Origin of the sequence: Streptomyces durocortorensis (assembly GCF_031760065.1) — a bacterium.
In the GTDB taxonomy this organism is placed as follows: Bacteria; Actinomycetota; Actinomycetes; order Streptomycetales; family Streptomycetaceae; genus Streptomyces.
Window position 1 is genome coordinate 2,743,599 of sequence record NZ_CP134500.1, and the last position, 54,639, is coordinate 2,798,237.

Annotated in this window: 55 protein-coding genes and 1 pseudogene (1 of these 56 cut by a window edge); 20 read left to right on the forward strand and 36 right to left on the reverse strand. The window is 72.2% G+C overall.

Translation table 11 applies throughout. The features are described from left to right. The first annotated feature begins 367 nt into the window (after positions 1-367). From RI138_RS12010 to RI138_RS12020, 3 genes are all read left to right on the forward strand, one after another. Entirely contained in the window at positions 368-1,351 is a 984-nt protein-coding gene (locus RI138_RS12010) for an acyl-CoA desaturase (RefSeq protein ID WP_311119906.1), read from the forward strand. After that, positions 1,348-2,034 (forward strand): TetR/AcrR family transcriptional regulator, encoded by a 687-nt coding sequence (locus RI138_RS12015; protein ID WP_096630806.1) that lies wholly within the window; start codon positions 1,348-1,350, stop codon positions 2,032-2,034. The genes RI138_RS12010 and RI138_RS12015 overlap by 4 nt, the downstream gene beginning before the upstream one ends. A gap of 123 nt (positions 2,035-2,157) precedes the next feature. Next, positions 2,158-2,763 (forward strand): Uma2 family endonuclease, encoded by a 606-nt coding sequence (locus RI138_RS12020; RefSeq protein WP_311119907.1) that lies wholly within the window; start codon positions 2,158-2,160, stop codon positions 2,761-2,763. 10 nt (positions 2,764-2,773) lie between these two features. Here the strand turns inward: RI138_RS12020 and RI138_RS12025 are convergent, their stop codons facing one another. Together RI138_RS12025 and RI138_RS12030 are read right to left on the reverse strand one after the other, a co-directional pair. Continuing rightward, on the reverse strand, positions 2,774-3,151 hold the full coding sequence (locus RI138_RS12025) for a VOC family protein (protein ID WP_311119908.1): 378 nt from the start codon (positions 3,149-3,151) through the stop codon (positions 2,774-2,776). Continuing rightward, a complete protein-coding gene (locus tag RI138_RS12030) occupies positions 3,151-3,960 on the reverse strand; it encodes a trans-aconitate 2-methyltransferase (protein ID WP_311119909.1) in 810 nt (269 codons plus the stop codon). The genes RI138_RS12025 and RI138_RS12030 overlap by 1 nt, the downstream gene beginning before the upstream one ends. 89 nt (positions 3,961-4,049) lie before the next feature. Here RI138_RS12030 and RI138_RS12035 point away from each other — a divergent pair, with 89 nt between their 5' ends. Then, positions 4,050-4,547, forward strand: a complete 498-nt coding sequence (locus tag RI138_RS12035) for a MarR family winged helix-turn-helix transcriptional regulator (RefSeq protein WP_096630798.1) — start codon at positions 4,050-4,052, stop codon at positions 4,545-4,547. Here the strand turns inward: RI138_RS12035 and RI138_RS12040 are convergent. Next, entirely contained in the window at positions 4,503-5,294 is a 792-nt protein-coding gene (locus tag RI138_RS12040) for a response regulator transcription factor (protein WP_311122864.1), read from the reverse strand. The two genes, RI138_RS12035 and RI138_RS12040, sit on opposite strands and share 45 nt — an antisense overlap. Before the next feature lie 250 nt (positions 5,295-5,544). Between RI138_RS12040 and RI138_RS12045 the strand changes: the two genes are divergently transcribed. Then, positions 5,545-5,985: a GNAT family N-acetyltransferase gene (locus RI138_RS12045; RefSeq protein WP_311119910.1), complete on the forward strand. Its 441-nt coding sequence runs from the start codon at positions 5,545-5,547 to the stop codon at positions 5,983-5,985. An 18-nt stretch (positions 5,986-6,003) separates the two neighbouring features. On the opposite strand, the gene galK is transcribed toward RI138_RS12045, so the two are convergent. The 9 genes from galK to RI138_RS12090 all read right to left on the reverse strand — a co-directional run bounded on the left by galK (position 6,004) and on the right by RI138_RS12090 (position 19,821). After that, a complete protein-coding gene (gene galK, locus RI138_RS12050; RefSeq protein ID WP_311119911.1) occupies positions 6,004-7,185 on the reverse strand; it encodes a galactokinase in 1,182 nt (393 codons plus the stop codon). After that, on the reverse strand, positions 7,182-8,159 hold the full coding sequence (gene galE, locus RI138_RS12055) for a UDP-glucose 4-epimerase GalE (protein WP_398864257.1): 978 nt from the start codon (positions 8,157-8,159) through the stop codon (positions 7,182-7,184). The genes galK and galE overlap by 4 nt, the downstream gene beginning before the upstream one ends. Positions 8,160-8,173: 14 nt before the next feature. Further along, the gene (gene galT, locus RI138_RS12060) at positions 8,174-9,217 is read right to left on the reverse strand and encodes a galactose-1-phosphate uridylyltransferase (RefSeq protein ID WP_311119913.1); all 1,044 of its coding nucleotides are present in this window, start codon (positions 9,215-9,217) and stop codon (positions 8,174-8,176) included. A gap of 142 nt (positions 9,218-9,359) precedes the next feature. Further along, positions 9,360-10,070 (reverse strand): helix-turn-helix transcriptional regulator, encoded by a 711-nt coding sequence (locus RI138_RS12065; RefSeq protein ID WP_311119914.1) that lies wholly within the window; start codon positions 10,068-10,070, stop codon positions 9,360-9,362. Between the two features lie 271 nt (positions 10,071-10,341). After that, a complete protein-coding gene (locus tag RI138_RS12070) occupies positions 10,342-12,309 on the reverse strand; it encodes an outer membrane protein assembly factor BamB family protein (protein ID WP_311119915.1) in 1,968 nt (655 codons plus the stop codon). Between the two features lie 101 nt (positions 12,310-12,410). Beyond that, positions 12,411-14,342: an outer membrane protein assembly factor BamB family protein gene (locus RI138_RS12075; protein WP_311119916.1), complete on the reverse strand. Its 1,932-nt coding sequence runs from the start codon at positions 14,340-14,342 to the stop codon at positions 12,411-12,413. Between the two features lie 234 nt (positions 14,343-14,576). Then, entirely contained in the window at positions 14,577-16,085 is a 1,509-nt protein-coding gene (locus tag RI138_RS12080) for an outer membrane protein assembly factor BamB family protein (RefSeq protein WP_311119917.1), read from the reverse strand. Positions 16,086-16,229: 144 nt separating this feature from the next. Continuing rightward, a complete protein-coding gene (locus RI138_RS12085) occupies positions 16,230-17,873 on the reverse strand; it encodes an outer membrane protein assembly factor BamB family protein (RefSeq protein ID WP_311119918.1) in 1,644 nt (547 codons plus the stop codon). Positions 17,874-18,000: 127 nt separating this feature from the next. Next, positions 18,001-19,821: an ABC-F family ATP-binding cassette domain-containing protein gene (locus RI138_RS12090; RefSeq protein WP_311119919.1), complete on the reverse strand. Its 1,821-nt coding sequence runs from the start codon at positions 19,819-19,821 to the stop codon at positions 18,001-18,003. 149 nt (positions 19,822-19,970) lie between these two features. Between RI138_RS12090 and RI138_RS12095 the strand changes: the two genes are divergently transcribed. The 3 genes from RI138_RS12095 (at position 19,971) to RI138_RS12105 (ending at position 21,826) form a co-directional block, all read left to right on the forward strand. Further along, positions 19,971-20,660, forward strand: coding sequence for a response regulator transcription factor (locus RI138_RS12095; RefSeq protein ID WP_311119920.1), 690 nt, complete (start codon positions 19,971-19,973; stop codon positions 20,658-20,660). Positions 20,661-20,807: 147 nt separating this feature from the next. Continuing rightward, entirely contained in the window at positions 20,808-21,383 is a 576-nt protein-coding gene (locus tag RI138_RS12100) for a hypothetical protein (RefSeq protein WP_311119921.1), read from the forward strand. Between the two features lie 29 nt (positions 21,384-21,412). After that, positions 21,413-21,826 carry a hypothetical protein gene (locus RI138_RS12105; protein ID WP_311119922.1) on the forward strand — a complete coding sequence of 138 codons (414 nt, stop codon included), beginning with the start codon at positions 21,413-21,415 and terminating at the stop codon, positions 21,824-21,826. Positions 21,827-21,915: 89 nt separating this feature from the next. Here RI138_RS12105 and RI138_RS12110 read toward each other — a convergent pair whose 3' ends face one another. The 6 genes from RI138_RS12110 to RI138_RS12135 all read right to left on the reverse strand — a co-directional run bounded on the left by RI138_RS12110 (position 21,916) and on the right by RI138_RS12135 (position 27,995). Then, positions 21,916-23,250, reverse strand: coding sequence for an acyltransferase family protein (locus tag RI138_RS12110; RefSeq protein WP_311119923.1), 1,335 nt, complete (start codon positions 23,248-23,250; stop codon positions 21,916-21,918). 92 nt (positions 23,251-23,342) lie between these two features. Then, complete coding sequence (locus RI138_RS12115) at positions 23,343-24,236, reverse strand: 4-(cytidine 5'-diphospho)-2-C-methyl-D-erythritol kinase (RefSeq protein WP_311119924.1); 894 nt, start codon at positions 24,234-24,236, stop codon at positions 23,343-23,345. Further along, positions 24,233-25,123: a 16S rRNA (adenine(1518)-N(6)/adenine(1519)-N(6))-dimethyltransferase RsmA gene (gene rsmA / locus RI138_RS12120; protein ID WP_096627909.1), complete on the reverse strand. Its 891-nt coding sequence runs from the start codon at positions 25,121-25,123 to the stop codon at positions 24,233-24,235. The genes RI138_RS12115 and rsmA overlap by 4 nt, the downstream gene beginning before the upstream one ends. Then, positions 25,120-26,550, reverse strand: a complete 1,431-nt coding sequence (locus RI138_RS12125) for a ubiquitin-like domain-containing protein (RefSeq protein WP_398862840.1) — start codon at positions 26,548-26,550, stop codon at positions 25,120-25,122. Before RI138_RS12125 ends, rsmA begins: the two co-directional genes overlap by 4 nt. A 155-nt stretch (positions 26,551-26,705) precedes the next feature. Continuing rightward, a complete protein-coding gene (locus tag RI138_RS12130; RefSeq protein ID WP_311119925.1) occupies positions 26,706-27,572 on the reverse strand; it encodes a TatD family hydrolase in 867 nt (288 codons plus the stop codon). Between the two features lie 63 nt (positions 27,573-27,635). After that, on the reverse strand, positions 27,636-27,995 hold the full coding sequence (locus tag RI138_RS12135) for a hypothetical protein (protein ID WP_311119926.1): 360 nt from the start codon (positions 27,993-27,995) through the stop codon (positions 27,636-27,638). Positions 27,996-28,447: 452 nt separating this feature from the next. Here RI138_RS12135 and RI138_RS12140 point away from each other — a divergent pair, with 452 nt between their 5' ends. The 5 genes from RI138_RS12140 to RI138_RS12160 are packed head-to-tail and all read left to right on the forward strand — an operon-like array spanning position 28,448 to position 32,402. After that, on the forward strand, positions 28,448-28,624 hold the full coding sequence (locus tag RI138_RS12140) for a hypothetical protein (protein ID WP_096627915.1): 177 nt from the start codon (positions 28,448-28,450) through the stop codon (positions 28,622-28,624). A gap of 10 nt (positions 28,625-28,634) precedes the next feature. After that, complete coding sequence (locus RI138_RS12145; RefSeq protein ID WP_311119927.1) at positions 28,635-29,336, forward strand: hypothetical protein; 702 nt, start codon at positions 28,635-28,637, stop codon at positions 29,334-29,336. Beyond that, positions 29,333-30,412, forward strand: coding sequence for a DUF6895 family protein (locus RI138_RS12150; protein WP_311119928.1), 1,080 nt, complete (start codon positions 29,333-29,335; stop codon positions 30,410-30,412). The genes RI138_RS12145 and RI138_RS12150 overlap by 4 nt, the downstream gene beginning before the upstream one ends. Further along, on the forward strand, positions 30,409-31,341 hold the full coding sequence (locus RI138_RS12155) for a DUF6895 family protein (RefSeq protein ID WP_311119929.1): 933 nt from the start codon (positions 30,409-30,411) through the stop codon (positions 31,339-31,341). Before RI138_RS12150 ends, RI138_RS12155 begins: the two co-directional genes overlap by 4 nt. Further along, the gene (locus tag RI138_RS12160) at positions 31,338-32,402 is read left to right on the forward strand and encodes a serine hydrolase domain-containing protein (protein ID WP_311119930.1); all 1,065 of its coding nucleotides are present in this window, start codon (positions 31,338-31,340) and stop codon (positions 32,400-32,402) included. The genes RI138_RS12155 and RI138_RS12160 overlap by 4 nt, the downstream gene beginning before the upstream one ends. 16 nt (positions 32,403-32,418) lie before the next feature. On the opposite strand, the gene rsmI is transcribed toward RI138_RS12160, so the two are convergent. Further along, positions 32,419-33,300, reverse strand: a complete 882-nt coding sequence (rsmI, locus tag RI138_RS12165; RefSeq protein ID WP_311119931.1) for a 16S rRNA (cytidine(1402)-2'-O)-methyltransferase — start codon at positions 33,298-33,300, stop codon at positions 32,419-32,421. A gap of 53 nt (positions 33,301-33,353) precedes the next feature. Between rsmI and RI138_RS12170 the strand changes: the two genes are divergently transcribed. Beyond that, positions 33,354-35,120 carry a dolichyl-phosphate-mannose--protein mannosyltransferase gene (locus RI138_RS12170; protein WP_311119932.1) on the forward strand — a complete coding sequence of 589 codons (1,767 nt, stop codon included), beginning with the start codon at positions 33,354-33,356 and terminating at the stop codon, positions 35,118-35,120. An 87-nt stretch (positions 35,121-35,207) separates the two neighbouring features. Here the strand turns inward: RI138_RS12170 and RI138_RS12175 are convergent, their stop codons facing one another. Both RI138_RS12175 and RI138_RS12180 read right to left on the reverse strand, forming a co-directional pair. Further along, complete coding sequence (locus RI138_RS12175; RefSeq protein ID WP_311119933.1) at positions 35,208-35,726, reverse strand: hypothetical protein; 519 nt, start codon at positions 35,724-35,726, stop codon at positions 35,208-35,210. A 150-nt stretch (positions 35,727-35,876) separates the two neighbouring features. After that, complete coding sequence (locus RI138_RS12180) at positions 35,877-37,292, reverse strand: hypothetical protein (protein WP_311119934.1); 1,416 nt, start codon at positions 37,290-37,292, stop codon at positions 35,877-35,879. A gap of 257 nt (positions 37,293-37,549) precedes the next feature. Here RI138_RS12180 and RI138_RS12185 point away from each other — a divergent pair, with 257 nt between their 5' ends. Continuing rightward, positions 37,550-39,187, forward strand: a complete 1,638-nt coding sequence (locus RI138_RS12185; protein ID WP_311119935.1) for a penicillin-binding transpeptidase domain-containing protein — start codon at positions 37,550-37,552, stop codon at positions 39,185-39,187. Positions 39,188-39,301: 114 nt separating this feature from the next. Here the strand turns inward: RI138_RS12185 and RI138_RS12190 are convergent, their stop codons facing one another. Together RI138_RS12190 and RI138_RS12195 are read right to left on the reverse strand one after the other, a co-directional pair. Further along, positions 39,302-39,673, reverse strand: coding sequence for a hypothetical protein (locus RI138_RS12190; protein WP_311119936.1), 372 nt, complete (start codon positions 39,671-39,673; stop codon positions 39,302-39,304). A 136-nt stretch (positions 39,674-39,809) separates the two neighbouring features. Next, positions 39,810-40,850, reverse strand: coding sequence for an ArsR/SmtB family transcription factor (locus RI138_RS12195; RefSeq protein WP_311119937.1), 1,041 nt, complete (start codon positions 40,848-40,850; stop codon positions 39,810-39,812). Positions 40,851-41,062: 212 nt separating this feature from the next. On the opposite strand from RI138_RS12195, the gene RI138_RS12200 reads away from it, so the two are divergent. After that, positions 41,063-41,581 carry a YbaK/EbsC family protein gene (locus tag RI138_RS12200; protein ID WP_311119938.1) on the forward strand — a complete coding sequence of 173 codons (519 nt, stop codon included), beginning with the start codon at positions 41,063-41,065 and terminating at the stop codon, positions 41,579-41,581. Next, entirely contained in the window at positions 41,578-42,429 is an 852-nt protein-coding gene (locus RI138_RS12205) for a DMT family transporter (protein ID WP_311119939.1), read from the forward strand. The genes RI138_RS12200 and RI138_RS12205 overlap by 4 nt, the downstream gene beginning before the upstream one ends. Before the next feature lie 7 nt (positions 42,430-42,436). Here the strand turns inward: RI138_RS12205 and RI138_RS12210 are convergent, their stop codons facing one another. Continuing rightward, positions 42,437-42,649: a DUF397 domain-containing protein gene (locus tag RI138_RS12210; protein WP_311119940.1), complete on the reverse strand. Its 213-nt coding sequence runs from the start codon at positions 42,647-42,649 to the stop codon at positions 42,437-42,439. Further along, positions 42,646-43,524 (reverse strand): helix-turn-helix domain-containing protein, encoded by an 879-nt coding sequence (locus RI138_RS12215; RefSeq protein ID WP_311119941.1) that lies wholly within the window; start codon positions 43,522-43,524, stop codon positions 42,646-42,648. Before RI138_RS12215 ends, RI138_RS12210 begins: the two co-directional genes overlap by 4 nt. Before the next feature lie 164 nt (positions 43,525-43,688). Here RI138_RS12215 and RI138_RS12220 point away from each other — a divergent pair, with 164 nt between their 5' ends. Together RI138_RS12220 and RI138_RS12225 are read left to right on the forward strand one after the other, a co-directional pair. Then, complete coding sequence (locus RI138_RS12220; protein WP_311119942.1) at positions 43,689-44,126, forward strand: ATP-binding protein; 438 nt, start codon at positions 43,689-43,691, stop codon at positions 44,124-44,126. 324 nt (positions 44,127-44,450) lie between these two features. Beyond that, positions 44,451-45,491 carry a hypothetical protein gene (locus RI138_RS12225; RefSeq protein ID WP_311119943.1) on the forward strand — a complete coding sequence of 347 codons (1,041 nt, stop codon included), beginning with the start codon at positions 44,451-44,453 and terminating at the stop codon, positions 45,489-45,491. Between the two features lie 62 nt (positions 45,492-45,553). On the opposite strand, the gene hemC is transcribed toward RI138_RS12225, so the two are convergent. Together hemC and RI138_RS12235 are read right to left on the reverse strand one after the other, a co-directional pair. Further along, positions 45,554-46,486 (reverse strand): hydroxymethylbilane synthase, encoded by a 933-nt coding sequence (gene hemC, locus RI138_RS12230; RefSeq protein ID WP_311119944.1) that lies wholly within the window; start codon positions 46,484-46,486, stop codon positions 45,554-45,556. Between the two features lie 18 nt (positions 46,487-46,504). Then, on the reverse strand, positions 46,505-46,735 hold the full coding sequence (locus RI138_RS12235) for a hypothetical protein (protein ID WP_311119945.1): 231 nt from the start codon (positions 46,733-46,735) through the stop codon (positions 46,505-46,507). A 530-nt stretch (positions 46,736-47,265) separates the two neighbouring features. Here RI138_RS12235 and RI138_RS12240 point away from each other — a divergent pair. After that, entirely contained in the window at positions 47,266-48,711 is a 1,446-nt protein-coding gene (locus RI138_RS12240) for a serine hydrolase domain-containing protein (RefSeq protein WP_311119946.1), read from the forward strand. Positions 48,712-49,004: 293 nt separating this feature from the next. Here RI138_RS12240 and RI138_RS12245 read toward each other — a convergent pair whose 3' ends face one another. The 9 genes and pseudogenes from RI138_RS12245 to cbiQ form a co-directional block, all read right to left on the reverse strand. Further along, positions 49,005-49,394: a hypothetical protein gene (locus RI138_RS12245; RefSeq protein ID WP_311119947.1), complete on the reverse strand. Its 390-nt coding sequence runs from the start codon at positions 49,392-49,394 to the stop codon at positions 49,005-49,007. 181 nt (positions 49,395-49,575) lie between these two features. After that, a complete protein-coding gene (locus tag RI138_RS12250; RefSeq protein WP_096627945.1) occupies positions 49,576-50,097 on the reverse strand; it encodes an AAA family ATPase in 522 nt (173 codons plus the stop codon). Between the two features lie 77 nt (positions 50,098-50,174). Further along, positions 50,175-50,327, reverse strand: a pseudogene (locus RI138_RS12255) (DNA-binding protein); the annotation flags it as partial. Positions 50,328-50,337: 10 nt separating this feature from the next. Further along, entirely contained in the window at positions 50,338-50,589 is a 252-nt protein-coding gene (locus tag RI138_RS12260) for a CopG family transcriptional regulator (RefSeq protein ID WP_311119948.1), read from the reverse strand. Between the two features lies 1 nt (position 50,590). Continuing rightward, positions 50,591-51,091 (reverse strand): GNAT family N-acetyltransferase, encoded by a 501-nt coding sequence (locus RI138_RS12265; RefSeq protein ID WP_311119949.1) that lies wholly within the window; start codon positions 51,089-51,091, stop codon positions 50,591-50,593. A gap of 42 nt (positions 51,092-51,133) precedes the next feature. Further along, complete coding sequence (locus tag RI138_RS12270; protein WP_311119950.1) at positions 51,134-51,940, reverse strand: SDR family NAD(P)-dependent oxidoreductase; 807 nt, start codon at positions 51,938-51,940, stop codon at positions 51,134-51,136. Continuing rightward, a complete protein-coding gene (locus RI138_RS12275; RefSeq protein WP_096628017.1) occupies positions 51,937-53,103 on the reverse strand; it encodes a serine hydrolase domain-containing protein in 1,167 nt (388 codons plus the stop codon). The genes RI138_RS12270 and RI138_RS12275 overlap by 4 nt, the downstream gene beginning before the upstream one ends. A gap of 121 nt (positions 53,104-53,224) precedes the next feature. After that, a complete protein-coding gene (locus tag RI138_RS12280; RefSeq protein WP_096627949.1) occupies positions 53,225-54,013 on the reverse strand; it encodes an energy-coupling factor ABC transporter ATP-binding protein in 789 nt (262 codons plus the stop codon). Continuing rightward, positions 54,001-54,639: the 3' portion of a cobalt ECF transporter T component CbiQ gene (gene cbiQ / locus RI138_RS12285; protein WP_311119951.1), read on the reverse strand. Its footprint extends 123 nt past the window's final position; the window shows 639 of its 762 coding nt (coding positions 124-762); its start codon lies off the right edge, out of view; it ends in the stop codon at positions 54,001-54,003. Before cbiQ ends, RI138_RS12280 begins: the two co-directional genes overlap by 13 nt.

The following is a 54,639-nucleotide window of genomic DNA, read 5'->3' on the forward strand; positions in this document are numbered from 1 at the left end:
GGAGGTGCGTTCGCTTCGCCGTCGCCCACGTGGGTGGTGGTGGGGACGGGTGGGCGGGGTCCGGGGCCCGGCGGCTGGCAGCGGTGCTGTCGCCACGCCCCGACGAGCGGGTGCGGACCGCGCTGTCCGACCCTCCCAGGATAGGTGTCGTCGCAGACGGCGTGTCCGCTGCCCTGGTGGGCGGGGGCGAACGCCGTCGGCAGGGGTGCCCTACCCCGCGGAGGGCCTGGGATACCGCCGGTGACGGGCTGGACCGGGTTCTCGTGTTGTGGGGCCCGTCACTGCCATACTTACCAAGCCGTAGGTTACGGAACCGTAGCCACGGCGGTCCGTGTACTGCTTCCTCACCCTCCGGGGGACCTCCGTTATGCCGAGCACTCCCGATGTGATCGACGAGACCGATCCATCACTTGCCGTTTCCGCCCTTCCGCCCGCCACGCTCGGTGGGGACAGGAAGGGGTCGATCGAGCAGTTCGCGCTGCTGGTGTTCATCGTGGTGCCGTTCCTGGCCCTGGTCGCGGCGGTGCCGATGTCGTGGGGGTGGGGGGTGAGCTGGCTGGACATCGGGCTGATGGTGGCGATGTATTTCATCGGCTGCCATGGCATCACGGTCGGTTTCCACCGGTATTTCACGCATGGTGCGTTCAAGGCGAAGCGGCCGTTGCGGATCGCGCTGGCGGTGGCGGGTTCGCTGGCGGTGGAGGGGCCCTTGGTGCGGTGGGTGGCCGATCACCGCAAGCATCACCGGTTCTCGGACGCGGAGGGCGACCCGCATTCGCCGTGGCGGTTCGGGGAGACCCTGTCGGCTCTGATGAAGGGGCTGTGGTGGGCGCACATCGCCTGGATGTTCGACGAGGAGCAGACTCCGCAGCAGAAGTACGCCCCCGATCTGATCAAGGACCCGGCGATCCGGGCCGTCTCGCGCCACTTCTTGACCTTCACGATCGTCTCGCTGGCGATTCCGCCGCTGGTCGGGGGGCTGGTGACGATGTCGTGGTGGGGTGCGGCGACGGCGTTCTTCTGGGGTTCGCTGGTGCGGGTCGCGCTGCTGCACCACGTGACGTGGTCGATCAACTCGATCTGCCACGCGGTCGGCAAGCGCCCCTTCAAGTCGCGTGACCGGTCGGGGAACGTGTGGTGGCTGGCGGTGCTGTCGTGCGGCGAGTCCTGGCACAACCTGCACCACGCGGACCCGACGAGTGCCCGGCACGGGGTGATGCGGGGGCAGATCGACTCCAGCGCCCGGCTGATCCGCTGGTTCGAGAAGCTGGGCTGGGCGTACGACGTGCGGTGGCCGGACGCCGCACGTATCGACTCCCGGCGCAGGTCCGTTCCGGCCGACGCGGCATGATTGACGACGTGGCGACCGACGGCAGCACGAGCAGCGCGAAGAGCAGGACTTCCTCCACCCGCCGGACCCGCCGGGTCCGGATGACCGGTAAGGAGCGCCGCGAACAGCTGCTGGACATCGGGCGCGCACTCTTCGCCGACAAGGGCTTCGAGGGCACGTCGGTGGAGGAGATCGCGGCGCGCGCCGGGGTGTCCAAGCCGGTGGTGTACGAGCACTTCGGCGGCAAGGAGGGCCTGTACGCCGTGGTGGTCGACCGCGAGATGCGGCAGCTGCTGGACATGGTGACGGGGGCGCTGACGGCGGGGCATCCCCGGGAGCTGCTGGAGCAGGCGGCGTTCGCGTTGCTGGACTACATCGAGTCGTACACGGACGGTTTCCGGATTCTGGTGCGGGATTCGCCGGTGGCGCAGTCGACGGGCACGTTCGCGTCGCTGATCAGTGATATCGCCACGCAGGTGGAGGACATCCTGGGGCTGGAGTTCAAGGCCCGGGGTTTTGATCCGAAGCTGGCCCCGCTGTACGCGCAGGCGCTGGTGGGGATGGTGGCGCTGACGGGCCAGTGGTGGCTGGACGTGCGCAAGCCGAAGAAGGCGGAGGTGGCCGCGCATCTGGTGAACCTGTGCTGGCACGGGCTGGAGAACCTGGAGGCGAAGCCGCGGCTGATAGGGCACCGGAAGAGCTGACCGCGTTCCGGTGAGGGCTGGTCCCGTCGCTGTTTCGCGGCTCGTCACCCGTTGTGATGACGGCTGTGGATCTCCCGCCGTAGTGTGGTCGGCAGGGCAGAGGGTTCGTCCATGGGAGGAACCATGACCGCCGAGCCGACCACCGCGCACAGCTCCCGCTGGCCGGTGCCCCCGCAGGACGGATACACCGTGGACGATCTGTTCACGCTGCCCGGTCTCCCGCCGCACACAGAGCTGATCGACGGGAGCCTGGTTTTCGCGAGTCCGCAGCGCAAGTTCCACAGCATGGTGATCGATCTGCTGGTGGTAGGGCTGCGCAGTACAGCACCGCCGGAGGTGAAGGTCCGCCGCGAGATGACCGTGGTGCTGGACCGGCGCAACGGGCCGGAGCCGGATGTCTCCGTCGTTCGCAGCGAGGCTGACGGAAAGGGGATGGAGCAGACGTCGTACGCCGCCGCCGACGTCCTCCTCGCCGTGGAGGTCGTCTCCCCCGACTCCGAGGCCCGCGACCGCGAGGCCAAGCCGCACAAGTACGCGACCGCCGGCATCCCGCACTTCTGGCTGGTGGAGATGACCGGCACCGACCAGCACCCCGTCGTGCGGGTCTACGAGCTGGACCCGGTGACGAAGGCGTACGCGCTGACCGGCATCCATCATGACCGGCTGAAGACGGGTGTGCCGTTCCCCGTGGACATCGACATCTCAGGGGACGCGCTCAAGGAGCTGTAGGGCCCTTCGGTTACACGTCGGGCTCCAGGAACTCCAGGCGGTTGCCGACCGGGTCCTGGGCGTAGAAGCGGCGGTGGCCGGGGAGGTCGTCGTCCCACGTGACCTCGACGCCGTGGGCCTCCAGGCGGGCCGCGTACTCCGCGATACCCGTCACGCGCAGGCCCGGGTGGGCCTTCTTCGCGGGGTGGAAGTCCTCCTCGACGCCCAGGTGGAGCTGGATGGGGCCGGAGGCGAACCAGCAGCCGCCGCGGGCGGCGAGCACCGGGGGTTTCGGGATCTCGGTCATGCCGAGGGCGTCGGTGTAGAAGGCGCGCAGGGCGTCCTCGGAGCCGGGCGGGGCGGCGAGCTGTACGTGGTCGACGGCGGCGAGGCCGGCGGATACGGGCATCACTTCTCCTTGCGGGCGACGGCGAAGATACGGCGGAACGGGAAGACCGTGCCGTACGGGCCCGGCGGGTACGCCTCGCGGAGCAGGTCGCGGTATTCGGTGACGAACGCGTCGCGGGCCTCGGGGTCGTCGGCCAGGGCGGTGAGGACGGGGCGCAGGGCGGTGCCCTTGACCCAGTCGAGGACCGCGTCGTCGCCGTGGAGGGTCTGGAGGTAGGTGGTCTCCCAGACGTCGGCCGTGCAGCCGAGATCCCGCAGGCGGGTGAGGTAGTCGACGGGCTCCAGGGCGGCGGCGCTGCGGTCGCCGGTGCCGTGGAGGCGGGGGCGCCAGCGGTCGGACTCGCGGAGCTGGGCCAGGAGGGCGTGGCTGGGGGCGGCGAAGTTGCCGGGGAGCTGGAAGGCGAGGGTGCCGCCGGGGGTGAGGGCGTCCAGCCAGCGCGGGAAGAGATCGGCGTGGCCGGGAATCCACTGGAGGGCCGAGGTGGAGACGATCAGGCCGTACGTCTCGGTGGGCGTCCAGGTGGTGGCGTCGGCCTCGGCGAAGTCGAGCAGGGGCGGCCGGGCGTGGGCGGCGGCCTCGGCGAGCATCTGCGGGGAGTTGTCGTAGCCGGTGATGCGGGCGCTCGGCCAGCGGTCCGCGAGGAGCGCGGTGACGTTGCCCGCGCCGCAGCCGAGGTCGGCGATGCGGGGCGCGGGGTGGCCGGGGAGGTCACCGATCCGGGCCAGCAGGTCGTGGAAGGGGCGGGTGCGGTGGTCCGCGTGACGCAGGTACTGCTGCGGATCCCAGGTGGGGCTGTCAGGTGTGGTCATGGGCATCAGGATCAGGCCGACAATCTCTTGATGTCAAGACACTTGAATTCAAGAGACTTCATGTCGACAGACCCTCTACACTGATCGACATGGAGGACGAGGTCGACCGACTGGTCGCTGCATGGCGCCGAGAGCGCCCCGACCTCGACGTGGAACCACTCGAGGTGCTCAGTCGCGTCTCCCGTCTGGCACGCCACCTCGACCGGGCCCGACGCATAGCCTTCGCCGAGCACAATCTGGAGCCGTGGGAGTTCGACGTGCTCACCTCGCTGCGCCGGGCGGGACCCCCATATCAGCTCTCCCCCGGGCAGCTCCTCACCCAGACGCTGGTCACCTCGGGCACGATGACCAACCGGATCGACCGCCTCACCAAGAAGAACCTCGTCGAGCGACTGCCCGACCCGAGCGACCGCCGCGGCGTCCTCGTCCGGCTCACGGCCGAGGGGCGCGACAAGGCCGATCAGTCGCTGGCCGGGCTGCTCGACCAGGAGCGGGCGATCCTCGGTGAGCTCTCCCGCCAGCAGCGGGGCGAACTGGCCGGGCTACTGCGCCAGTTGACCGCCCCGTTCGACAACATCCCCGGCTAGCCGGGGCGTTGCCGGATCGGCGGGGCCGACCCCCGCCCGGCGGGCCAGCGCGACCGCGGCCAGCGTCGAGTGCACCCCGAGCTTGCCCAGCACGTTCTGCATATGGGTGCGGACGGTGTGCGGGGACAGGAACAGCAGCTCGGCGACCGCCTTCCTCCCGAGCCCCGCCACCATGCAGCGCAGCACCTCGCGTTCCCGGGGCGTCAGCGACTCCACCAGCCGTTCGCTCTCGGTGCGGTGCTTACGGGCGGCGGTCAGCTCCCGCAGGACGCCGGTGAGCAGGGCGGGCGGCAGATGCGTCTCGTCGCGCAGCACCCCCCGTATCACCGCGAGCAGCCGTTGCAGCGAGCAGTCCTTGGCCACCCAGCCCGAGGCCCCGGCCTGGAGCGCCCGGGCGGCGCACCGCGGGTCGTCCTTCTCGGCGAGCACCACCGACCGTACGGCGGGGCGCCCCGAACGGACCCCCGCCACCAGCGAGATGCCGTCGACGAGGCCCGGCTCGCCCTGCCGGGGCGCGGGCACGGCGACGGCGGGCGCGCCGTCGGGCGTCAGGGCGCCCAGCTCGGCGTCGACCAGCATCACGTCGTACGCGCGCCCCTCGGCGGCCGCTCGCTCCAGCGCGCGCAGCGCGGCCGGGCCGTTGCCCGCCGCGGACACGTCCACGTCCGGTTCGGCGGCCAGGGCCGCCGCGAGCGACTCGGCGAAGATGCGGTGGTCGTCGACCACCAGAACCCGGATTCGAGCCACAGACACCCCCATCAGCGGGGGCGGACAGCTGCGGGTACGGCGTCCGGAACCTCCGGGCCGGCCCACGCTGCCGACGGCCGCCGCCGTCACACCGCCTGCCTGCCCCGCTCCGGGCGCCGTACCCGACTCTCTCGCCCCCTGATCTCAGCACCGGCCCCCACCGGTGCTGGGATCAGCGTACGGGCGGGGGCCCCAGGGGGAGGGCGATTCGCGGAACTGGCCGTACCCGGTGGGTCTTAGGGTGTGCTGCATGTTCCGTCTTGAGACAGAAGTAGACAAAGAACGTCGCATTCTGCTGAGCGGGCGTCTGCACGAGGACAACGTCGCGGCCTCGGCCGGTCTGCGCGCTCTGCTCAGCACCTCGGTCGAGCACGAAGTACCGCTGGAGGTCTGGGCGTTGGACGAGCACGGGGGTGTCGCGGGCGGGCTGACCGGGCGGACCTGGGCGTACTGGCTCCATGTCGACCTGCTCTGGGTCGACGCCCCGCACCGGGGTTCGGGCCTCGGTGCGCGGCTGCTCGCCGAGGCCGAGCGGACGGCCCGCACCGAGCGCGCCTGCACCCGATCCCGGCTGGAGACCTGGGACTTCCAGGCCCCGGACTTCTACCGGAAGCAGGGGTACGAGGAGATCGGCCGGGTCGAGGACTACCCGCCCGGCGTCACCGAGTTCATGCTCACCAAGCGTCTGTGAGCACGGGAGCACCCCGGCTCATCGCAGGCGGCGCGCGCCCGCCGAGGGGGCGCCGGCGAAGACGCCGGGGGCCGCGTGTCCGGCCGCCGCGAACGCCTTCGTGACGACCTCGGCGACCGCACCGGCCGCCGCGGCCTCCACCAGGACGACCGCCGAGCCGCCGAAACCGCCACCGGTCATCCGCGCCCCGAGCGCCCCGGCCTCGTTCGCCGCCGCGACCACGAGGTCCAACTCCGGGCAGGAGACCCGCAGGTCGTCACGGAGCGAGCGGTGGCCCTCGTTCAGGACCGGGCCCGCGGCGCGGACGTCGCCCGCGTCGAGCAGTGCGATGACCTGCTCGACACGGTGGTTGTCGCCGACGACATGGCGCACGTATCGGATGACGGACTCGTCCGCCCCGGCACCGGCGAGGGTGGTGAGCGCCGCGTCGAGCGATGCGTACGGGAGGTCCCGCAGGGCGGGTATCCCGAGGAGCCGGGCGCCCTCCTCGCAGCCGGCCCGTCGCTCCGCGTACGCCCCGTCACCGAGGGCGTGCTTGACCCGGGTGTCGACGACCAGGAGCGTCAGGCCCTGGGCGGCCGGGTCGAAGGGGACCTGGCGCAGCGAGAGGTCCCGGGTGTCCAGGTGGAGAGCGTGGCCCTCGGTGCAGCAGGCGGACGCCATCTGGTCCATGATCCCGCAGGGCACGCCCACGAAGTCGTTCTCGGCGCGGCGGCCGACGACGGCGAGTTCGGGCCCGCTGAGGCCGAGCTGGAACAGGTCGTTCAGGGCGAACGCGGTGACGGTCTCCAGGGCGGCGGAGGAGGAGAGCCCGGCGCCGGTGGGGACGGTGGAGGTCAGGGCGATGTCCGCACCGGTGACCGGGTGGCCCGCCGCGCGCAGCGCCCAGGCGACGCCGGCGGGGTAGGCGGCCCAGCCGTGGCCGGAGTGCGGGGCCAGCTCCTCGACGCGCAGGGAGACGACGCCGCCGGGCACGTCGCCGGAGTGCAGCCGCAGGACGCCGTCGGTGCGGGCGGAGACGGCGGCGCGGGTGGCGTGCGGGAGGGCGAGCGGCAGGACGAAGCCGTCGTTGAAGTCGGTGTACTCGCCGATGAGGTTCACCCGTCCGGGTGCCGACCAAACGCCGTGGGGTTCATACCCGTACAGCTCGGTGAAGATGGCGGCGGGGTCGGGGCCGGTCTGCTGGACGGTCGCGGTCATGGGGTGGTGGGCTCCTCGCGGCGGGCGAACTCCCAGGCGTCGGCGACGATTCCGGCCAGGTCGGCGCGGGAGGGCTGCCAGCCGAGCCGCTCGACGGCGGTGGCGGCGGAGGCGACGAGGACGGCCGGGTCCCCGCCGCGGCGGGGGGCCGGGGTCTCGGGGATCGGGTGGCCGGTGACCTTGCGGACGGTCTCGATGACCTCGCGGACCGAGAAGCCGTTGCCGTTGCCGAGGTTGCAGATGAGGTGCTCGCCGGGGGCCGCCGCGTCCAGGGCGAGGAGGTGGGCCTCGGCGAGGTCGGCGACGTGGATGTAGTCGCGGACGCAGGTGCCGTCGGGGGTGGGGTAGTCGTCGCCGTAGACGGAGATCGACTCGCGCCGCCCCAGGGCCACTTGGAGGACGAGCGGGATGAGGTGGGTCTCGGGGGCATGGCGTTCGCCGCAACTGCCGTACGCCCCGGCGACGTTGAAGTAGCGCAGGGAGACGGCGGCCAGTCCGTGGGCGGTGGCCTCGCCGCTGATCATGTGGTCGACGGCGAGCTTGGAGGCGCCGTAGGGACTGGTGGGGGCGGTGGGGTCGGTCTCGGTGATGGGGCTGGAGACCGGTTCGCCGTAGGTGGCGGCGGTGGAGGAGAAGACGAGGGTGCGCACGCCGTGTTCGCGCATCGCGGCGAGGAGGGCGGTGGTGCCGCCGACGTTGTTGACCCAGTACTTCTCCGGATCGACGACGGACTCGCCGACCTGGGAGTACGCGGCGAAGTGGAGGACGCCGTCGTAGGAGGGGTCCAGGTGGCGGGCGGCGTCCTGGATGCGGCCCTCGATGAACGCGGCCCCGGCCGGGACGCCCGCGCGGAAGCCGGTGGAGAGGTCGTCCAGGACGGTCACGGTGTGCCCGGCCTCCAACAGGTGCTGGGCGACGACGCTGCCGACGTATCCGGCGCCGCCGGTGACCAGGTACTTCTTCGGGTCGCTCACGGTCTGGGGGTTGCTCACTTGCTCGCTACCTCTCGCAGTCGCTGGGCCGCGGCTTCCGGCGGCACGTCGTTGATGAACACACTCATGCCGGATTCGGAACCCGCGAGGAACTTCAGCTTGCCGGAGGTGCGGCGAATGGTGAAAAGCTCCAGATGCAGGGCGAAGTCCTCCCGTCCGGGGACTCCGAACGGCGCCTGGTGCCAGGCGGAGACGTACGGGGTCGGCGGCTCGCCGGGGCCGAAGATCCGGTCGAAGCGCCTCAACAGTTCCAGATAGACCTGTGGGAACTCTGTCCGCGCCGCCTCGTCGAGTGCGGGCAGGTCGGGGACGCGGCGGCGGGGGTGGAGGTGGACCTCGTAGGGCCAGTGCGCCGCGTACGGGACGTGGGCGATCCAGTGGTCGGTGGCGAGGACGACGCGGCTGCCGTCCTTCTCCTCGCGGGCGACCACGTCGTCGAAGAGGTTGCGGCCGGTCCCCTCGCGGTGGCGGGCGGCCGAGCGGAGCATCAGCTCGGTGCGCGGGGTGACGAAGGGGTAGCCGTAGATCTGGCCGTGCGGGTGGCCGAGGGTGACGCCGATCTCGGCGCCCCGGTTCTCGAAGCAGAAGACCTGGGTGACCTGGTCGAGGGCGCCCAGCTCGGCGGTGCGGTCGGTCCAGGCGGCGAGGACGAGGGCGGCCTGCTCCTCGGTGAGGTCGGCGAAGGACGCGTCGTGGTCGGAGGTGAAGCAGACGACCTCGCAGCGGCCGGAGTCCCCGGCGAGGGAGGGGAAGCGGTTCTCGAAGACGGCCACGTCGTAGTGGCTGTCGGGGATCTCGCTGAGCCGCCCGTCCCGGGTGGGGCAGAGCGGGCAGGCGTCGGCGGGCGGGTGGTAGGTGCGGGCCTGCCGGTGCGAGGCGACGGCGACGGAGTCCCCGAGCAGCGGGTCGCGGCGGATCTCGGACGAGGTCGAGACGGCGTCGAGGGGGCGGCGGTCGACAGCGTCGCGGACGATGCCGTCGGCGGAGTCGTAGTAGATCAGCTCACGGCCGTCGGCGAGCGTCGTAACCGTCTTCTTCACCAGGGTCCTCCACCCACTCCCCCAACCAACATAAGCGCACACAACAAATCACAATCAAACACCACGGTCAATGGTCCGGCACTCCACGGAGGTCGCGCTCCCGCTCGGCGGGGCGCGACGGTCCCGGTCAGGGGTCCCTACGTCACCCGTCCCGCCCTGGGGCGCACGGCCCCTGCGGTGCGTAGCCGTTGCCCGCCGCCCGCTCCAGCAGGCCCGTACGGGCCGCGAGGGCGGCCGCCTCCAGCCGGGAGCCGACCCCCAGCTTCATCAGGACCCGCTGGACATGGGTGCGGGCGGTGCTCGGGGCGATGTCCATCCCGGCCGCGATCAGCCGGGTGTCCTCGCCATCGGCGACCCGGACCAGGACCTCCGCCTCGCGCGGGGTGAGCATCCGCAGCAGCCGCCGCCCCTCGTCGTCGGGCTGCTCCGCGGGGTTGAGCAGCTCGGCGAAGGCACCCCGCAGCAGTTGGGGGGCGATGGCGCTCTCCCCCGCCCGCGCCTTGAGCATGGCGCGCTCCACGCCCTCGATGCGCTCGTCGTGCCGGACGTACCCGGCGGCCCCGGCGGCGAACGCGGCGGCGATGCCGCGCGGGCTGGGCACCGGCCCGAGGACCACCACCGCCACCTGCGGGCGCTCCTGGCCGATCCGCGCGATCGGGTCGAAGACGCCCGGGGCGGCGGGCGTGGCCGTACCGAAGAGGCAGACCTCCGGAGCCCGGCTGACCACCAGCTCCGCCGCCCCGGACGTGGGAGCGGCGGCGGCGATCACCCGGTGCCCGCGCAGTTTCAGCGCCGAGGCGAGTGCCTCGGCGAGCAGTCGGTGATCGTCGACCACCATGAGCCGCACGCCCATCGATCAAGCCCCCAAGTGCCCTTTTACGCCCCGGTCGGCGGCCCCCCGGCCTCCTGACCCGGCAAGCTACACGCTTGTTCGGCGCTGCGCGGCCCTTACCGGGGAGAAGCCCCCCAGAATGCCGAATTCTGCTCTATTCGGGGCCCGTTGACCGAGTTCCGGCGATCACCACGAGGGCGGAAAACGATCGGCCCCGCCGGTCGATGATCGACCGGCGGGGCCCTGATCGGTGCGCCGCGCCCTCAGGAACGGCCGCGGGAGGGACGGGAGATCACTCCGCGCGGAAGGCGAGCACGAGGTAGAGCTTCCGGTCGAGGTCGCTGCCGCTGCGCTCGCTGATGAGCATCCTGGACTTGAAGAGCCGGCCCTGGGAGTAGAGGACCTCGGAGTGGTCGGTGGTGAACCGGCTCTCCGCGGACCGGACCGCCTCGTCGCTCGGGTTCTCCATCAGCAGCGTCTCCTTGAAGGTCTCGCCGTCGATGGAGACGATCTGGCCGCCCTTGTCGTACGGGGGCTCCTTGTACGCGATGATGTTGGTGCCGTCCATCCGGAGCGGGACCAGGGTGTAGCGGTCACCGGCGTCCGCGCGGCCGCCCAGCAGCTTGCCGGTCTTCAGGTCGAAGGCGACGATCTCGTTGGTCTTGCCGTACTCCCCGGTGCCGTCGTGCTCCTCGGTCGGCAGGTAGAGCCTGTTGTTGCCGACGGCCATGTGCTGGCAGCTCTCGACGTCGGTGGCGCCGCAGCGCGCCGCGTACAGGTCCGCGTCGGCGGAGATGCGCACGATCAGCTTGCCGGTCGCCGCGTCGATCGAGAAGAAGTCGGAGATGCTGCTGCCGTCACCGGCGGTGTCGCCGACGTCGGCCGCGACCACCAGCGGCTTGGTGGAGACGATGGACGCGTAGTCGACGCCCTCGGGCATCTGGTACGAGGACAGCGGCGCACCGGTCGTCGGGTTCAGCGCCTGGATGGTGAGCTGCGGGCTGTCGTACGAGCCGCACTTGCGGACCACGGCGAGGGCCTCGCCGCCCGCGTAACCGGTGTCGTAGCAGCCGTCCGCGCCGACCTTCGGCTTCCAGAGCTCGGCGCCGTTGTCCAGCTTGAAGGCCGCGCCGCCCCGGGTGCCGGCCGCGGCGACGGTGGTCCCGCTGATCGTCACCTCCTCGAAGCGGATCTCCTTGTCACCGCCGGTGGCGGCCGTGATGCCCTTGCTCCACAGCAGCTTGCCGGTGTTCAGGTCGATGACACCGACCTGGTTGCAGGAGGGGTACTTGTTCTCCTTGGTGGCTTTGGACTCCTCGAAGACGATGGCCGTCTTGTAGTCCTTGCTCATGTGCCGGGACGCGGCGCAGACCTCGCCCGCCAGCGGCAGGGTCCAGAGCTTGGTCCCCTTGTCCGCGTCGTAGGCCGTGACCTCGCTGACGCCGCTCTTGACGTACGCCTTGTCGGTGAGCCAGGAGCCCTTGACCGAGGTGACCTCGGTGACCTTCGGCTCGGGGACCTGGAAGGCGACCTTGGCCTTGGTGTTGGCGGGCGCCTTCTCGTCACCGCCCGCCAGGCCGCCGCCCTCGCCGCCCTCGCCGCCCTTGCCTTCGCCGCCCTTGCCCTCACTGCCGGACGAGGAGGCCTGGTTGTTGCCGCCGTCCTTGTCGTCGCCGCCGGTGTTGGCGTAGATGAGGCCCGCGCCGATGATCAGCACCACGGCGACGGCCGCGGCGAGGATGATCTGCATCTGGGTGCTGAACTTCTTGCCGCCACCGCCGCTGCCGTCACCCGCGCCGGGCTGCGGGGCGCCGTACATGGGCTGGGTCGGGTAGCCGTAGCCCTGCTGCGGCATCCCGGGATGACCGGGCTGACCAGGATGACCGGGCTGACCGGGCTGGCCTCCAAGGCCCTGCGGGTAGCCGTAGCCGGGCTGCGGGGGCTGGGGCTCCTGCGGGTAGCCGTAGCCGTTGGGCTGCGGTGCGGGCGGGGTGGGGTAGCCGCCCTGCGGAGGCGGCTGCGGGGTGCCGTAGCCCCCGGCGGGCGGGGCCGGCGGGGCGGCCGACGGCTGCTTGGCGTACGGGTCCGCGGGCGGCGGGGCCGGCTCGCCGAACCCTCCGGGCGGCGGGTCCTGCGGCGCACCGAAACCACCGGCGGGCGGACCTGCGGGCGGCGCCGGGGGCGTGTTCGGCTGAGGCGGCTGGTTCGGAGTGTTCGAAGGCTCGTTGGGTGGCTGGGGCGGCTGGGGCGGCTGCGTCATGGCGTGCGTACCTCGGGAGAACAGGAGAAGCGGAAGGCGAGTGGAGTGGGGGGCGTCCGGCCCTGAGGGGGCCGGACGCGTTCAGATGCCGTTGCGGGCCGTCACTTGCTGAACACCAGCAGCGTCGTCTGCTCCAGCTCTTCCTTGTCGTTGCTGGCGCTCACGCGCTCGCTGAAGATGAAGGAGCGGCCGCCCTCGTAGGCGACCTTTGACGAGAAGAAACCGTTCTCGATCCGACCGGTCGACGTGGGGTGCTGAAGCAGCGTCTTGGGCTTGCCGCCGGTCGCCGCGAGCGTCACGACCGCCCCGCTCGCGTCGTACTTCGGCCGCATGTAGAGCACCAGCTCGCCGCCCTCCATGCGGAGCGGCTTCAGGACGCGCCCGGCCGGGGCCGGAGCCTCCCACTTGGGCTTGCCGGTGTTCAGGTCGAAGGCGATGACCTTGTTCGTCCGGGCGGACCCGCTGCCTTCGTCCTTCGTCGCCATGTAGAGGGTGTTGGCGTCGGCGGCGATGCCGCTGCACCCTTCGAGCTTCTTCCCGAAGACCGCGAAGCCGCTCCCGCAGTCGGCGGTGAGGGTGTCGCCCTTGGCGGGCGAGAGCTGGGAGCGGAGCTTGCCGCTGTCGGTGAGCGCGGCGATCGCCCACTGCTTCTTCTTGTCGTGGTCGAGCCTGACGACGAGCGGGTCGACCGAGTAGACCTTGCTGATCTCCCAGCCGCGCGGCGGCTGGTACGTCCACTTGGGCTTGCCGCTGGCCGGGGTCAGTTCCTGGACCTGCTGCTGCGGGTTCTTGACGTCGTCGGTGCGGCAGTTGACCGCGGCGATGAGCTTCGACCCGCCGGCGAACGCGTAGGGCTTGCAGTTGCCTTCGGGGGTGCCGAAGAGCTCCTTGCCGTCGCTGACGCGGTAGGCGTTGGAGTTGCCGGTGCGCCCGACGGCGACGGTGTCCCCGCTGATCGCCAGGCCGATGTCCGAGAGGAAGTCCCAGGTGCCGTTCTTCTTGATCTCCTTCTTCCAGCCGGCCTTGCCGGTGTTGAGGTCGATCATCTGGAGAAGCGAGCAGTTGGCCTTGTCCGTGGTGCCGTCCTTCACCCCGATGACGATCTTGCCGTCGGTGGTGGGCGTGTTCGGCGTGGCGCACACGTCGGCGGGGAGCGGGAGGGTCCACTTCTGCTTGCCGTCGGCGACGGAGTAGGCGGAGACCCCCCGGTACATGGCCTTGACGATCAGGTCGCCGGTGAACCAGGGGCCGTGGACGGAGGAGCCGTTGCGCGGCAGGTCGATGTCGTTCTTCTGGAGCCAGGCGACCTTGGCCTCGCCCGGCTTGCGCCCGGCGTTGAGGTCGTCGTTCGCCTCCCGGCCGTCGCCGCTGCCGTCGCCCTCGTCGACTGTCGGGGACCCGCTGGGGGCCTTGGGGTCGGCGGGCCCGGTGCTCTGGCCCGCGACGGGCTTCTTGTCGTCGTCGCCGCTGCCGCTCACCACGAACCAGACGCCCGCCCCGGCGGCCAGGACCACGGCGAGCGCCGCCGCGACCACGATGCCGGTCTTCCCCTTGAGGAACCCGCCGCCGGAGCCCGGACCGCCGGGAGCGGGGGCGCCGGGGTACTGCTGCTGCGGGTAGCCGTAGCCGGGCTGCGTCGGCTGGCCGTACGGACCGGGGGCCTGCTGGCCGTACGGACCGGGGGCTTCCTGGCCGTACGGACCGGGGGCTTCCTGGCCGTAGGGGCCGGGCTGCTGGCCGTACGGGCCCGGGGCCTGCTGGCCGTACGGTCCGGGCCCCTGGCCGGGCTGCTGCGGGTAGCCGTAACCGGGCTGGCCGCCCGGAGGCGTCTGCGGATAGCCGTACGCCGGGGGTGCGCCAGGGGGCGGGGTCTGCGGCGGCCCGGCCGGGGGCTGCGGGGCTCCGGCCGGAGGCTGCGGCGGCTGGGCGGGCGGCAGGTCCTGGGGCGGTGGCGGCTGAGGAGTCCCCTGCGGCTGCTCCTGCGGAGCCCCGAAGCCTCCCTGCGGCGGTTGCTGGCTGGGCGGCTGGCTCATCAGCGCGTCCCCCTTCGTGCGGTCCGGTGGTCGATTCGGTCTCCCCCGCGATTCCGAGAGGGTCAATTCCCCTCGGAAAGGAGCGAATCGGTCATGGATTCCGCAGTGTTACGACAGTCGAGCGGGGCTTCTTTCTACCACCCGCCCGCCATCGAACACCGGATCGGTCCACCCCCTGTTCCCAAGGGAGAACCGCGTCGTGATGCCCTCGTTACGCCCCGGCCGGGGTGACGGTCAGTCACCGAAGCCGAGCATCACCACCTGCTCCTGTTCCTGCTCGTCGTCGGCCCGGCTGAGGAGTGGCTGGACGAGCACGGCCCGCCCGCCGGAGTAGGCGACCAGCGGCGGGGAGAAGGTGCGCTCGACCGTGGTCGCGGCGACCGGGTGCCGCAGCACCGGTTCCAGGTCCCCGCCGCCCGACGGGAGCGCGAGGATGCCGCCGCCCTTGCCCGTGCCCTCCTCCTTGGCCCGGGCCGGGCTCACGTACATCAGCAGCCTGCCGTCCTCGACCCGCAGGGGCATCAGGATCTGGCGGGCGGGGGCCTCGACCTTCCACTTCTGCTTGCCGGTCTCCAGGGCGAAGGCGGCGACGGCGTTGGAGATGTCGCCGCCGTCCGCGACGGCTTCGGTGGCGATGTAGAACGTGTCGTCATCGGCGGCGACGCCCTGGCAGGCGTCGAGATTCCGACCGCGGTCCGCCTCTTGGAACCCGCAGGTCGGGGCGTAGTTGTCGGCTGCGGGGCCGCTCAGCGCGCTGCGGCGGGTGCCGTCGTCGCCGAGGATCAGGATGCCCCACTTCTCCCTCCCCTGCCGCAGGGAGACCACCGGCGGGTCCACGGAGTAGAACTGGTCGACCTTCCAGCCCTTCTTGACCTTGTACGACCACTGGATGCGGCCGGTGGCCGGGTCGATGCGCCGCACGTGCTGCACGGCGTGGTCGTTGGGCCCCTCCTCCTGGCAGCTGGTGGCGGCGAGCGGCACGGGGCCGCTGGCGAAGCCGAACGGCTGGCAGTTCCCGGGCAGTTCGTCCCACAGGTGCTTGCCGTCGCTGATCCGGAAGGCGTCGGTACGGCCGACGCGCCCGACGGTCAGGACATCGCCGTTGACGGCCATGTTGACCTTCGAGAGTCCGTCCCAGACGCCGATCCGCTGGAACCGGGCGCTCCAGCCCGCCTTGCCCGTCGCCAGGTCGACCATCTGGAGCCTGTCGCAGGTCGCGCCCTCCGAGGTGTCGCTTTGGAGCGCGAGGACGATCTTCCCGTCCGTGGTCGGCAGGGTGGGTGCGGCGCAGACGCTGGTGGCCAGGGGCAGGCTCCACTTCTCCGTCCCGTCCGCCACCGCATGGCCCGCCACCGTGCGGTACGCGGCCTTGGTCACGAGGTCCCCGGCGAACCACGGGCCGTACACCTCGGTCCCCCCGCCGGGCAGGTCCACTTCGTTCTTCTGGACGAAGAGAACCCGGCTGTCGCCCGGCTTGCGCTGCGCGTTGAGGTCGTCCGCTGTGGGGGCCCGGGTCACCGACCGTTCACCCGGGGGGCCCGACTCCCCGGGAGCGGCGGTCTCCTTCGCTGCGGTCTCCTTCGCGACGGGCTTCTTGTCGTCGGTGGGGCCACCGTCGCCCACGGCGAACCAGACACCGGCCCCGACGACCAGCACCCCGGCGAGCACAGCGGCGACGAGCGCGGCGACCCGCCCCCGGGAGCGTCCCCCGGACCCGGACCCGGGCGCCTGGGGCATCGGCATCGTGGGGTCTCCGTAGACCCCCGGCTGCGGCTCATACGGGGCGCCGAACCCGCCTTGCCCTCCAGGGCTGCCCTGCGGCGGCTGCGACATCGAGTGTGGCCCTCTCGTTCTCACGTACGGTCGTTCTGCGGCTTGAGGCGACGATCAGTCGCCGAAGGCGATCATGGTCTTCAGCTCCATCTCCTCCTTGTCGGAGGGCCCGGTGACGTAGCCGTGCATGAGGAGGGAGCGTCCGTCGGCGTAGTGGACCAGGGGGTCGTAGAAGGTGCGCTCGGCCGCCGCGGCGGACGCCGGGTGCCGCAGCACCGGCTGGAGGGGTCCGCCCTGCGGCCCGAGCGCCATGATGCCGCCGCCCGCGCCCTTCACCCCGGCCGCGGGCGGGCTCAGGTACATCAGCACCTTGCCGCCCTCGACGCGCAACGGCAGCAGTGTCTGCCCGGCGGGCGCGTCGACCTTCCACTTCCGCTTGCCGGTGGTCCTGTCGAAGGCGACGACGGCGTTGGTCTTGTCGTCGCTGTCCTCCGGGGCCTTCGTGGCGAGGTAGAACGTGCTCGCGTCGGCCGCCGCCCCGATGCAGTGGTCCAGGTTCCCGCCCTCGTTGCGCAGGTCGTCGGCGCACCGGACGCCGTAGTCCTCGTTGCCCGCCTGGGGCTGGGCGCGGTAGGTGCCGTCGCTGTCGAGCAGGACGACCGCCCACTCCGACTCCGCCCCGGCCTTGCGCACGGAGACGACCGGCGGGTCCACGGAGTAGAACTGGTCGACCTTCCAGCCCTTCTTGACCTTGTACGTCCACACGGTCCGGCCGGTGGCCGGGTCGATGCGCCGTATCTCCTCCTCGGCCGGGTCGATCGGCTCCTTGCGGCAGTCGACGGCGGCGAGCGGGACGGCACCGCTGGTGAGGCCGTACGGCTGGCAGCTGCCGCCGGAGAGCTTGCCCCACAGGTGCTTGCCGTCGCTGATCCGGTAGGCGTCGGTGAGGCTGGTCCGCCCCACGGTCACGACGTCTCCGTTGACGGCCATGACGACGTCGGAGAGCGCGTCCTGGGTTTCCGAGCGGTCGTACGAAGCGGTCCAGCCTGCCTTTCCGGTGGCCAGATCGATCATCTGGAGTCTGTTGCAGAACGCCTCCTCCGTGGTGTCCGACATGAGTCCGATGACGATCTTCCCGTCGGCGGTCGGCCGTGTGGGTGCCGCGCAGACGTCGGAGGGCAGGCGCAGGCTCCACTCCTGCGCGCCGTCGGCCAGTGAATAGGCGGACGCGGTGCGGTACATGGCCTTGGCCACGGTGTCGCCGACGACCCAGGGCCCGAGGGCGGAGTCACCGCCCTCGGGCAGGTCCACGCCGTTCTTCTGGATCCAGCGGACGGGGGCCTCGCCCTCTTTGCGGCCCTTGTTGAGCTCCGCGGCTCCGGGGTCGGGCGTCGCCTTCCGGCTCGGCGGGGTGTCCGACTGCTTCGGGGCGCCGCTCTCCGTGCCCTTGGCAACGGGCTTCCTGTCGTCGGCGTCGTCACCGCCGCCCACGACGAACCAGACACCGGCCCCGACGACCAGCACCCCGGCGAGCACCGCGGCGACGATCCCCGCGGCCCGGCCCCGGGACGGGCGGCCGGGTCCACCGGGTCCGCCGGACGGCAGGGGGGCCGGCTGCGTCGGCGGCTGCGGATAGCCGTACGGGCCGGGAGGCGGCGGCCCGTGCTGCGCCGGGTCTCCGTACACACCCGGCTGTGGTTCGTACGGGGCGCCGAAGCCGCCCTGCTCGCCCGGGCTGCCCTGCGGCGGCTGCGACATCGGTGTGGTCCCCCTCGAACATACGGTCCAGTCTCTGCTGTCCCGTTTCTACCACCCGGCCCACGAGCGCCTGACACCCCACCAGCGCTGCTGGCCCCACCGGCCCCACCGGCCCCAGCAGTGCCGGTCAGGCGTTCTCGGCCAGCTCCAGCCAGCGCATCTCCAGCTCGTCGCGTTCGGTGACGAGTTCGCGCAGTTCGGCGTCGAGCCCCGCGACCTTCTCGAAGTCGGTGGCGTTGTCCGCGATCTGCTTGTGCAGCGCGGTCTCCCGGGTGGAGAGCTTGTCGAGCTGCCGCTCGACCTTCTGCAGCTCCTTCTTCGCGGCCCGGGCCTCCTGCGCGGAGACGGCCGGGGCGGCCGCGGGGGCGGCGGACGTACGGGGGGCGGCAGCTGCGGAGGGGGTGGACTCCTCCTCCATCTTCTGCCTGCGCTCCAGGTACTCGTCGATTCCGCGCGGCAGCATCCGCAGGGCGCGGTCGCCGAGGAGGGCCATGACCCGGTCGGTGGTGCGCTCGATGAAGAACCGGTCGTGGGAGATCACGACCATCGACCCGGGCCAGCCGTCGAGGAGGTCCTCCAGCTGGGTCAGGGTCTCGATGTCGAGGTCGTTGGTGGGCTCGTCGAGGAAGAGGACGTTGGGCTCGTCCATCAGCAGCCGCAGGATCTGGAGGCGGCGGCGCTCACCGCCGGAGAGGTCGCCGACGGGCGTCCACTGCTTCTCCTTGGTGAAGCCGAACTGCTCGCAGAGCTGCCCCGCGGTCATCTCGCGGCCCTTGCCGAGGTCGACCCGGTCGCGCACCTGCTGGACGGCCTCCAGGACGCGGAGGTTCGGGTTCAGCTCGTGGACCTCCTGGGAGAGGTAGGCGAGCCGGACGGTCTTGCCGACGACGATCTTCCCGGCGGCGGGCTGCTCGTCGCCCTGGGTGCGGGCGGCCTCGGCCAGGGCGCGCAGCAGGGAGGTCTTGCCCGCGCCGTTGACGCCGACCAGGCCGACGCGGTCGCCGGGGCCGAGCTGCCAGGTGAGGTGGGTGAGCAGGGTCTTGGGCCCGGCCTGGACGGTCACGTCCTCCAGGTCGAACACGGTCTTGCCGAGGCGGGCGTTGGCGAACTTCATCAGCTCGCTGGTGTCGCGCGGGGGCGGCACGTCGGCGATGAGCTCGTTGGCGGCCTCGATGCGGTAGCGCGGCTTGGAGGTACGGGCGGGGGCGCCGCGGCGCAGCCAGGCCAGCTCCTTGCGCATGAGGTTCTGCCGCTTGGACTCCTCGGTGGCCGCGATGCGTTCGCGCTCGGCGCGGGCGAAGACGTAGTCGCTGTAACCGCCCTCGTACTCGTGGACGGTGCCGCGCTGGACGTCCCACATGCGGGTGCAGACCTGGTCCAGGAACCACCGGTCGTGGGTGACGCAGACGAGGGCCGAGCGGCGGGCGCGCAGATGTCCGGCCAGCCAGGAGATGCCCTCGACGTCGAGGTGGTTGGTGGGCTCGTCGAGGACGATCAGGTCCTGCTCGTCGATGAGGAGCTTGGCCAGGGCGATACGGCGGCGCTCGCCACCGGAGAGCGGGGCGATGACGGTGTCGAGCCCGTGCTCGAAGCCGGGCAGGGCGAGCCCGCCGAAGAGCCCGGTGAGCACGTCGCGGATCTTGGCGCTGCCCGCCCACTCGTGGTCGGCCAGATCGCCGATGACCTCCTGGCGGATGGTCTTCTTCGGGTCCAGGGAGTCGTGCTGGGTGAGGACGCCGAGGCGCAGTCCGCCGTTGTGGGTGACGCGGCCGGTGTCCGCCTCCTCCAGCTTGGCGAGCATCCGGATGAGAGTCGTCTTGCCGTCGCCGTTGCGGCCCACGACACCGATCCGGTCGCCCTCGGACACCCCGAGGGATACACCGTCGAGCAGGGCACGGGTGCCGTACACCTTGCTGACCTGCTCGACATTGACCAGATTGACGGCCATTTCACTCCTGTCCGGGGGGATCGATCGACCTTCCCAGGGTACGGCGCGGCGGAGGGAGGCCGGTCGTGCGGCCTCGGGCCGGTCCGGGACCGCCCGGATGCCGGGATAGCCTCGTGTGGGTGCTTTTGCTGATGGGCGGGGGGAAATCTATGGGTTCGGTCCCGGTGACCGTTCTGGTGGTGGACGACGACGCGCTGGTGCGCGACGGCCTGAGGCGCATCCTGGAGTCGGCCGACGACATCCGGGTGTCGGCGGTCTGCGGCCCCGGGGAGGCGTTGGAGCTGGCCCGCCGGCACCGGCCGGACGTGGCGCTGGTGGATCTGCACATGCCCGGCGCGGACGGCATCGAGGTGCTGCGCGGTCTGCGGTCGTCGGCGCGGCCGCCGAGAGTGGCGGTGCTGACGGGCTTCGGTGAGGACGCACACGTACGCCGCGCCCTGCGGGCGGGGGCCGCCGGGTTCCTCCTCAAGGACTCGGCGGTGGACGAGCTGATCCCCGGCGTGCGGCTGCTGGCCGCGGGGGGCAGCGCGCTGTCGGAGCGGGTCGTCCGTTCGCTGCCGGACGGTGCCGGGGAGGAGACCGCGCCCGCGGACCCGCCGGGGGCCCGGCTGCTGACCGCGCGGGAGCGGGAGGTGCTGGAGCTGCTGCCCTCGGGGATGTCCAACGAGGAGATCGGCCGCCGGCTCTTCCTGAGCCGGACCACGGTCCGCGACCACGTGAGTTCGCTGCTCGCCAAGCTGGGTGCGGCCAACCGCGTCCAGGCCGCCGTCATCGCGTACGGGATGCGCCGGGAACGACGTACGGGGTCCGCCGCCGCCCGGGACACGGCCGGCCGGTGAGCGCAGCCGCATCCCCGCCGCGGCGTGTCAGGCGGGTCGGGACCGGAGAGGCCCAGAGCGGTTCGTTACAACTCGACCCGCGCCGAACGGCGTTCGCCCGACCGGGCGTCATCACTTCCCGAGCACCACCAGAAGGAAGAACCTCACGTGTCTGTCTCGATACTCAGCCTCGCCTCCCTCCGCCGTACGGCCGCCGCCGTCGCGGGCCTGACCGCGGCGAGCGTTCTGCTCACGGCGACCTCGGCGCAGGCCGCCCCGGCCGAGCTGCCCGCCCAGGACGCGCTGGTGGCCGCCGCGGTGGACGACGAGGCAATGGGCCGCGCCTTCGAGGAGGCACTGCGGATCATCGACGCGATCCCCGGGGAGGTCCTGGCCGGGGGCGAGGAGGCCACGGTGCGGTGGCTGGAGGCGCACGGCCGGAGCACCGCGACGGCGGACGGCACGCCGGTCCTCTACGCGTTCAACCTGGGCGGCTGCGCGCGGGGCATCGCCCTGGCGGTCGGCTCCAACATCTTCGCCATCGCCAAGGTCTACAAGGTGAAGAAGGCCATCGACAAGCTCGGCGGCGTGAACAAAGTGATCAAGAAGATCCAGTCCAAGAAGAAGAAGGGCAAGACCTTCAAGAAGGGGATCATGGAGGTCTTCGAGGAGGCGGGCGGCGGCATCGGCGCCATCGCCGCCGAGATCCTCGGCATCGACGGCGTCGTCAAGAACTGCTGGTAGCCGGGGGATCAGGAGAGAGGTTTCTGCCGATGACCGTCGTCGCGACCGTGCTGCGCTGGGCCTTCCTCGTGGCCGGAGCGGCCGTTCTGGCCGCCTTCCTCGTCAGCGCCGTCCGGGCCCGTATCGCCGGCACCCGCTTCGGTGAGCTGGTCGACGTACTGGAGAACCGGTGGTTCGCCCCGGGCCAGGTGTTCTTCGCCGTACTGGCGGGTCTCGCCGGGTCCTGGGCCGCGGGCTGGGCGGGCGGGACCCGTCCGCCCCTCCTGGAGTCCGTACCGATCCTGTTCCCGCTGGGCATCGTCGCCGCGTTCGTCGTCCGCCGCACGGACGGGGGCGAAGGCGGCGACGAGGACGCGGGCCGGGACGGCAGGGCGTTCCTGGTGAAACTGCTCGCCCTGCTGGCCGCGCCGCTGCTCCTGGGCGGCGTGATGACGGGCTGGTGAGGGGAGGCTGAGGGGGCGAGGTGAGCCGGGGCGGGCGGCGAGGCACCCGGGGGCCTCGCCGCCCGCCGCTGTCACTGCGGCCGCTACCACTACGGCCGCTGACCCCTGCCCGGCCCCCGCCCCGCCCGCTCCACCAGCAGCCAGCCGCACAGGGTCATCGCGACGGCCCCCGGGGCGCTGACCGGGATCGCGATCAGCAGGGCCGTGCGGCCCTCCAGCAGGCCGCCGAAGCCGACCATGGACAGGCCCAGCACGCCGAGCAGGCAGAGCGTCGCGCCCAGGGCCGCGAGGGGACCGTGGCCTGCGGCGGCGGCGGTGGGGACCGGGCGCTCGAAGGTGCGGAAGGCGGCCACGAGACCGGCGGTGAGGGCCGCGGCGAGCGCGATCCGCAGGGGGACCTGGGCCCACCAGGCGGCCGACGCGGGCTCGGGCAGCGGGGCGTCGAGGGCGAGCATCGCCCCGTACACCCCGAACATCGCCGTGAGGTGCCAGAGGAACGCGGTCATCGCCACCCCGTTGGCGGCCACCACCGTGCGCCAGGCCCGGGGGCGCTCCAGCAGGCGGGCGGCCGGGGCGCGGAGCAGTTCGACCGCGCCGACGAGCCAGAGGCCGTGGCAGAGCAGGGCGAGGGTGGGCGGGGCCATGTTGCTGACCTTCTCGCCGGGCATCCCGACCATGGACAGCGGGTACGGGCCGAACGCCACCAGCGCGGCGGCGGTGACCAGACCGCCACCGGCGAGCAGGGCGGGGCGGCGGAGGCGGAGGTGACCGTCGGCGCGCAGGAACCCGAGCTGGTGCACCGCCAGCCAGACGAACGCGAAGTTGAGGAACTCCACGTACGGGACTCCCGCCGCGAAGCGGAGGGCGTCCACAGCGGCGGCGGCCCCCGCCAGTGCGGCGAACGCCCCCCAGCCGTACCGCTCGTGCAGCCTCAGCAGCGGCGGGGTGAACGCGACCATCGCCAGGTAGATCCCGATGAACCACAGCGGCTGGGTCACCATCCGCAGGGTGACGCCGCTCAGCCCGCCGCCCCCGCCGAGGAGCTGGACCAGCAGCGCCGCCGCGCCCCACACCAGGACGAAGACCATGGTGGGGCGCAGCAGCCGCTGGAGCCGGGCCCGCAGGAACGCCGAGTAGACGGAGTCCGTCGAGCCGCCGGGGCGCTTGCGGAGCAGGGAGCGGTAGGACAGCGCGTGCGAGAAGCCGCCGACGAAGAAGAACACCGGCATGACCTGGAGCAGCCAGGTCAGCGGCTGGAGCGCCGGAACGACCGCCAGCAGGTTGCCCACCCCGTCCGGGGTGACGGCTGCCATCAGCCAGTGGCCGAGGACGACCGCGGCGAGCGAGGCGACCCTCAGCAGGTCGACGTAGCGGTCCCGGGTGGCGGGCGTCGCCCCGGCCAGTTCACGAACACTTGATCCCATGGGGGTACGGTCGCGTGCGCGGGCCGGGGTGCGGCAGCGTCCTCGTACTCACTTGCTCGGTGAGTACGAGGGGCAGGAAGGTCCGAGGGGCGTCAGATCACGTGCGCGCCCGGCGCGGGCGACACCGCCACCCGCGCGCTGCGGCAGGTGCCGGACGTCAGCAGCACGTCGGCCACCTTGAGGGCCACCGACTCGTCCTCGACCAGGAACGCCGTCGTCGGGCCCGAGCCGGAGACCAGGGCGGCCAGGGCCCCCGCCGCCGTGCCCGCCGCCAGGGTGTCCGCGAGGGAGGGGCGCAGGGAGAGCGCGGCGGGCTGGAGGTCGTTGCCCAGGGCGGCCGCGAGTGCGCCGGAGTCGCCCGAGCGCAGGGCGGCGAGCAGGGCGGGGGACGCGGTCGGCTCGGGGACCTCGGTGTCCGCCGTGAGGCGGTCGAACTCGCCGTACACCGCGGGCGTGGAGAGGCCGCCGTCCGCCACCGCGAAGACCCAGTGGAAGGTGCCGCCCACCTCGATCGGGGTCAGCTTCTCGCCGCGTCCGGTGCCGAGCGCGGCCCCGCCGACCAGGCTGAACGGCACGTCGCTGCCCAGGTCCGCGCAGATCGCGAGGAGTTCGTCGCGGCTCGCGCCGGTCCCCCACAGGGCGTCGCACGCGACCAGGGCGGCCGCCCCGTCGGCGCTGCCGCCCGCCATGCCGCCCGCGACCGGGATGTCCTTGGCGATGTGGAGGTGGACGGCGGGTTCGATGCCGTACCGCTCGGCCAGCGCGAGGGCGGCCCGGGCGGCGAGGTTGGTGGTGTCCAGCGGGACCTGGGCGGCGTCCGGACCGGAGCAGGTGATGCGCAGCTCGTCGGCGGGGGTGGCGGTGACCTCGTCGTACAGGCCCACGGCGAGGAAGACGTTGGCCAGGTCGTGGAAGCCGTCGGGGCGGGCGGCGCCCACGGCGAGCTGGACGTTGACCTTGGCGGGGACGCGGACGGTGACGCTCACTTGTCGCCCCCGGAAAGCTCGGACGCCTCAGGCTTGTTCTCCGCGATCGCCGCGAACTCCTCGACGGTCAGCGCCTCGCCGCGCGCCTGCGGGGAGACCCCGGCGGCGACGAGCGCGGCCTCGGCGGCGGGCGCGGAGCCCGCCCAGCCGGACAGGGCCGCGCGCAGCGTCTTGCGGCGCTGGGCGAAGGCGGCGTCCACGACCGCGAAGACCTCGGCGCGGGACGCGGTGGTGGCGATGGGCTCGGTGCGCCGGACGAGCGAGACGAGGCCGGAGTCGACGTTCGGGGCGGGCCAGAACACGTTGCGGCCGATGGCCCCGGCGCGCTTGACGTCCGCGTACCAGTTGGCCTTCACCGACGGCACGCCGTAGACCTTGTTGCCGGGGCGGGCGGCGAGGCGGTCGGCGACCTCGGACTGGACCATGACGAGGGTGCGTTCGATGCTGGGGAAGCGCTCCAGGATGGTGAGCAGGACCGGCACGGCCACGTTGTACGGGAGGTTCGCCACCAGTGCGGTGGGCGCCGGGCCCGGCAGCTCGGTGACCAGCATCGCGTCCGAGTGGACGAGGGCGAAGCGGTCGGCGCGCTCCGGCATCCGGGCGTTCACCGTGGCGGGCAGGGCGGCCGCGAGGACGTCGTCGATCTCGACCGCGATCACCCGGTCCGCCGCCTCCAGCAGCGCCAGGGTCAGCGAGCCGAGCCCGGGGCCGACCTCGACGACGACGTCGTCCGGGCGGACCCCGGCCGTGCGCACGATGCGGCGGACGGTGTTGGCGTCGATGACGAAGTTCTGACCGCGCTGCTTGGTGGGGCGTACGCCCAGCTTCGCGGCCAGGTCGCGGATGTCTGCGGGGCCCAGGAGGGCGTCGGGCTCTGTGCTGCTCACCCGGTAAGCCTACGGCCGCAGTGCGGCCACGGACTCGCCCCCCGCTGTACGTACAGCTTCTTCGCCCGGTACGTCTGCTCGGCGGCGGGCGCGTCCTGGGGGCGTCCGCTGCCGCCGAGGGACTGCCAGGTCCGGGTGTCGAACTGGTACAGCCCCCCGTAGGTGCCGCTCGGATCGACCGCCCCCGGCCGCCCGCCCGACTCGCAGGCGGCCAGCGCGCCCCAGTTCAGCCCGTCCGCCCCGGCGACCGAGTCGGGTCGCTGCCGGGTGCCGGTGCGGACGACGCGGCTGACCGGCCGGCGGACCAGTTCCTCCGCGGTCCTGCGGGGCTTCTGGCGGACCCCGTTGACGGTGCGGACGGTGTACGTGACCCGGCGCACCCCGTTGCGGCCCGCCCGCTCCACGACCTCGACGCCCCGGAACAGCTCGGGGTCCTCGCTGCGTTCGACGGCGTACGGGACCGTCTCCTCGCGCACCTCGCGGGTGTCGGTGATCCGCATGACGGAGATCGTCTGGCCGTCGCGCGGGAAGCTTGCGGGGTCCACGGAGGTGGTGTCCTGGCCGTGCAGCGTGATGCCCGCCTCGGCGACGGCCTCGCGGACGCTGGCCGCGTTGGTGCGCAGGGTGCGTTCCTGGCCGTCGGCCATGAAGGTCACGGTGCGTTCGGTGCGGACGGTGAGGGTCAGGCCGGTGCGGCCGATCGGTGCGGAGCGGGCGGTGGAGAGGTACGCCCCCTCCACGCGGACCCCGAATTCGCGCAGGGCCCCGGCCACGGTTCCGGCGGTCGTCCACGCCTGGTGGCGGACGCCGTCGAGGGTGAGGGTGATCGGCCGCCCGTAGCGGACGACGACCTCGTCGCCGTGGTCGAGGGCCGTGCCGGGGGCCGGGAAGACGGCGTCGTGCGCGCCGACGGTGACGCCCTCGTCCGCCAGGAGCTCGGTGACGTCGTCGGCGAAGGTGTGCAGGGTCCGGGGTGTGCCGTCGACGCTGAGGCGGACCGCCTTGTCGTTGGCGACGAACGCGGTGGTGCCGCCCGCCAGGAACGCGACGACCAGGGCCCGGGGGAGAAGGCGCCGCAGACTCTCGGGGTTCGCGACGAGCGTCCGGCGCCGCTTGGCCGCACGCCGGGACCCGGACCCGGCCCCGGTGCGCGAGGGCGACTGGCGCGGGACAGAGGAGGGAGGGGCCGGGAGGAGAGTGTCGGTGAGCCGGGTGCCGGGGAGCGGGAAACCGGTGAGCGGGGTGTCCACCATGGTCGGGTCGTGCACCGCCCCGGCGGCCCAGGTCCCCTCGACGACGGTCAGCTGCTCGTGGAACCCGTCCGGCGCGGGCGGGGCGTACGGGGCCGGGGCGAGCGGCGGCGCGAGTGCCGTGCGCCCCCTCCGTCCGCCGCGCGCTGCCCGGTGACTGCCCTGTGAAGTGCTCACGCCGCTCCCGAAGTTCCACCCGCCGACCCCCCAGGGCCACAGGGCCCCGCGGCCCTGGTGCGCCCGGGACGATAGCGGAGCCGCGGTGACTCTCCAAAGCGATACGGCTACTCAGGGTCGCCGTGTCGGGCGCGCCGGGAAGATCTCCGGGGCCCTCAGAAGTCGAACGCGCGTGCCGTGTTGTCGTAGATCGCGGCGGCCAGCGCGTCCTCGTCCAGGCCCTTCACCTCGGCCATGGCGCGCAGCGTGACCGGAATGAGGTACGGCGCGTTGGGCCGTCCGCGGTACGGGGCGGGAGTGAGGAAGGGCGCGTCCGTCTCGACGAGGACCAGCTCGGTGGGGGCGACGGCGAGCGCCTCGCGCAGCGGCTGGGCGTTCTTGAAGGTCACGTTGCCCGCGAAGGACATGAAGTATCCGGCGCTCGCGCAGATCCGGGCCATGTCGGCGTCACCGGAATAGCAGTGGAACACGGTCCGCTCGGGCGCGCCCGCGTCCGCCAGCACCCGCAGGACGTCCGCGTGCGCGTCGCGGTCGTGGATGACCAGCGCCTTGCCGTGCCGCTTGGCGATCTCGATGTGGGCGCGGAACGACTCCTCCTGGGCGGCGACGCCCTCGGGGCCCGTACGGAAGAAGTCCAGACCGGTCTCGCCGACCCCGCGCACGTGGTCGAGGGCGGCCAGCGCGTCGATCTCCGCGAGCGCCTCGTCCAGCGCCGCCTTGCCGCCGGGCTCCCGGGCGCCCTGCCGCGCGGTGCCCTCGACGTCCCCGTGGACGATGCGCGGGGCCTCGTTGGGGTGCAGGGCGACCGAGGCGTGGACGGCGGCGTGGGCGGCCGCGGTCTCGGCGGCCCAACGGGAGCCCGCCACGTCACAGCCCACCTGGACCACCGCCGTGACGTTCACCGCGGCGGCCCGGGCGAGGGCCTCCTCGACGGTGGCGTCCTGCATGTCCAGATGGGTGTGGGAGTCGGCGACCGGAACCCGCAGGGGCTCGGGCAGCGGCGGGGCTTCGGTACGGCTCATGCCGACGATCGTACGAGGGCCCGGCCCCCGTACGTCATCGGCGTCCGGCGCACCAGGGGGATGTCACCTGCGGTGGAACGGATGGAGGAGGTCCGACAGCCGCCAGTGGTGCTCCGGGGCGGCGGCGACGGACACCGCCCGGTCCTCCGCCTCGCGCGGCGCGGACTGCTTGCGCAGGAGCTCCTGGACACCGGCGACCCGCCCCGCCCGCATGATGCGCACCACGTGTCCGCCGCAGTTGGTGCAGGTGGGCGTGGAGAGCGGGGACGGCACACGCTCGCCGTCGGCCGTGTAGACGACGAAGTCGTGGCCGTGGACGTCCGTGTGGTGCTGTATCTCGTAGGACTGCTCCCAGCCGTATCCGCACCTCATGCAGGCGAAGGCGTACGCCTCATGGACGGTGGTCGCTGCGATCTCGCTCATACCCGCTCCTCTTGGCCGCCGGTCACGCGCTCCGGGGACGGCCGGCCCGCCCGAGGGGTTCGAACAGGTGGCCCGTCCCTTCCAGTGGACACCTGGACACGGATGGACGCACCAGCTCAGGGCCGATATTGGTGCGTTCTTGGCCTCCTTTTGCCGCCCTTTGCCCCCGCATGGCGCGGGAGAGGTGCGCAGCAGGACAGACCGTGACCGCCGGGTCACCGAGCGCCCCTGTTCGCGCCGGGAGCCGAGCGTGAACGCGCCCGCGCACGACCCCCGTGCCCACTCCTCCCCCTCCCCGAATTTCCGGCCTTTTATGCCGACCCCACCCCGGGAATTCATCATTCAATTGAATGCGTAATTTCCACGGATGTCGCAGCCCGATTTGCGGCACCCCCATTCCTGCTTTTCACTCATTACGTCCACCCCATTTCCCACAGGACGGGGAACAACCCATGTACACGACGGACACCACTGCCACCGACATCGAGCTCGATCTCGACGCGGCCCTCAACCCGGGCGAGGCCGAGGGGCTGTACCGGGACTCGCGCGAATGCGCGTACCTCGCGCTCCTCGCGGGCGGCGGCGCTCTGCTGCTCTCGCCCCCGACCCCGCGCCCGAAGAAGGGCTAGTCGTCGCCACATGGACCAGACACATGCCTCGTCCCCGCTGGCGGGCGCCGTGCATGACCTGGCAACAGAGGTGGTCCTCGCTCTGCGGAGCGGGGACCACCTCGCCACGGTGTGCGGCGCGGCGGGAATCGACGAGGAGAACCGGACCGGAATCGCCGCCGTGCGGGTCATCGGGGCCGACCTGCTGCTGCCCAGTGTTCTCCACGGACGTCATCCGCATCCGGGCGACGTCGCCGTGCTCGACCGGGCGGTACGGGAGTTCCCGCCCAAGCCCGACGCTCCGGCCGCCACGGCCTGGAGCCACTGGCACATGATCTCCACGCTCCAGCGGATCGCGCCCCCGTCCCCGGGCACCCCCGGTGCGTACGAGGAGCCCGACGCCGCCTGGCTGGAGGAGGCCCCCTGGCAGGCGTTCACCCACCAGCTGTCCGTCCTGGCCCCCCTCGCCGTCCCGGCCTCCCCCTCAGCCGTCCAGCGGGCCGCGGCGAACCGTGCCGTCGACCTGTCGCGCGGCTTCGTCCGCGCGGTCCGGCGGCGCGACTGGCTCCAGGCGGCGGGCGCGGGCCGCTGGCTCGCGGCCGTCGGCGGCGAACCGGCGACGCTGGGCCTGGAGCGCGGCCTGGACTTCGTCGAGCTGATGGGCGGCCACGACCCCCGCGTCACCCTCCAGGTGCGGGCCGCCCGGCTGATGGCCGAGGCGAGAGCACGATGACGGCGACCGCGACGCAGGGCCCCCGGGGGCGCCCGGACCCCCGAAGCCGCTCGGGCCGGCCTCCCGGGGACCACGCCTCGCCCGGCACCTCCCCCTCCCCCGGCGCCGCGCTCGCCGTCCTGCCCCGCGTCCTGAGCCGGGCCCTCGCCTGGACCGACGCCCACCGGAGCCACTTCACGCTCCCCGACGACGTCCTGGAACCCCACACCCAGGTCAACGCCACCCTCAAACCCCTCGGTGAACTCGCCCAGCTCGGCTCCACGATCCGCCGCGCCACCGCCCCGGGCACCCCGGAACACGAGCTGGCCGGGGACCTCGTCACGTACGCCTGGCAGCAGGTCGCGCGAGGCGACCTCCTCCTGGAGCTGCTGCGCGCCGAGCCGTTCGCCGCGTACCCGTACGAGATCTACGCCGCCTTCGCCGGGTACGGGCTGCGCCACGAGGGCTTCGAGGCGCTCGCCCGCCCGCTCACCGCGACGCGCGCCTGGGCCCACACCGAGCAGCACGCCAACCGGCAGCTCGGCCTGGTCAACTCCGAGCGGCGGGTGGGGGTGGTGACCCATACGGACGCCGGCGGGGTCCTGTCCCGGACCTGGCTGGGCGGTCTCTCGGAGCCGTGGATGTTCGAGGGCCCGTCCGGCTACGCGCTGACCCACACCGTCTTCCACCTCACCGACTGGGGCCGGATGCCGGACCGCGTCCCGGAGAGGATCGACGGCTATCTGCGGACCTGGCTGCCCGCGTGGGCCGACGGCTGTCTGGAGAGCGGGCAGTGGGATCTGACCGGCGAGCTGCTGGCGGTGGCGGCCGCCCTGCCGGGGCCACCGCCGACGGCCCTGCTGGACGCGGTCTGGCCGGTGCTCGCCGACGTACAGCACACGAGCGGCTGCGTCCCGGAGACGGGCGTACCGGTGCGCGAGGACGCGCCACCGGACCCGTACCCCTTCATCGACTGCTACCACTCCACGCTCGTCACGGCCTTCGCGGCGGCCCTGTCCCTGAGGTCGCTGCGGTCGCCGGGGCCGACGCGGCAGACGGACGAGGCCGGGCCCGGCCGGGAAAGGCACACCCCATGAGCAGCAGCGGCATCCAGCAGATCCACGACGTCGGGGCGAAGGCCCTGGGCTGGCTGTACGAGCACCGGGAAGGGTTCCGGCTGGAGGCCGACCCGGCCCCGGAGGCAGGGATGCTGGACCGGTTCAAGCCGCTGGGCGAGCTCGCGCTGATCGGCAAGGTCATCTTCCGCGAGGGCGTGGCGGGCTCCCAGCAGTCCGCGCTCGCCCACAAGCTGCTGGACCACGCCTGGCACGAGCTGCTGGGCTCCGGGGCGCGGCTGCTGGAGGGCCAGCGGCGCGAACCGCTCTCGCCGGTGCCGCTGGAGGTCTACGTACCGTTCCGGGAGCTCGGCTACCGGCAGCCCGACCTGGAGTCCGCGATCCGGCTCAACCACCGGCTGGCCAGCTGGGCGGCGCTGGAGGTGCTGCCGGTGCGGCGGCTCGGCCTGAGCGCGATCGAGCGGCGGTTCGGGGTGGAGCCGAGCGTCCCGGAGACGGCGGCGCTGGCCCGCACCTGGCTGGCGCGGCGGCCCGAGCCGTGGACGGTCGAGGGCCACATCGGCTACGACATCACGCACACGGTCTTCCACCTCACGGACTGGGGCGAGAAGCCCGCGGGCCTTCCCGCCGACATCGCCGACTACCTGGGGCTGTGGCTGCCCACCTGGCTGGACGACTGGCTGGACCTGAAACGCTGGGACCTGCTGGGCGAGCTGCTGGTGGTCGACGCCTGCCTGCCGTCCCCGACGCTGGACCCGGCGGCCTGGCAGGGGTTCGCGCAGGCCCAGCGGCCGGACGGGGCGATGCCGGTGGTGGGCGGGATGCCGGAGGGCGACGAGGAGACGGTGTTCGACCTCGTCTACCACCCCACGCTGGTCGCCGCGTTCGCCTCGGCGCTCGCGATGTCCCGCGCCCTGTCCGGCCTCAGCGCCGAACCGGCCCCGGCATGACGGACGCGACGGACATGGCCGCGGTCCGCGTGGACGCCCCCGGCACCTCGGCCACCGCCCGTCTCCTCGCCGAGGCGGCCCGCGCCGTCGACGCACCGGACCTGGTGCTCGCGGTCAGCCGGGGCGGAGTCCGTACGGTGCACACCGGCGGCAGCGCGGCGCCGGGCCCGGTCCCCCGGGAGCTGCTGACCTACGAGCTGGGCTCGGCGTCCAAGCCGTACGCGGGGCTGCTGCTGGCCCGGCTGGTCGCCCAGGGCCGGGTGCGGTACGAGGACCGGGCGGCGGACCTGCTGGCGCCGGGCCTCCCGGTGCACCCGGCGGTGCGCCGGATCACGCTGCGCCATCTGCTCACCCACACCTCGGGGCTGCCGGGCCTGCCCGCCGACTTCTACCCGCAGGCGGTGCCCCGCTGGTCGACCGGCCCGTACGGCGGCTATCCGGCCGACCGGGTGGTCCGGGCCTTCCTGCGGGCCCGTCCGCGCCGCCGCCCCGGCACCCGCTGGCGGTACTCGAACTTCGCCGTCTCGGTCCTCGGCCACACCCTGGCCGCGGCCACCGGCACCCCGTGGGAGGTCCTGCTGCACCAGCAGGTGCTGGCCCCGCTGGGGCTGGACGCGACCCGGGTGCGCCCGGGTCCGGACGGCACGGACGCGGTCGGCCGCCGCCGCGACGGGACGCCGGTGCCCGCCCTGGACACGGGCGGCTTCACGGCGGCGGGCGCGGTGCGGGCGACCCCGCTGGACCTGCTGACGTTCCTGGAGGCGCACGTGGGCGGGCCCGAGCCCCGGGACCCGGCGCTGAACGCCGCGCTCACCGAGGTGACCCGCCCGCTGCTGCGGCGCGGCCTGCGGCACGCGCACACCCACACCCTCACGTGGTTCCAGCACCCGTCCCCGTACGGTCGGGTGCTCTTCCACGCGGGGGCGACGCTGGGCCAGCAGGCGTTCCTGGGCTTCCGCCCGGACTCGGGGCTCGCGGTGGCGGCGACGGCGACGCGGCGGGTGCACCGGGGGGACACCTTTGTGGCGACGGCGTACGGGCTGCTGACGGAAACGCCGTGAGCACTGCCGTACGTACTTAAGGCTTCTGCGGGGCCTTCTCCGCGTTCTTGGCGGCCACCACCGCGTCGAACACCTCCCGCTTGGGCAGCCCCGCTGCGGCGGCGACGGCGGCGATGGCCTCCTTGCGCCGCTCCCCCGCCTCCTCGCGCACGCGCACGCGCCGCACGAGCTCCTCCGCGTCCAGCCCCTCGTCGCCGGAGTCGGTGGCGCCTTCGACGACGACGGTGATCTCCCCGCGCACCCCGTCGGCCGCCCACACGGCCAGCTCTCCCAGCGGTCCGCGCTTGACCTCCTCGTACGTCTTGGTCAGCTCCCGGCACACGGCGGCGCGCCGTTCGGCGCCGAAGACCTCGGCCATCGCGGCGAGGGTGTCGTCCAGCCGGTGAGGGGCCTCGAAGAAGACCATCGTGCGCCGCTCGTCGGCGTTCTCGCGGAGCTTGGAGAGCCGCTCACCGGCCTTGCGCGGCAGAAACCCCTCGAAGCAGAACCGGTCCACGGGCAGCCCGGAGAGCGCGAGCGCGGTGAGCACGGCGGACGGCCCCGGCACGGCGGTGACGCGGATGTCCTTCTCCACGGCGGCGGCGACGAGCCGGTAGCCGGGGTCGGAGACGGACGGCATGCCCGCGTCCGTGACGAGGAGCACGCGCGCACCCCCCGTCAGGGCCTCCACCAGCTCCGGCGTACGGGCGGACTCGTTGCCCTCGAAGTAGGAGACGACACGCCCCGAGGTGTGGATGCCGAGCGCCTGGGTGAGCCGGCGCAGCCGCCGGGTGTCCTCGGCGGCGACGATGTCGGCCCGCTCCAGTTCGGCGGCCAGGCGGGGCGGGGCGTCCGCCACATCACCGATGGGGGTCCCTGCGAGCACGAGCGTTCCAGTCGTTCCAGTCACATCAGCCATCCTCGCAGCACGGGCAGCGCCCTTCGCACAGATGCGTTCCCTACGATGGCGCGGTGACGAGTACCGCACCCGAGACCCAGCGGGGCCAAGACGCCGGGGACCCGCTCGGCGAGCAGCCGACCTCCTGGCAACGGCGGCTGCGCCGTTTCGGCCATGTTCCCCGGGCGGAGACCTCCCTCCGCGACCGCCTGGACCCGCCGTACACCCGGCCGGGACGGCAGGTGTGGTCGGTACTCGCGGTCCCGCCGCATATCGCCGACCGGCTGGTGCGTTGGTCCGCCTGGGGCGGCCCGCTGCTGGTGACGCTGGTCGCGGGCCTGCTGCGGTTCTGGAAGCTGGACCAGCCGCACGCGGTGATATTCGACGAGACGTACTACGCGAAGGACGCATGGGCGCTGGTCAACCAGGGGTACGAGGGTTCCTGGCCCAAGGACGTCGACAAGCTGATCCTGAAGGACCCCTCCTCCGTCCCGGTCCCGACCGACCCGGGCTATGTGGTGCACCCGCCGGTCGGGAAGTGGATCATCGGGTTCGGTGAACAGCTGTTCGGCTTCACGCCGTTCGGCTGGCGGTTCATGGTGGCGGTGCTGGGCACGGTCTCCGTCCTCCTCCTCTGCCGGATCGGCCGCCGCCTGTTCCGCTCGACGTTCCTGGGTTGTCTGGCGGGGCTGCTGCTCGCGGTGGACGGGCTGCACTTCGTGATGAGCCGGACCGCGCTGCTCGACCTGATCGTCATGTTCTTCGTACTGGCCGCGTTCGGCTGCCTGGTGGTCGACCGGGACCGTGCCCGCCGCCGACTGGCCGACGGGCTGCCGGTGGACGAGGAGGGGGTGCTGCGCCCGGACGCCAGGGTCGCGGAGACCCTGCGCCTGGGGTGGCGGCCGTGGCGTCTCGCGGCGGGCGTGATGCTGGGCCTGGCCTTCGCCACGAAGTGGAACGGCCTCTACGTCCTGGCCGCGTTCGGCCTGATGACGGTTCTGTGGGACGTCGGCGCACGGCGCACGGCGGGCGCGGTGCGCCCGTACCAGGCGGTGCTGCGCCGGGACCTGGTGCCCGCCTTCGTCTCCACGGTGCCCGTGGCGATCGTCACGTACATCGTCTCGTGGACCGGCTGGATCGTCACGGACAAGGGCTACTACCGCAACTGGGCGGCCACCGAAGGCAAGGACTCCGCCTGGAGCTGGCTGCCGGACTGGCTGCGCAGCCTGTGGCACTACGAGACCCAGGTGTACGACTTCCACGTCGGCCTGACCTCGGGCCACACGTACGAGTCGAACCCCTGGAGCTGGCTGGTCCTCGGCCGCCCCGTCTCGTACTTCTACGAGGAGCAGGCGGGCTGCAAGGAGTCGGCGACCGGCAAGTGCGCCGCCGAGGTCCTCGCCATCGGCACCCCGCTGCTGTGGTGGGCGGCGTGCTTCGCCCTGGCGTACGTGGTGTGGCGCTGGTTCTTCCGCCGCGACTGGCGGGCGGGCGCGATCGCCTGCGGGGTGGCGGCGGGCTGGCTGCCCTGGTTCTTCTACCAGGAGCGGACGATCTTCCTCTTCTACGCGGTGGTCTTCGTGCCGTTCCTCTGTCTGGCCGTGACGATGATGATCGGCGCGATGCTGGGCCCGGCGGCGGGCACGGGGGCCAGGGCCGAACTGGGCCTGACCACCCACGACCCGACCGGTGAACGCCGCCGCACGCTGGGGGCGATCGCAGCGGGCGTGCTGGTGCTGCTGATCATCTGGAACTTCATCTACTTCTGGCCGCTGTACACGGGGACCTCGATCCCGGAGGACCTGTGGCGGGACCGGATGTGGCTGGACACGTGGGTGTAGCCGGAACCGGCGGGCCCGGCACCTGATGGTGCCGGGCCCGCCGGCACGTCGCCGGGTCGGTCATCGCCCGGGGCCCCTCCGTCCGGGTCACTCCGAGCTGCCACGCCCCGCCGTACGTCGCTGCCGCACCAGGAAGACCGCCGCCACGGCAGAAATGATCATGAAGATCAGGGCGGCTCCGCCCGACAGCGCCGCCAGCACCACCGCCCCGCCGCCCTCGACGTCCGCTTCACGGGCGACTGTCCGAGGATCGTCCGCCTGGTACCGGATGACCAGTCGGGCCCCGGCCGACTGCTTACCGCCGCCGCTGCCCACCGGCAGGTCGGCGATGACCGTCCGCCCGTCGGCCTCGAACTCGACCCGGCACTGGCCCGCCATGCACGAACCGGCGGTGTGCAGCGTCGCCTGAGCCCGCTCGCCGCCCTGGAGCGAACGCAGGTGCTGGGCCGCCGGAACCATGACCAGTCCCGACAGCGCGCCCAGCAGCAGGCCGAGCACCAGCGACATCACGAGGGACGCACGCGGCCCCAACGTCTCTCCGCCCGGCGTCTGCTTGTGCGCGTCGGCGGTTCCCGCGCTCGTCGTGCCGTTCGGACCCCTCGACATCCGCTGCCTCCCGATTCGTCGGCGGTGCACCACGCCCTGCGCGGGCCGTGCCCCGCGTACCCCGTACCCCGCACCCGAGATGAGCAGCGTATGCGCACAGGGGTGGAGGCCGCCGGGGCGGCGGCGTGTCAGTCCAGGTGGCGGGCGGGTTCAGTCACCCCCGCAGCCACCGCCCCCGCCCCCGCAGCTCGACCCGCAGCTGGGGCCGGACCCCCCGCAGCCGCCGCCGTCGGCCCGGCCGCTGCGGCCGTCACGGGTGCCTCCTCGGGACGGGGGCGGGCTTCGCCGTGGATTCCGGCGGCGCTCCTCGGCCTCGCGCGCCTGCTTCCGGCGGCGCTCCTCGGCCTCCGCGGCCTCCTGGAGCCGCTGTTGCTGACGGGCGGGGCCGTCCACCGGCTCCCACGGGCCCAGGCCGTGGCGGCGGTCGGGGCGGAGCGGTGCCGCCAGGGTGGTCGCGTACATCCGCCCCATCTGCTGGTGGCGGTGGTACTCGGCGCAGGCGTACTCGAGAGCGACCTCGTCGCCCTCCGCGAGCGTGCCGTAGAGGACCGCCTCGAAGGGCTCGTGGTGCGGGTCGACGTCGTGGTGCCCGTTCCCCGTCCCGTACACCGAACCGCTGCCCAGCAGCCGTGTCATCGCCCGGGTGTCGCGCGGGCGGGATTCGTACGCGATCAGGGGCGGCGCCGAGGTGGTGCGGGCGTCCGCGTACACCCAGTACCGCACGCCCTCCCAGGGGCGCTGGGATGCCCCGAGGCGTAGGGGCTCTCCGGCGCGCACGCCCACGATCAGGGCGGGCTGCGGCTCCTCGTGCAGCCGCCGGGCCGCGCGGTAGGCGAGGTGGCCCCGGCCGTAGAGGGTCGTACCGGCCACCAGAAGCACCAGGCCGATGCGCTGCTGCCCGACGGCGTCGTACGCGGGCGCCGCCCCGGAGGCCGTCAGGTCGCCGAACAGGCCCTCGGCGAGGAACACGGCGGCGAGCAGACAGAGGGCCAGCCCGCCCAGGAATGCCTGGTGGCCCCGGTAGCCGTCGGACTCCGGAACGCCCTTGGGCAGCGGGAAGCGTCGTGCGCCCGCCGCGGCGCGGGTCAGGGCGCGCTGACGGCGCCGGGCCCGCAGCCGCAGGCAGCCCCCGGTGAACGCCAGGGCGCAGGCGGCGAGCACGACCGTGTACCCGGCCACGGCCGGGGTGTCGAGGCCGCCGGAGAGGGCCAGGGACAGGCCCGCCTCCACGGCGACGGCCAGGGCGGCGGTCACGGCCGCGACCGGAACGTACCGGTACCACAGCGGCAGGGCGGTCAGCAGGACCGCTCCCGGGTACCTGAGCCAGTCCGTGCCGTCCCCTTCTCCCGACCCGCCGTGCCAGCCCGCGCCCGCCGACGAGATCGCGAACAGCAGGACGTACGACACCGCCACCAGGGCGGCCAGGAGCCAGCCGCCCAGCACCGGGGCGAGGGCCGCCGGGACCCGCGCCTTCCGCCACCGCTCGGCGTCGGCCGCCGGCCAGGTCGCGGCCCCGCCCTCGGGCAGCACCGCGAACGGCAGTTGTTTGATCGGGTAGGCCGTCACCGGACCACCCCCGCGCACGCCCGTGCCCCCATGCTCCACGCCCCCCGACGCTCGCGCCCGCGTGCACTCCCCCGTGCACTCCCGTCCAGTCTTCCCAGCGTGGCCCCAGCTCACACGGCTGCGGAGCGGAGAGCGCTTTCCAGCCAAGCATTCCGGTCCGGTAACAACACCCTCACCATCCGCCACCGCCGCCTAGGCTTCCTCACGGATGCCCCTTGAACCTTTTTCGGGGCTCTCCTGGGGAGGGGGACTGCGGGATGCGCAGTGGAGCGAAGGTCGGCGTCGTCGGCGGTGTGTTCGTCCTGGTGGCGGGCGGTATCGGCTACGGGGCGTACAGCGTGCTCGGAGACACGGGCGGCGGGGGCGGCGGTACGCGGAGCGCGTCCGAGTCGTCGAAGGTGAAGACGGGACCGCCGAGCGCGGAGGAGATAGCCGAGACGTCGAAGGGCTTCTTCGACGCCTGGGCGGCCGGGGACGCGGCGACCGCGGCCCTGCTCACCAACAACGAGGCGGGCGCGGAGCCGGTGCTCACCTCGTACGGCGAGGACGCCCACATCGGCAAGGTGAAGATCACCCCGGGCCCGGCGGTCGGCACGAAGGTGCCCTACGAGGTCAAGGCCACCGTGTCGTACGACGGGAAGTCCAAGCCCCTGTCGTACGCCTCGGAGCTGACCGTCGTACGCGGCCTGACGACAGGGAAAGCCCTGGTCGACTGGGCGCCCACGGTCGTGCACCCGCAGCTGACGGAGGGCGCGACGCTGAAGACGGGCGAGTCCTCGACCCCGGCGATCGATGCCGTCGACCGCAACGGCACAGTGCTGACCAAGGAGAAGTACCCCTCGCTCGGGCCGATCCTGAACACGCTGCGCCAGAAGTACGGAGAGAGCGCCGGCGGTTCGGCCGGCATCGAGACCTGGATCGAGCCCGCCGACGAGTCCCAGCCGGAGATCAACCTGCTGACTCTGGCCAAGGGCAAGCCCGGCAAGGTGCAGACGACGCTCGACGCGGGCGCCCAGGCGGCGGCCGAGCGGGCGGTGAAGAAGTACACGCAGGCGTCGGTGGTCGCGGTGAAGCCGTCCACGGGGGCGATCCGCGCGGTGGCCAACAACCCGGTGACCGAGTTCAACGTGGCGCTCCAGGGCAAGCAGGCGCCCGGCTCGACGCTGAAGATCGTGACGGCGGCGCTGCTGCTGGAGAAGGGGCTCGTCACCGCGAACGGGGCGGCGGAGTGCCCCAAGAACGCGATGTACTACGGGCGTTCGTTCCACAACCTCGACCACTTCGCGCTGCCGGACGGCTCCACCTTCACCCAGAGCTTCGCCAAGTCCTGCAACACCGCCTTCATCAAGCTCATCGACGACACGAAGGACGACGCCGCGCTCGGCAAGGTGGCTCGGGACGTCTTCGGTATCGGCCTGGACTGGAAGACCGGCGTCGTCACGACCGACGGCAGCGTCCCGGCGGAGACAGGCGGTGAAGCGGCGGCCCAGTACATCGGCCAGGGCACCGTCCAGATGAACGTCCTCAACATGGCGTCCGTCACCGCCACCGCCCGCACCGGCACCTTCCGCCAGCCGGTCATCGTCCCCCAGTCCCTGGACAACCGGCCGTTGGCCACCGCCTCGCGCTCGCTGTCGCCCTCCGTCACCCAGCAGCTGAACACGATGATGCGCGCCACGGCGGCCTGGGGCACGGGCGCGAAGGCCATGGCGTCGGTGGGCGGCGACAAGGGCGCAAAGACCGGTTCGGCCGAGGTCGACGGGCAGGAGACCTCGAACAGCTGGTTCACCGGCTTCAGCAACGACCTCGCCGCCGCGGCGGTCGTCCAGAGCGGCGGCCACGGCGGCGACGCGGCGGGCCATGTGGTGGCGGAGGTGCTGCGCGCGGGCGGCTGAGGCCGGTCTCGATGCCGAAGCGACCTGCTGGCACTCACGTCCCTGGGGCGAGGGCAGAAGCACCCCCGCCCCAGGTCATCCGAGTAGACCCCTGCGGACAGGGCCCCTGCGCGGCTAGGGCGCGAGCCTGATCGAGTTGATCGGGGTCAGGTCCACGTCCCAGAAGGTCCACGTGGGCATCTTCGCGCCGCAGCCGACCCCGTTGTACCCCGTGCACAGCTGGACGGTCGCGCCGCCTGTCTGGTTGTTGAACACCCGGTGGGTGCCGATCTGGTTGTTGAGGTTGTAGACGCCGTACCGGTAGTACGTCGCCTCCGGCCGGTTGCCGTTCCAGGACGCGCCCGGGTAGATGCAGACGTACCCGGACCGGCAGCCCGCGTAGGTGTCCTGGGCGTCGGCCGAACCGGCCTGGGCCCCGGCCCCGGTCGTCAGTACGGCGCCTGCCGTGAACATGAGCAGTGCCGCCGCTCGTACGAACGTGCGCATGGTGTTCCTCCCTGCGCCGGGCCTCTGGACCCGGTGCTCCCCTGTGGGACGAGTGGGCGAGTGGTGTGACGGAAGAAGCGTGGCAGCGGAACGGGTACGCGCGCCGCACCCTTTCATCGGGATGGAAGGGTCACCTTCATCGAGAGGAGACCGTCCCCGTTCCCCGGGACGAGGCCGCCCCCTCCAGCAGCTGCCGCCCCAGCGGCGAAGGGTGGTGGAGCGTGCACCGGCCCTCCTTGCGGCAGGCTGCGAGGCCCGCCTCGCGCAGGATCGCCAGCTGCTGGCTGGTGTTGGGCAGCGAGCAGCCCACCGCACGGGCCAGCTCCGACGTCGTGGCGCAGCCGCGGGCCGTCACCTCGTGGAGGAGCGCGGCGCGCGTCGGCCCCAGCAGCCGGGCGAGCGAGGCGCCGGTGGAACCGGGGGCGGCGGCCAGGACCGGCTTCTCGACCGGGTAGACCAGCGTCGGCAGCAGCGCGCCGTCGACCAGCGTGAGCGGTTTGCGCCAGCAGAAGTACGACGGCATCAGGAGCAGTCCGCGCCCGCCCAGGTGCATGTCCCGGTCGACCGGGTACGTCACCTCCAGCACGGGCGGGCTCCACCGGGCCATCGGGCGGAACGTCTCCAGCAGGGCCCGGGTGCCTCCGGCCGCCAGTTCGCGGCTCCGCCAGGCGAGGTCGGAGGCCACCGCCGCGTCGATCCACGGCCGGTACGGGGCGACGAACGCCGCGTCGTACGCGGTGAGCAGCCCGCCCAGCGCCCGCAGCGCCGCCGCGTCACCCCGGGCCAACTCCTCCCCCAGGAAGGGCCGCACCCCCGGCGCCGACTCCGCGAGCAGCGTGAGCTCCCTGCGCAGCCTGGTCCGGGGCGTCGACAGCACCCGGTCCACGCCCTGGCGCAGATCCGCGTTGCCGCCGTCGACGGCGGGCGTCAGGAAGTCGGGGAAGTAGGGGCCGAACGGCACCAGGCTGCGCAGCGCCAGCGCGACGGCGCGGTCCGCTCCGCCGCCGGTCCCGCGCAGGCGGGGGACGACGGCCCGCCGCCAGGGGCCGAACGCGACCGGGCCCTCGTCGGTCTGGAGCCGGCAGATGCTGCACACGATCTCCCAGAGCGGGTCCGGGCGCCGGGCGAGGCGGACGTACTCCAGGTCCTGGGCGGTGAAGTGGATGCGGAGCACCATTTCCCCCTTGTCATACTTTCCTGCATATGTCGCCCTATCACTGTGGCGCGGGAAGGGGAGCCGCGATCAGCGCCCGCCACTTCCGGCCAGGGAAGGACTGAGGATTGGCCGGATGACCTGGCGAAAGGGCGCGAGGGCGCACGGGAGGGGTCGCGGAACCAGCAGCCGGAACCCCCTCGCGTGCCCCCTACAACGACCGCTAGCGTGCAGCCATGAGCACACCCGAGCCCCCGGCGACCGCCCCCGCCCCCGTCACCTCCCCCGCCCACCCCCGGTTCGCCGAGGCACTGGCCGAGCTGGGCCTCCAGGTCGAGGTACGACGCTTCCCGGACGCGACCCGTACGGCGGCGGAGGCCGCCGCCGCGGTCGGCTGCGAGCTGAGCGAGATCGTCAAGTCCCTGGTCTTCGCGGCGGACGGGGTCCCGGTCCTGGTCCTGATGGACGGCTCCTCGCGGGTGGACGTCGAGCTGGTACGGCGTGAGCTGGGCGCGCAGAAGGTCGAGCGGGCCGACGCGGGCCTGGTCCGGGAGACGACCGGGTACGCCATCGGGGGCGTACCGCCCTTCGGCCACGCGACCCGGACCCGGGTACTGGCGGACCGGCGGCTACTGGACCACCCGGTGGTGTGGGCGGCGGCGGGCACCCCGCACACGGTTTTCCCGCTCGACCCGAAGACCCTGATCGCCCACGCGGGCGCGACGGTGGCGGACGTGCGCGAGTCTGCCAAGTGACCCCTCTGGTCGCGCTCGCGGTCCTCATAGCCGCAGTCACGCACGCCAGTTGGAACGCCATCGCCCACGCGATCAAGGACCAGCTGCTCTCCTTCACGCTGATCTCCGGCGGCGGCCTGCTGATCGGCGCGGCCCTCGCCCTCTTCGCCCCGTTCCCGGCGGCCGGGGCGTGGCCGTACCTCCTGGTCTCGGCCGCACTGCACGTGGCGTACATGCTGCTGCTGATGCGGTCGTTCGCGCTCGGCGACTTCGGCCAGATGTACCCGATCGCCCGGGGCACGGCCCCGCTGGTGGTGACCGTCCTGGCGGCGGTCTTCGTCGGCGAGCACCCGGACGCGTGGGCGACGGCGGGCGTCGCGGTCGCCTCGGCCGGACTGGTCGGCCTGGCCCTCTGGGGCATCCACGGCTCCGGCACCCGCCCGCACTGGCCCGCGATCGTGGCTGCCCTGGGCACGGGCCTGGCCATCGCCGGGTACACGACGGTGGACGGCGTCGGCGTCCGGGCGTCGGGCACACCGCTCGGTTACGTCGCGTGGCTGATGATCCTGGAGGGCCTGGCGATCCCGGCGTACGCCTACTACCGCCGCCGTTCCGAACTGGCCTCCCAGCTCAAACCGTTCGCCGTGCGGGGCCTGCTCGGCGCGGCCCTGTCGGTCGTCGCGTACGGCCTGGTGCTGTGGGCCCAGACCAGGGCCCCGCTCGCCCCGATCGCGGCGCTGCGGGAGTCCTCGATCATCGTGGGTGCGGCGATCGGCACGCTGTTCTTCAAGGAGCGCTTCGGGGCGCCGAGGATCGCGGCGGCGGGCCTGATGGTAGTGGGCATCGGCCTGATGCTGCACACGAGTTGAGGTCGGATCAGCGCCCTGTGGCGGCGTACGCGACGAAACCCTCCCAGGCGGCGGGGGTGACGGCGAGACGGGGGCCCTGGACGTTCTTGGAGTCGCGGACGTGGACGGCGTCGGGGGTCGTGGCCACCTCGACGCATTCATTGCTGTTGCTGCTGTCGCTGTAACTGCTCTTCAACCACGCCAGCTCGGAATCGTCTCCGGCAGAGGTCTCGCTGATCATGTCTCCCCCAGCACTTGCTCGATGAAGGCCCGCGACTCCCTCGGATTGAGAGCCTGCGCCCGGATGATGCCACACCGCAGCTCGATGATCCGGAGGTGCTTCGGGTCGGAGACCGGCCGACTGCCGAAGTCGCCCTCGGAGCGGCCCACCGCCGATCCGTCCTTGAACTTCAGCACCTGCATCTCACCGCCCATTCCGGCATGCTCGTCACGACTGGTCGGCATCACCTGAATCTCGACGTGCCGTAGCTCGCCCACCTCCAGGAGGCGTTCGAGCTGTCGACGCCACACCATTCTGCCCCCGAGGTGTCGCCGCAGCGTCACCTCTTCCTGGACAAAACTGAGTTCCGGGGCAGGCGAGCGGGCGAAGACGGACTGCCGGGCCATACGAGCGGCCACCAGCCTCTCCACCTCGTCCTGCGAGAACGCGGGCCTCCGCATCCCGAACAACGCCCGCGCGTACTCCTCGGTCTGCAAGAGGCCGTGGATGTTGTGGCTTCCGTAGGCCAGCAGCTCCACCGCCGCAGCCTCCAGCTTGGCCAGCTCCCGGATCTTCTTCGGATACCGCACCTCCGCGATGTCCGACTTCATCGCCGCGAGCTTCCCGCCCGCCCCCAGCGCCAGGTCCACCCCGTCCATGAACTCCGGGCGGGGGATGCGCCGGCCGCCCTCCACCTTGTAGATGAGGTCCTCCCCGTACCCCATCACCGACCCGAGCTCTCCCGCCCGCATCCCCGCCGCCTCACGCCACGCCCTGATCTGGCGCCCCACGGCGGCAACCACCGCCGCACCCGACTCGTCGTCCGGGTCGACGTCCCAGCCGGGCTCGTCCGCCCCGCCGTCCCCACGCTCCGTACCGTCACCAACCACGCTCATGCCAGCCCCACTTCCGACGTGCGTGCCGTTCTTCCCTCAACCCCGCCCGTTCCCCACGCGTCACGCCCGACAGCCCGGACAACACCGGACAAGCCCCGGACACTCACCGTACGCAAGGGCTCCGTCACTGGGCACGGTACGCAGAGACGGCCACGCTGAGTGACATGAACCAAGAAGTCGTGTCGCTCGCACAACACCCCGCCCCCACCCGCTCGTTCACCGTCCTGCTCTCACCCACCCGCCGGGGCGCCCGGCTCGCCCGGCTGCTCACCGTCGCCCATCTCGGCGCCTGGGGGCTCCCGTCGGAGTCGGCGGCCCACATCGTGGCCGAGCTGGCCGCGAACGCCACGGTGCACGGCCGCGTCAAGGGAAGGGACTTCCAACTCACCCTCGTCGTCAACGCGAAGACCCTACGCATCGAAGTCACCGACACCCGGGGTGACCGCCTCCCGCCCGGCCCGGGAGCCGTGAAGGCACCCGAGGGCGACGCGGAGAACGGGCGCGGGCTGCTCATCGTCGAGGCGCTGGCCGACCACTGGGGCGTCACCCCCGGGCCCGTACCGCGCAAGACGGTATGGGCCGAAATCGGCCTCGTACGGTGACGGCCTCCACCGGGTCGCGCTCGACCGCGACCCGGTACGGCGCGACCGGATCGCGCTCGACCGCGACGCGGCGAAGCGCGACATCAACTACTTAAAGAACCAGGAGAAACAACCCCACCCCACCCGCCCCGGCCTCTACCCGACGGGTCCCAGGGGCTCGTCACCCACACGGGTGAGGTTTGCCAACTCAGCTGGATTTCGAGCCGGTTGGCGGGCATATGCTCACGCCAGCACCAGCGTCAGACACCGGACATACGTCGGCCCCCGACCGGGACTGCAATCCCGAACGAGGGCCTGACCACCAAGGAAGAAGAGACCTTCCCGATGGATACCCAGCAGAATACTGCGCTCATGCGCGCCCTGGCAGAGGTTCCCGGACCTCTCCCGGCCCGTGGCGTGATCCACATCGCCATCCCGCACACCGAGCGCTTCACGGTCGTCGGCAACCACCTCGCCCAGCACACCGCCCTCAGCGCCACCGCCCTGGGCGTCGCCGTACGCATCCAGTCGCTGCCCCGAGGTACCGAGGTCGGCGTCAAGGCCCTCGCCTCCCGCTTCCCCGAAGGCGAAAAACTCATCGCCGCCGCCCTGCGCGAACTGGAAGCCCACGGCTACCTCCAACGCACCGTCGTCCGCCTCCCGAACGGCCGAATCGCCACCCGCACGGTTTACTGCAACCACCCCGAAGCACTGCTGCACCCCCGAGCGGCACCCACGCCACAACTGCCGCCCGCCTCCCGGCAGCCCCGGACACAGGCGCAGCAGGCACAGGCACCTGTGCCTGTGCCTGTGCCTGATCCCGCGCCGACCGCACTACCAGACCCTGCGCCGACTCCTCTGCCGGTGCCGGGCCCTCTGTCAGCTCCTCTGCCGGTGCCGGAACCCCCCACCCAGCCCGCCACCGAACCCACCGCACGCCTCGTACCGCCACCGACCGCACCCAAAGCCCCGCCCCGCCCCCTCCCCCGGCCCCGCGAACTCACCCCCGAACTCCGCCGGACTGCCGCCGCGCTCCTCACCGACCTACGACGACACACGCACGAACTGACGCTCACCGAGGACGCAGTCGAACGCCTCACCCCCGCCATGGCCGCCTGGCTGGAACGCGAAGCGCACCCCGACGCCATCCGCCACGCCCTGACGACCGACCTCCCGCAACCCGTCAACCACCCGGCGCAGTTCGTCAGACACCGCCTCACCGCGCTCCTGCCACCACCCCTCCCCGGCGCCCAGGAGACCACCCCCGTACGTGCCGCCCTCATCATCCCCATGCAGAACTGCGACGGCTGCGAACGCGGCTTCCGCGCCCGCACCCCCGGCCTCTGCCGCGCATGCAGAACCAACCACGAACAGACCGCCGCCTGAACCCGTCGCTCGGCCGCGGGCACTACGTGGCACCCGGCACATCGCGGGCGGCAGGCGGTCCGTCAGTGGGCGATGCCGTCGATCAGCTCCCTGGCCCCCTGCCGCAGCAGGCTGACCGCGACGGACGTGCCCAGGGTGGCCGGGTCGAGCGCTCCGGCCCATTCGTGGGCGTTGAGGACGGTCTTGCCGTCCGGGGTGAAGACCTTGGCCCGCAGCGACAGATCGCCGTTCCGTTCCACCTGGGCGTAACCGGCGATGGGGCTGTTGCAGTGCCCCTGAAGCACGTGCAGGAACATCCGCTCGGCGGTCGTCTCGCGGTGGGCCGCCGGGTCGCCGAGCCCGCTCACGGCGTCGATGAGGTCGGTGTCACCCTCCCGGCACTGGAGGGCCAGCACTCCGGCACCGATCGGCGGGCACATTACCTCGGGCGACAGGATCTCGGTGATCACGTCGGACCGGCCGATACGCTCCAGCCCGGACGCTGCCAGCAGCAGCGCGTCGGCCTCGCCTGCGGCAAGCTTCTCGAGGCGCCGGTTGGCGTTGCCGCGCATCGGTACGCAGAAGAGGTGGGGGTGGGATGCGGCGAGCTGGGCGGCACGGCGGACGGACGACGTCCCCATACGCGTCCCGGCGGGAAGCTCGTCGAGGCGCAGGCCGCCGGGGTGGATCAGTGCGTCACGGATGTCGTCGCGCCGGAGAAAAGCAGCGAAGACCGTACCCGCAGGCAGGGGCCTGTCCGCCGGGATGTCCTTGACGCAGTGCACCGCCAGGTCGGCTTCCCCGGCCAGGAGAGCGGCGTCCACCTCTTTGGTGAACGCGCCCTTGCCCTCCACCGCGCTGAGGTCGCCCATCCACTTGTCGCCCGTCGTCTTGACCGGGACGACCTCCGTACGGGTGCCGGGGTGGAGTACGGCCAGCTCGGCACGGACGCGCTCCACCTGGGCGAGTGCCATGGGCGAGTCGCGGGACACAATGCGGATCAGATCAGCGGACATGCCGTTCACGATAGTCCGTCAGATACGGGTTCCGACCAGAAGCCCCGACGCCCATGTCGCGCGCTTCCCAAGCAAGTTGGAGCGTTCGCTCAGACGTGCGAGAAAGTCGTCGACGCGGGTCTGGTGATCGCTGGGCCACGTGGGCTGCGGCAACAGATCGTCTACGACGTAGAGGCCGCCCGGCTCCAGCAGTTCGAGCAGATCGTCCAGCCGGAGAGACTTTTCAATCGACGACGGGTAGACAAGCACGCGAAGCTCCTGGTGGGGCACGGTGGATCTTGGTCGTGACACCTCCTACCAGAAGCTTCATCGCGTTGCAGAGTCACCCAACTGACGGATATCGCCGACAGGTTGGAATCAGCTCAGTGACGGCGGCCAGTTCAGATTCCCCACGTACGGCCAGTTGAAATGTCACTCTGTGTCGCGTGTCGCGGGGACTGCGCTTGTGGCTGCGTATAGCGAGAATCGGAGGCCGCTCATGCTGCAGCCGACGTCGTGCTCGGTCTTGACCTTCCTGGTTCCTAATAAAGCTCGGCATCCGGGACCGGCCAACCCCCTGCGCACTGGTCAGCACCTCCACGATGCGGCCAGGCGCTCTGACATGCTGCGGCGCCAGTTTGGCGAAGGCCGTGGACAGCGGCGCGTGGCTGCGGCTGCGGTTCACCGGCGTTCTCGGCCCCCGCGTGCCGACGGCCACGCAGCTGTTCCATCTGCCACGGCAAACGATCATTATTGACCGACCGCTTTCCACATGTACGGAGGACGCTTTGCCGAGCGATGTGAGCTGGGATTCAGAGGGCAACTGGACAGCGAAGGGGGGGTGGGGGACGGCGGCTTCGGACGGAGGCGGCTTCTCTCTCGACCGCTGGCAGGCGCGGCTGGATGAGCTGCGCGATGCCCACCACGTGCCGGGCGCGACCCTTGCCGTACTCAAGGACGGCGAAGTTCATGAGCTGGCCAGCGGGGTGCTGCACCGTGGCACCGGTGTGGAGGCGACGACCGACTCGGTGTTCCTGTCCGGGTCGGTCGCCAAGGTCTACACCGCCACGCTGGTGATGCAGCTCGTCGACTCCGGCGACCTGGACCTCGACGCACCCGTCGTGGACATCGTGCCGGAGTTCGCCACCCCGGACGCGGAAGCCACCAAGGCGATCACCGTGCGCCAACTGCTCAGCCATACCGGCGGATTGACCTGCGACTTCACCTTCGACTCCGGGCGGGGCGACGACTGCCTGGCCAAGTATGTCGAGGCTGCCCAGGGCGTCGCGCTGGACTGCCCGCCCGGGGCGGCGATTTCCTACAGCAGCCTCGGCTACGTCGTGCTCGGCCGCATCGTGGAGGTGTTGACCGGCCAGACCTGGGACGAGGCCCTGCGGGACCGGCTCCTTGCCCCACTCGACCTCGAACACACCATGACGCTGCCCGAAGAGGCGCTGCGGTTCCGGGTCGCCATGAGCCACCTGGGAGAGCCCGGCACCTACCCTGACCCGGCTCCCGTGTGGGACCTCATGCCGCGCTCGGCGGGACCGTACGGCCGCGTCATCTACTCCGCGGGCGACGCCGTCCGATTCGCCCAGATGCATCTGAACGGCGGCACCGCCCCGGACGGTACCCGCGTGCTGTCGGCCGAGTCCGTCGCGGCGATGCAGACCCCCGAGGTCGACTGCCCGGACAAGTGGACCGTCAGCGCCGACGGATGGGGCCTGGGCTGGACGCTGTACGACTGGGACGGCATATCCGGCTACGGCCACGACGGCTCAGCCGTCGCACAGCACTCCTACCTGCGCGTCGTCCCGCAGGCGGGCGTCGCCATCGCACTACTCACCAACGGCGGCGACGCCCGCGCGCTCTACTCGGACCTGCTGCGGGAACTGTTGGCCGAGCTGGCCAGCGTGCGCATGCCGGACGACTTCGCACCGGCCGCACAGCCCCCCACCGTCGACATGACACCACTGGTCGGCACCTACAAGCGCGAAGGCGTCCTGCTGACCGTCAGCCAGAAGGACGACGGCAGCGCGCACCTGCTGTACGAGTTCGTCGACGGCATGAAGGACATGTCCCCGCCCCTCGACATCGAGCTCGTACCGGTCACCGAGTCGGTCTTCGCCGGCACGGGCGCCGGGCCGTCGTTCAGCGAGGGCTACATGCCGGTGGTCTTCTCCATCCTCACCGACGGCACCAGGTGCGTCTACGTCGGCATGCGCGCCACACCGAAGACCATATGACGCCATAACCGTCCAGGCCCCGCCACCCGCAACGGACCGCCGAGCCTTACCGACCCTGCGGGTCGGTTCCAGGATCCGACGCGGAACCGGCGGGGCCATTCGCCACACGGTCAAATGCACTCGGAGCGGTGGCCAGCAGGACTGCTGCGCCTGGCTTCGCCCGCCACCTTGCACTACCCGAGCAGCAACTCAGTGTGACCATCGGTGGCCAGATGACTCCCCATCAAGTGGCCGCCAACGGGGAATCTCAACTGGCCACTGACAAGTGAGCACGTGGTCCAACTCATTCGGCATCACACCAACAGTCGCCCCCGCGGCCATCGTCCTTCCAGCGAAGGATGTCGGAGTAGGCAGGGAATCTTGATCACATTTCCCTGAGCGGCACTGCCTGCCCGCTGTTTCACTCTGCGACGGAACAACCACGCCGTCAGTCCTGCCGCTGCCACGACAACCACCAGTTCGATCACTGCAGCATTCAAGCAGCGCAGAACCTGAGTGCCCAGTCCTTCCCACGCCCGCCATTCCAGCGGGTTCACTTCCAGTCGACCTTCAGAATCTGCGAACCCGCTGGTTTCGGTATAGCCGTCGAGCCAGGCGTCAGCATCTGCCGTCACGAAGGACACGCGGGTGTCATGACCCAGATGCGCGGCGGCGACGGCCTGGCGCCCGGGGTCCGTCTCCATGGGTTGACGCCGTCCGGACCGACGGCGGGTAGAGGCCGTCCGGTGAGTGTGGTCATGCGCTCAGTAGATACCGACAGCACGTCGGCAAAATAGGGCGTGCGGGGTCAGATCAAGGAGCGCGTCCAGCGCACGACCACTCCTCCCGAATCAGTCGGCAGCCACCCGTCGCCCCCTCCCCGCCTCACCCCTTGACCGCCTCCACGATCCGTTCCGCGACCTGGGCGGGCGTGAGGTGTGTGGTGTCGATGACCTCGGCCTCGGCGTGCAGCCAGGTACGGGCGGCCTCGGCGTAGGGCTCCAGATGGGCGAAGCGGAACGGGGAGGGGCCGAGGTCCGTGTCGCCCTCGATGCGGCCGCGCAGGGTGTCCTGGTCGGCGTGGAGGACGAAGTGGCGGACCGGAATGCGGTGTTCGGCGAGGCCCGCGCTGATCTCGCGCCAGTACGGCTCGACCAGCACCGTCATGGGCATCACCAGGATGCCGCCCGTGTAGTCGAGTACGCGGCGGGCGGTCTCGACCACCAGCTGCCGCCAGGGCGGCCAGTGCTGGAAGTTGTCCGTACGGGACAGGACCGGCGTGATGTCCATGAGTGTCTCGCCGACCTTCTCGGCGTCGAACACCCGTGAATCCGGGAGCATTTGCCGCACGAGTGCGGCGGTCGTCGTCTTTCCCGCGCCGTGGGTGCCGTTGAGCCACACAATCATGGGCCCAAACCTAACGGCCGGGTCTCCCGGCGGGCGAGCGGCTTCTCCGGGAGGCACAGGTACGGAGGCTGGTGGTGTCAGACCTTGATCACGGTGACCCGCCCGCCGCACAGCGCGGTGAGGTCCTCGGGGTCGGAGGTGAGTACGGTGACGGGGCCAGGTGCTACGAGAGCTGTGGCGCAGAGCATGGCGTCAATGGCGCACTTGCACCCATGCAGCCCGGCATCGGCGCCGACCGTGTCACGCGGCGCTCTGGGCGTCGGCCTGCTGCTCACGGGCCCGTTGCAGCTGATCGCGCCTGGCCTGGATCTCTTCCTCACCGATCGGACCGTGATCGGCCTCGGCCACGGCGATGAGCTCGTTCAGATCGTCCCGCTCGATCTGGCGGGCGACAGCCGCCGCGACGTAGGCGGAAAGGCCGCTACGTTGCCGAGCGGCTTCCGCGATACCGCGCGGCAGCGTGATCGAGTACTTGCCGGTGGCATCACTCATGCTACCTATCCTCCTGCACATCCCCCGAGGGGTGGTTCATCCACTCCGCGACCACCTCCCCGTCCTCCTCCACCCCCGTCAGGCGGAAGCCGAGCGCGGTGTACAAGCGGGCGGCGGCCTCGTTGGCCGGGGCGTAGGAGAGGCGGACCGCCGTGCGGCCGGGGCGGGCGGACAGCCAGGTCGCCAGGGTGCGTACGGCGGCTGCGCCGATGCCCCGGCCCTGGTGGGAGGCGTCGATCAGCACGCCGCCGATCCAGTACGAACCGTCCTCGTCCCGCCCCCACATGATGTGCCCGGCCACCTCGTCACCGGCCAGGACCGCCAAGGAGTGCCAGGTGTCCTCGCGGGCCGTCAGCACCAGGTAGCGGGCCGCCAGGGCAGGGACCCAGTCGCGCTGGTCGTCGCGGGGTGCGCAGTCGGCGACCGCCCGCCAGTTGTCCCCGTCGACCTCGTGGAGGGTGACGGGACGGCCCGCCCTGTCGGTGTGTTCGTACGTGATCATGCGGAGAGGGTAGGAGCGGCGGGTGGCGCCCCGCCAGGGGTTTTACTCCCGCCCCGACATCGCCTGGCGGAACCCCGTGTTCACCGCCAGGATTCCGCCGTCCACCCGCAGTGTCGTCCCCGTGATCCACGACGCGTCGGACGAGGCGAGGAAGGCGACGGCGGACGCGATGTCCTCGGGGGTGCCGACCCGGCCGAGGGGGTAGAGGGCGGCGGCACGCTCCAGTTCGGCGTCGCGGCCCGACCAGGCGGCCGTGCGGATCGTGCCGGGGGCCACCAGGTTGACCCGTACGCCGCGCGGGCCCGCGTGGCCCGCCAGCGTACGGGTCAGGCTGGCCAGGCCCGCCTTGGCCGCGCTGTACGCGTGGCCGCCGAAGTCCTGTTCGCCGTTGACCGAGCCGATGGTGACGATCGCGCCCCGGCCCGAGGCCACCAGGTGCGGCAGGGCGGCGCGGGCGCAGCGGAAGGGGCCGGAGAGGGTGATGTCCAGGTCGCGGTCCCACTCCTCGTCCGTCTCGTCCTCGAAGAGACTCGCGTCCTCGCTCGCCGCGTACGCGTTGTTGACGAGGACGTCGAGGCGGCCGAAGGTCGCGGCCGCGCGGGCGACCGCCGCCTCCACCGCTGTCCGGTCCGCCACGTCGCAGGCCAGGGAGTCGGCCGTGCCGCCCGCCTCGCGTATCGCCGCCGCCGTGTCCGAGGCGCGCTCGGCGTCCAGGTCGGTGACGAGGACCGAGGCGCCTTCCGCCGCCAGGCGGTGGGCCGTTGCCGCGCCGATGCCCTGGCCGGCGGCGGTGATCAGGACGCTGTAACCGTCGAAGCGGGCCCTTGCCCCACGCGTTGCAGGTGTCATAGCGCCGACCGTACTGCCCTGACCAGTGCCTGGGCACGGGGGTCCGCGGTGACTCCCTTCTGGAGGCCGTTGGTCACATAGCCGAGTGCGATGCCGGATTCGGGGTCGGCGAAGCCCAGCGAACCGCCCCGGCCCGGGTGGCCGAAGGAGCCGGGGCCCAGCAGGGGCGCCGCCGGGCCGTGCAGCATGTAGCCCAGGCCGAAGCGGGTGTTGACCACCAGGACCCGGTCGGGGCCCGCCGACTCCTCCGTGCGGGCCAGCGTCAGGGTCGCGGGGGCGAACAGGCGGCGGTGGCCGTCGACCGGACCGATCATCGCGGCGTAGCAGCGGGCCAGGCCCCGGGCGGTCGCGATGCCGCCCGAGGCGGGGAGTTCGGCCGTACGGTAGGCCGCGTCGTTCTCGTCGGGGAACGGGTCGATCGCGCCGAACGCCCGCCGGGTGAGCGATTCCGGGTCGCGGTAGGCCTCGACCACCGAGCGTTTGGGGCGTACGCGCAGGGCGCCGGAGGCCGCGGTGGGGGCCGGGGGCTCCACGGAACCGATGCGGCCGATGCGGTGGGCCTCGTCGGCGGGGAGTCCGAACCAGAAGTCCAGGCCGAGCGGGCGCGCGATCTCCTCCGCGATCCAGCGGCCGATGGTACGGCCGGTGGCGCGGCGGACCAGTTCGCCGATCAGCCAGCTGTAGGTCTGGGCGTGGTAGCCGTGGTCGGTGCCCGGCTCCCAGTACGGGCTCTGGGCCGCGACGGCCGCCGGGCCGGAGAGCCCGTCGGCGGCCTCGGCGGGGGTGAGGGTGCGGTCCAGGGCGGGCACCCCGGCCCGGTGGGCCAGGAGGTCGCGGACCAGGACGCGTTCCTTGCCGTTCGCCTTGAACTCCGGCCAGTACGTGGAGACCGGGGCGTCCAGGTCGACCTGTCCGCGCTGGTGGAGCAGGAGGGGGACGGCGGCGGCGATGCCCTTGCCCGCCGAGCGCACGATCTGGACGGTGTCGACCGCCCAGGGCTCGGTGCCGTCCACGTCTCTCGTACCGGCCCACAGGTCCACGACCTTGCGCCCGTCCCGGTAGACGGCGACGGCCGCGCCGCGCTCCCCCCGCTGCTCGAAGTTGCGGGCGAACGCGTCCGCGACCGCTTCGAACCCGGGCGCCACCGTGCCCCGTACGTCCACGTCCACGCCTGCTCCCGTACCCGCCGATGTGCCCGCGCCCTCGCTCATCCCCCCATGGTGCACGGCCGGGCGGGCACGGCGGGGCCCGGGGCGTCGGCCCCTTCGGTCCGTCACGGTCTGTTCACGGAGACGGCACGGTCACGGAACGCGGGTCGAAGCCGAACGGGAGCTCCAGCCGGTGCGCACGCATCAACTCCGCGTCGCAGAGGAGGTCCTGTGTACGGCCGTCGGCGGCGATGACGCCCTCGCTGAGGACGACCGCGCGCGGGCAGAGCTCCAGGGCGTACGGCAGGTCGTGGGTGACCATGAGCACGGTGACGTCCAAGGAGCGCAGGATGTCGGCCAGTTCGCGGCGGGAGGCCGGGTCCAGGTTGGACGAGGGCTCGTCCAGGACGAGGATCTCCGGCTCCATCGCGAGGACGGTGGCCACGGCGACGCGGCGGCGCTGCCCGAAGGAGAGGTGGTGCGGCGGGCGGCCCGCGTACTCGTCCATGCCGACCTGCTTCAGGGCCCGCACGACCCGCTCCTCCAGCTCGGGGCCGCGCAGTCCGGCGGAGGCGGGCCCGAAGGCGACGTCCTCGCGGACGGTGGGCATGAACAGCTGGTCGTCCGGGTCCTGGAAGACGAGGCCGACCCGGCGGCGGATCTCGGCCAGATGCCGTTCGGCGACGGGGAGCCCGGCGACCCGGACCGTGCCGGAGCCCGCCTCCAGGATGCCGTTGAGGTGCAGGACGAGGGTGGTCTTGCCGGCGCCGTTGGGGCCGAGGACCGCGACGCGTTCGCCGCGCGCGACGGTGAGGTTCACCCCGAACAGGGCCTGGTGGCCGTCGGGGTAGGCGTAGGCGAGGCCGCTGACGTCGAGCGAGAGCGGCGGCTCCTGGGCTGCGGAGGATGACGTCACAGGGTCCATCCCAGCAGACAGACCGCGAGGGCGAGTAGAGGAAGGGCCGCCGCGTACGCCCACTGGGTGCGGGTGGCCGTCGCCTGGTCGATGACCGGCATCGTGCCCCGGTAGCCCCGGCTGACCATCGCGAGGTGGACGCGCTCGCCGCGCTCGTACGAGCGGATGAACAGGGCGCCCGCCGAGGCGGCCAGCACCCGCCACTGGCGCACCCCGCGTGCCTCGAAGCCCCGGGAGCGGCGGGCGATCGACATGCGCCGCATCTCGTCGGTGATGACGTCCCCGTACCGGATCATGAACGAGGCGATCTGGACGAGCAGCGGGGGCAGCTTCAGGCGCTGGAGGCCGAGGAGCACGGAGCGCAGTTCGGTGGTGGCGGCCAGGATCACCGAGGCGGCGACGCCGAGGGTGGCCTTGGCGAGCACGTTCCAGGCGCCCCAGAGGCCGGGAACGCTGACCGGGACGCCGAGGATCTCGGTCTGCTCGCCGGGCACCACGAACGGCATGAGCAGCGCGAACGCGACGAACGGCACCTCGATGACGAGCCGTTTCAGCAGGAAGGCGGCGGGAATGCGGGCCAGGGCGGCGACGGCGGCCAGCAGCGCCGCGTACAGGCCGAAGGCCCACATCGCCTC

Excerpts from the sequence above, each read along its gene's own strand:
- RI138_RS12010 (WP_311119906.1), top strand. The coding sequence starts at position 368 with ATGCCGAGCACTCCCGATGTGATCGACGAGACCGATCCATCACTTGCC.
- RI138_RS12015 (WP_096630806.1), top strand. The coding sequence starts at position 1,348 with ATGATTGACGACGTGGCGACCGACGGCAGCACGAGCAGCGCGAAGAGC.
- RI138_RS12020 (WP_311119907.1), top strand. The coding sequence starts at position 2,158 with ATGACCGCCGAGCCGACCACCGCGCACAGCTCCCGCTGGCCGGTGCCC.
- RI138_RS12025 (WP_311119908.1), bottom strand. The coding sequence starts at position 3,151 with ATGCCCGTATCCGCCGGCCTCGCCGCCGTCGACCACGTACAGCTCGCC.
- RI138_RS12030 (WP_311119909.1), bottom strand. The coding sequence starts at position 3,960 with ATGACCACACCTGACAGCCCCACCTGGGATCCGCAGCAGTACCTGCGT.
- RI138_RS12035 (WP_096630798.1), top strand. The coding sequence starts at position 4,050 with ATGGAGGACGAGGTCGACCGACTGGTCGCTGCATGGCGCCGAGAGCGC.
- RI138_RS12045 (WP_311119910.1), top strand. The coding sequence starts at position 5,545 with ATGTTCCGTCTTGAGACAGAAGTAGACAAAGAACGTCGCATTCTGCTG.
- galK (WP_311119911.1), bottom strand. The coding sequence starts at position 7,185 with ATGACCGCGACCGTCCAGCAGACCGGCCCCGACCCCGCCGCCATCTTC.
- RI138_RS12065 (WP_311119914.1), bottom strand. The coding sequence starts at position 10,070 with ATGGGCGTGCGGCTCATGGTGGTCGACGATCACCGACTGCTCGCCGAG.
- RI138_RS12070 (WP_311119915.1), bottom strand. The coding sequence starts at position 12,309 with ATGACGCAGCCGCCCCAGCCGCCCCAGCCACCCAACGAGCCTTCGAAC.
- RI138_RS12075 (WP_311119916.1), bottom strand. The coding sequence starts at position 14,342 with ATGAGCCAGCCGCCCAGCCAGCAACCGCCGCAGGGAGGCTTCGGGGCT.
- RI138_RS12080 (WP_311119917.1), bottom strand. The coding sequence starts at position 16,085 with ATGCCGATGCCCCAGGCGCCCGGGTCCGGGTCCGGGGGACGCTCCCGG.
- RI138_RS12085 (WP_311119918.1), bottom strand. The coding sequence starts at position 17,873 with ATGTCGCAGCCGCCGCAGGGCAGCCCGGGCGAGCAGGGCGGCTTCGGC.
- RI138_RS12090 (WP_311119919.1), bottom strand. The coding sequence starts at position 19,821 with ATGGCCGTCAATCTGGTCAATGTCGAGCAGGTCAGCAAGGTGTACGGC.
- RI138_RS12095 (WP_311119920.1), top strand. The coding sequence starts at position 19,971 with ATGGGTTCGGTCCCGGTGACCGTTCTGGTGGTGGACGACGACGCGCTG.
- RI138_RS12105 (WP_311119922.1), top strand. The coding sequence starts at position 21,413 with ATGACCGTCGTCGCGACCGTGCTGCGCTGGGCCTTCCTCGTGGCCGGA.
- RI138_RS12110 (WP_311119923.1), bottom strand. The coding sequence starts at position 23,250 with ATGGGATCAAGTGTTCGTGAACTGGCCGGGGCGACGCCCGCCACCCGG.
- RI138_RS12130 (WP_311119925.1), bottom strand. The coding sequence starts at position 27,572 with ATGAGCCGTACCGAAGCCCCGCCGCTGCCCGAGCCCCTGCGGGTTCCG.
- RI138_RS12135 (WP_311119926.1), bottom strand. The coding sequence starts at position 27,995 with ATGAGCGAGATCGCAGCGACCACCGTCCATGAGGCGTACGCCTTCGCC.
- RI138_RS12140 (WP_096627915.1), top strand. The coding sequence starts at position 28,448 with ATGTACACGACGGACACCACTGCCACCGACATCGAGCTCGATCTCGAC.
- RI138_RS12145 (WP_311119927.1), top strand. The coding sequence starts at position 28,635 with ATGGACCAGACACATGCCTCGTCCCCGCTGGCGGGCGCCGTGCATGAC.
- RI138_RS12150 (WP_311119928.1), top strand. The coding sequence starts at position 29,333 with ATGACGGCGACCGCGACGCAGGGCCCCCGGGGGCGCCCGGACCCCCGA.
- RI138_RS12155 (WP_311119929.1), top strand. The coding sequence starts at position 30,409 with ATGAGCAGCAGCGGCATCCAGCAGATCCACGACGTCGGGGCGAAGGCC.
- RI138_RS12160 (WP_311119930.1), top strand. The coding sequence starts at position 31,338 with ATGACGGACGCGACGGACATGGCCGCGGTCCGCGTGGACGCCCCCGGC.
- rsmI (WP_311119931.1), bottom strand. The coding sequence starts at position 33,300 with ATGGCTGATGTGACTGGAACGACTGGAACGCTCGTGCTCGCAGGGACC.
- RI138_RS12175 (WP_311119933.1), bottom strand. The coding sequence starts at position 35,726 with ATGTCGAGGGGTCCGAACGGCACGACGAGCGCGGGAACCGCCGACGCG.
- RI138_RS12185 (WP_311119935.1), top strand. The coding sequence starts at position 37,550 with ATGCGCAGTGGAGCGAAGGTCGGCGTCGTCGGCGGTGTGTTCGTCCTG.
- RI138_RS12190 (WP_311119936.1), bottom strand. The coding sequence starts at position 39,673 with ATGCGCACGTTCGTACGAGCGGCGGCACTGCTCATGTTCACGGCAGGC.
- RI138_RS12195 (WP_311119937.1), bottom strand. The coding sequence starts at position 40,850 with ATGGTGCTCCGCATCCACTTCACCGCCCAGGACCTGGAGTACGTCCGC.
- RI138_RS12200 (WP_311119938.1), top strand. The coding sequence starts at position 41,063 with ATGAGCACACCCGAGCCCCCGGCGACCGCCCCCGCCCCCGTCACCTCC.
- RI138_RS12210 (WP_311119940.1), bottom strand. The coding sequence starts at position 42,649 with ATGATCAGCGAGACCTCTGCCGGAGACGATTCCGAGCTGGCGTGGTTG.
- RI138_RS12215 (WP_311119941.1), bottom strand. The coding sequence starts at position 43,524 with ATGAGCGTGGTTGGTGACGGTACGGAGCGTGGGGACGGCGGGGCGGAC.
- RI138_RS12220 (WP_311119942.1), top strand. The coding sequence starts at position 43,689 with ATGAACCAAGAAGTCGTGTCGCTCGCACAACACCCCGCCCCCACCCGC.
- RI138_RS12225 (WP_311119943.1), top strand. The coding sequence starts at position 44,451 with ATGGATACCCAGCAGAATACTGCGCTCATGCGCGCCCTGGCAGAGGTT.
- hemC (WP_311119944.1), bottom strand. The coding sequence starts at position 46,486 with ATGTCCGCTGATCTGATCCGCATTGTGTCCCGCGACTCGCCCATGGCA.
- RI138_RS12245 (WP_311119947.1), bottom strand. The coding sequence starts at position 49,394 with ATGGAGACGGACCCCGGGCGCCAGGCCGTCGCCGCCGCGCATCTGGGT.
- RI138_RS12250 (WP_096627945.1), bottom strand. The coding sequence starts at position 50,097 with ATGATTGTGTGGCTCAACGGCACCCACGGCGCGGGAAAGACGACGACC.
- RI138_RS12260 (WP_311119948.1), bottom strand. The coding sequence starts at position 50,589 with ATGAGTGATGCCACCGGCAAGTACTCGATCACGCTGCCGCGCGGTATC.
- RI138_RS12265 (WP_311119949.1), bottom strand. The coding sequence starts at position 51,091 with ATGATCACGTACGAACACACCGACAGGGCGGGCCGTCCCGTCACCCTC.
- RI138_RS12270 (WP_311119950.1), bottom strand. The coding sequence starts at position 51,940 with ATGACACCTGCAACGCGTGGGGCAAGGGCCCGCTTCGACGGTTACAGC.
- RI138_RS12280 (WP_096627949.1), bottom strand. The coding sequence starts at position 54,013 with ATGGACCCTGTGACGTCATCCTCCGCAGCCCAGGAGCCGCCGCTCTCG.